At 66.6% G+C, this 55,369-nt stretch carries 53 protein-coding genes and 2 tRNA genes (2 of these 55 only partly in view); 23 read left to right on the top strand and 32 right to left on the bottom strand.

The window, feature by feature from the left end; translation table 11 throughout:
- The 6 genes from AC1MCA_RS15870 to AC1MCA_RS15845 all read right to left on the bottom strand — a co-directional run.
- A protein-coding gene (locus tag AC1MCA_RS15870) for a DHA2 family efflux MFS transporter permease subunit (RefSeq protein WP_479799054.1) crosses the window boundary here: on the bottom strand, positions 1 to 1,057 show its 5' portion. 455 nt of this gene lie to the left of the window's left edge; only the first 1,057 of its 1,512 coding nucleotides appear in the window; the start codon lies at positions 1,055 to 1,057; its stop codon lies beyond the left edge, outside the window.
- Positions 1,058 to 1,140: 83 nt separating this feature from the next.
- Entirely contained in the window at positions 1,141 to 1,566 is a 426-nt protein-coding gene (locus AC1MCA_RS15865; protein WP_479799051.1) for an ankyrin repeat domain-containing protein, read from the bottom strand.
- Entirely contained in the window at positions 1,566 to 2,648 is a 1,083-nt protein-coding gene (gene ygfZ / locus AC1MCA_RS15860; RefSeq protein WP_479799049.1) for a CAF17-like 4Fe-4S cluster assembly/insertion protein YgfZ, read from the bottom strand. Before ygfZ ends, AC1MCA_RS15865 begins: the two co-directional genes overlap by 1 nt.
- A gap of 69 nt (positions 2,649 to 2,717) precedes the next feature.
- Complete coding sequence (locus AC1MCA_RS15855) at positions 2,718 to 3,440, bottom strand: flavodoxin family protein (RefSeq protein ID WP_479799047.1); 723 nt, start codon at positions 3,438 to 3,440, stop codon at positions 2,718 to 2,720.
- A gap of 16 nt (positions 3,441 to 3,456) precedes the next feature.
- Positions 3,457 to 4,065, bottom strand: coding sequence for a nitrobindin family protein (locus AC1MCA_RS15850; protein ID WP_479799045.1), 609 nt, complete (start codon positions 4,063 to 4,065; stop codon positions 3,457 to 3,459).
- A gap of 168 nt (positions 4,066 to 4,233) precedes the next feature.
- Positions 4,234 to 4,998 (bottom strand): permease, encoded by a 765-nt coding sequence (locus AC1MCA_RS15845; RefSeq protein ID WP_479799043.1) that lies wholly within the window; start codon positions 4,996 to 4,998, stop codon positions 4,234 to 4,236.
- Positions 4,999 to 5,342: 344 nt separating this feature from the next.
- Between AC1MCA_RS15845 and AC1MCA_RS15840 the strand changes: the two genes are divergently transcribed.
- The 8 genes from AC1MCA_RS15840 to asd all read left to right on the top strand — a co-directional run bounded on the left by AC1MCA_RS15840 (position 5,343) and on the right by asd (position 13,521).
- A complete protein-coding gene (locus tag AC1MCA_RS15840; protein WP_108597271.1) occupies positions 5,343 to 6,041 on the top strand; it encodes a winged helix-turn-helix transcriptional regulator in 699 nt (232 codons plus the stop codon).
- A gap of 217 nt (positions 6,042 to 6,258) precedes the next feature.
- Positions 6,259 to 7,254, top strand: coding sequence for a mycothiol synthase (mshD, locus tag AC1MCA_RS15835; RefSeq protein ID WP_479799041.1), 996 nt, complete (start codon positions 6,259 to 6,261; stop codon positions 7,252 to 7,254).
- A gap of 149 nt (positions 7,255 to 7,403) precedes the next feature.
- The gene (locus AC1MCA_RS15830; protein ID WP_479799039.1) at positions 7,404 to 9,653 is read left to right on the top strand and encodes an RNA degradosome polyphosphate kinase; all 2,250 of its coding nucleotides are present in this window, start codon (positions 7,404 to 7,406) and stop codon (positions 9,651 to 9,653) included.
- A 10-nt stretch (positions 9,654 to 9,663) separates the two neighbouring features.
- The gene (locus tag AC1MCA_RS15825) at positions 9,664 to 10,632 is read left to right on the top strand and encodes an NUDIX hydrolase (RefSeq protein ID WP_479799037.1); all 969 of its coding nucleotides are present in this window, start codon (positions 9,664 to 9,666) and stop codon (positions 10,630 to 10,632) included.
- A gap of 42 nt (positions 10,633 to 10,674) precedes the next feature.
- Positions 10,675 to 11,478: a thymidylate synthase gene (locus tag AC1MCA_RS15820; RefSeq protein WP_108600214.1), complete on the top strand. Its 804-nt coding sequence runs from the start codon at positions 10,675 to 10,677 to the stop codon at positions 11,476 to 11,478.
- Entirely contained in the window at positions 11,475 to 12,059 is a 585-nt protein-coding gene (locus AC1MCA_RS15815; RefSeq protein ID WP_479799035.1) for a dihydrofolate reductase, read from the top strand. The genes AC1MCA_RS15820 and AC1MCA_RS15815 overlap by 4 nt, the downstream gene beginning before the upstream one ends.
- 1 nt (position 12,060) lies before the next feature.
- Positions 12,061 to 12,279, top strand: a complete 219-nt coding sequence (locus tag AC1MCA_RS15810; protein ID WP_440151119.1) for an NF038396 family protein — start codon at positions 12,061 to 12,063, stop codon at positions 12,277 to 12,279.
- A gap of 111 nt (positions 12,280 to 12,390) precedes the next feature.
- Positions 12,391 to 13,521, top strand: coding sequence for an aspartate-semialdehyde dehydrogenase (asd, locus tag AC1MCA_RS15805; protein ID WP_479799032.1), 1,131 nt, complete (start codon positions 12,391 to 12,393; stop codon positions 13,519 to 13,521).
- 107 nt (positions 13,522 to 13,628) lie between these two features.
- Here asd and AC1MCA_RS15800 read toward each other — a convergent pair whose 3' ends face one another.
- The 5 genes from AC1MCA_RS15800 to AC1MCA_RS15780 form a co-directional block, all read right to left on the bottom strand.
- The gene (locus AC1MCA_RS15800) at positions 13,629 to 14,717 is read right to left on the bottom strand and encodes a winged helix DNA-binding domain-containing protein (RefSeq protein ID WP_479799031.1); all 1,089 of its coding nucleotides are present in this window, start codon (positions 14,715 to 14,717) and stop codon (positions 13,629 to 13,631) included.
- An 86-nt stretch (positions 14,718 to 14,803) separates the two neighbouring features.
- The gene (locus AC1MCA_RS15795; RefSeq protein ID WP_479799030.1) at positions 14,804 to 15,871 is read right to left on the bottom strand and encodes a UDP-N-acetylmuramate dehydrogenase; all 1,068 of its coding nucleotides are present in this window, start codon (positions 15,869 to 15,871) and stop codon (positions 14,804 to 14,806) included.
- A gap of 9 nt (positions 15,872 to 15,880) precedes the next feature.
- A complete protein-coding gene (locus AC1MCA_RS15790) occupies positions 15,881 to 17,182 on the bottom strand; it encodes an MFS transporter (RefSeq protein ID WP_479799028.1) in 1,302 nt (433 codons plus the stop codon).
- 14 nt (positions 17,183 to 17,196) lie between these two features.
- On the bottom strand, positions 17,197 to 17,634 hold the full coding sequence (locus tag AC1MCA_RS15785; RefSeq protein ID WP_479799026.1) for a MaoC family dehydratase: 438 nt from the start codon (positions 17,632 to 17,634) through the stop codon (positions 17,197 to 17,199).
- 2 nt (positions 17,635 to 17,636) lie between these two features.
- Entirely contained in the window at positions 17,637 to 18,104 is a 468-nt protein-coding gene (locus AC1MCA_RS15780; protein WP_479799025.1) for an FAS1-like dehydratase domain-containing protein, read from the bottom strand.
- Positions 18,105 to 18,216: 112 nt separating this feature from the next.
- Here AC1MCA_RS15780 and AC1MCA_RS15775 point away from each other — a divergent pair, with 112 nt between their 5' ends.
- Both AC1MCA_RS15775 and AC1MCA_RS15770 read left to right on the top strand, forming a co-directional pair.
- Positions 18,217 to 18,597: an ArsR/SmtB family transcription factor gene (locus AC1MCA_RS15775; protein ID WP_479799023.1), complete on the top strand. Its 381-nt coding sequence runs from the start codon at positions 18,217 to 18,219 to the stop codon at positions 18,595 to 18,597.
- Positions 18,594 to 20,273: a SulP family inorganic anion transporter gene (locus AC1MCA_RS15770; RefSeq protein ID WP_479799021.1), complete on the top strand. Its 1,680-nt coding sequence runs from the start codon at positions 18,594 to 18,596 to the stop codon at positions 20,271 to 20,273. The genes AC1MCA_RS15775 and AC1MCA_RS15770 overlap by 4 nt, the downstream gene beginning before the upstream one ends.
- Here the strand turns inward: AC1MCA_RS15770 and AC1MCA_RS15765 are convergent.
- The 4 genes from AC1MCA_RS15765 to AC1MCA_RS15750 all read right to left on the bottom strand — a co-directional run bounded on the left by AC1MCA_RS15765 (position 20,263) and on the right by AC1MCA_RS15750 (position 24,370).
- Complete coding sequence (locus AC1MCA_RS15765) at positions 20,263 to 20,487, bottom strand: DUF3188 domain-containing protein (RefSeq protein WP_479799019.1); 225 nt, start codon at positions 20,485 to 20,487, stop codon at positions 20,263 to 20,265. The genes AC1MCA_RS15770 and AC1MCA_RS15765 overlap by 11 nt on opposite strands.
- Positions 20,488 to 20,639: 152 nt before the next feature.
- Positions 20,640 to 21,503, bottom strand: a complete 864-nt coding sequence (locus AC1MCA_RS15760; RefSeq protein ID WP_479799017.1) for an HpcH/HpaI aldolase/citrate lyase family protein — start codon at positions 21,501 to 21,503, stop codon at positions 20,640 to 20,642.
- A 92-nt stretch (positions 21,504 to 21,595) separates the two neighbouring features.
- Positions 21,596 to 22,564, bottom strand: a complete 969-nt coding sequence (locus AC1MCA_RS15755) for an aldo/keto reductase (RefSeq protein ID WP_479799015.1) — start codon at positions 22,562 to 22,564, stop codon at positions 21,596 to 21,598.
- An 87-nt stretch (positions 22,565 to 22,651) separates the two neighbouring features.
- Positions 22,652 to 24,370, bottom strand: a complete 1,719-nt coding sequence (locus AC1MCA_RS15750; RefSeq protein ID WP_479799013.1) for a glycoside hydrolase family 13 protein — start codon at positions 24,368 to 24,370, stop codon at positions 22,652 to 22,654.
- Between the two features lie 127 nt (positions 24,371 to 24,497).
- Between AC1MCA_RS15750 and AC1MCA_RS15745 the strand changes: the two genes are divergently transcribed.
- Entirely contained in the window at positions 24,498 to 25,664 is a 1,167-nt protein-coding gene (locus tag AC1MCA_RS15745; RefSeq protein ID WP_479799012.1) for an ROK family protein, read from the top strand.
- A gap of 12 nt (positions 25,665 to 25,676) precedes the next feature.
- Here AC1MCA_RS15745 and AC1MCA_RS15740 read toward each other — a convergent pair whose 3' ends face one another.
- From AC1MCA_RS15740 to AC1MCA_RS15710, 7 genes are all read right to left on the bottom strand, one after another.
- Positions 25,677 to 26,333, bottom strand: coding sequence for an SDR family oxidoreductase (locus AC1MCA_RS15740; RefSeq protein WP_479799010.1), 657 nt, complete (start codon positions 26,331 to 26,333; stop codon positions 25,677 to 25,679).
- Positions 26,334 to 26,397: 64 nt separating this feature from the next.
- Positions 26,398 to 26,955, bottom strand: coding sequence for a dihydrofolate reductase family protein (locus AC1MCA_RS15735; RefSeq protein ID WP_479799009.1), 558 nt, complete (start codon positions 26,953 to 26,955; stop codon positions 26,398 to 26,400).
- A gap of 111 nt (positions 26,956 to 27,066) precedes the next feature.
- Positions 27,067 to 27,140: transfer RNA gene (locus AC1MCA_RS15730), tRNA-Met, on the bottom strand.
- A gap of 61 nt (positions 27,141 to 27,201) precedes the next feature.
- Positions 27,202 to 27,273: transfer RNA gene (locus AC1MCA_RS15725), tRNA-Thr, on the bottom strand.
- Between the two features lie 119 nt (positions 27,274 to 27,392).
- On the bottom strand, positions 27,393 to 27,944 hold the full coding sequence (locus AC1MCA_RS15720) for a LysM peptidoglycan-binding domain-containing protein (RefSeq protein WP_479799007.1): 552 nt from the start codon (positions 27,942 to 27,944) through the stop codon (positions 27,393 to 27,395).
- Positions 27,945 to 28,147: 203 nt separating this feature from the next.
- Positions 28,148 to 30,421, bottom strand: a complete 2,274-nt coding sequence (locus tag AC1MCA_RS15715) for a DEAD/DEAH box helicase (protein ID WP_479799006.1) — start codon at positions 30,419 to 30,421, stop codon at positions 28,148 to 28,150.
- Between the two features lie 405 nt (positions 30,422 to 30,826).
- Positions 30,827 to 31,483, bottom strand: coding sequence for an MOSC domain-containing protein (locus tag AC1MCA_RS15710; protein WP_479799005.1), 657 nt, complete (start codon positions 31,481 to 31,483; stop codon positions 30,827 to 30,829).
- 171 nt (positions 31,484 to 31,654) lie between these two features.
- On the opposite strand from AC1MCA_RS15710, the gene AC1MCA_RS15705 reads away from it, so the two are divergent.
- From AC1MCA_RS15705 to AC1MCA_RS15690, 4 genes are read left to right on the top strand one after another with little or no spacing between them, the layout of a single operon-like run.
- Positions 31,655 to 32,239 carry a Tat pathway signal protein gene (locus tag AC1MCA_RS15705; RefSeq protein WP_479799004.1) on the top strand — a complete coding sequence of 195 codons (585 nt, stop codon included), beginning with the start codon at positions 31,655 to 31,657 and terminating at the stop codon, positions 32,237 to 32,239.
- A gap of 2 nt (positions 32,240 to 32,241) precedes the next feature.
- Entirely contained in the window at positions 32,242 to 33,453 is a 1,212-nt protein-coding gene (locus AC1MCA_RS15700) for a glutathionylspermidine synthase family protein (protein WP_108600390.1), read from the top strand.
- Entirely contained in the window at positions 33,450 to 34,964 is a 1,515-nt protein-coding gene (locus tag AC1MCA_RS15695; RefSeq protein WP_479799002.1) for an APC family permease, read from the top strand. Before AC1MCA_RS15700 ends, AC1MCA_RS15695 begins: the two co-directional genes overlap by 4 nt.
- Positions 34,965 to 34,973: 9 nt before the next feature.
- Positions 34,974 to 36,173, top strand: coding sequence for an acyl-CoA dehydrogenase family protein (locus tag AC1MCA_RS15690; RefSeq protein ID WP_479799000.1), 1,200 nt, complete (start codon positions 34,974 to 34,976; stop codon positions 36,171 to 36,173).
- Between the two features lie 22 nt (positions 36,174 to 36,195).
- Here AC1MCA_RS15690 and AC1MCA_RS15685 read toward each other — a convergent pair whose 3' ends face one another.
- Both AC1MCA_RS15685 and AC1MCA_RS15680 read right to left on the bottom strand, forming a co-directional pair.
- Entirely contained in the window at positions 36,196 to 36,969 is a 774-nt protein-coding gene (locus AC1MCA_RS15685) for an SDR family oxidoreductase (protein WP_479798998.1), read from the bottom strand.
- Positions 36,970 to 37,043: 74 nt separating this feature from the next.
- Entirely contained in the window at positions 37,044 to 37,655 is a 612-nt protein-coding gene (locus AC1MCA_RS15680) for a TetR/AcrR family transcriptional regulator (RefSeq protein ID WP_479798996.1), read from the bottom strand.
- Between the two features lie 149 nt (positions 37,656 to 37,804).
- On the opposite strand from AC1MCA_RS15680, the gene AC1MCA_RS15675 reads away from it, so the two are divergent.
- From AC1MCA_RS15675 to AC1MCA_RS15660, 4 genes are read left to right on the top strand one after another with little or no spacing between them, the layout of a single operon-like run.
- A complete protein-coding gene (locus tag AC1MCA_RS15675) occupies positions 37,805 to 39,142 on the top strand; it encodes an extracellular solute-binding protein (RefSeq protein ID WP_479798995.1) in 1,338 nt (445 codons plus the stop codon).
- Positions 39,139 to 40,134: a carbohydrate ABC transporter permease gene (locus AC1MCA_RS15670; protein WP_479798994.1), complete on the top strand. Its 996-nt coding sequence runs from the start codon at positions 39,139 to 39,141 to the stop codon at positions 40,132 to 40,134. Before AC1MCA_RS15675 ends, AC1MCA_RS15670 begins: the two co-directional genes overlap by 4 nt.
- Complete coding sequence (locus AC1MCA_RS15665; protein WP_479798992.1) at positions 40,131 to 41,048, top strand: carbohydrate ABC transporter permease; 918 nt, start codon at positions 40,131 to 40,133, stop codon at positions 41,046 to 41,048. Before AC1MCA_RS15670 ends, AC1MCA_RS15665 begins: the two co-directional genes overlap by 4 nt.
- Positions 41,048 to 44,176: a glycoside hydrolase family 2 TIM barrel-domain containing protein gene (locus tag AC1MCA_RS15660; RefSeq protein ID WP_479798990.1), complete on the top strand. Its 3,129-nt coding sequence runs from the start codon at positions 41,048 to 41,050 to the stop codon at positions 44,174 to 44,176. Before AC1MCA_RS15665 ends, AC1MCA_RS15660 begins: the two co-directional genes overlap by 1 nt.
- A gap of 85 nt (positions 44,177 to 44,261) precedes the next feature.
- Here the strand turns inward: AC1MCA_RS15660 and AC1MCA_RS15655 are convergent, their stop codons facing one another.
- The 5 genes from AC1MCA_RS15655 to AC1MCA_RS15635 are packed head-to-tail and all read right to left on the bottom strand — an operon-like array spanning position 44,262 to position 49,161.
- A complete protein-coding gene (locus AC1MCA_RS15655; protein WP_479798989.1) occupies positions 44,262 to 45,599 on the bottom strand; it encodes an MFS transporter in 1,338 nt (445 codons plus the stop codon).
- A complete protein-coding gene (locus AC1MCA_RS15650; RefSeq protein WP_479798987.1) occupies positions 45,596 to 46,105 on the bottom strand; it encodes a winged helix-turn-helix transcriptional regulator in 510 nt (169 codons plus the stop codon). The genes AC1MCA_RS15655 and AC1MCA_RS15650 overlap by 4 nt, the downstream gene beginning before the upstream one ends.
- Positions 46,106 to 46,157: 52 nt before the next feature.
- Entirely contained in the window at positions 46,158 to 47,318 is a 1,161-nt protein-coding gene (locus AC1MCA_RS15645) for a cystathionine gamma-synthase (protein WP_479798985.1), read from the bottom strand.
- 31 nt (positions 47,319 to 47,349) lie between these two features.
- Positions 47,350 to 48,735 carry a cystathionine beta-synthase gene (locus AC1MCA_RS15640; RefSeq protein WP_479798984.1) on the bottom strand — a complete coding sequence of 462 codons (1,386 nt, stop codon included), beginning with the start codon at positions 48,733 to 48,735 and terminating at the stop codon, positions 47,350 to 47,352.
- 36 nt (positions 48,736 to 48,771) lie between these two features.
- Entirely contained in the window at positions 48,772 to 49,161 is a 390-nt protein-coding gene (locus tag AC1MCA_RS15635) for a VOC family protein (RefSeq protein WP_479803423.1), read from the bottom strand.
- Between the two features lie 153 nt (positions 49,162 to 49,314).
- On the opposite strand from AC1MCA_RS15635, the gene AC1MCA_RS15630 reads away from it, so the two are divergent.
- The 3 genes from AC1MCA_RS15630 to AC1MCA_RS15620 all read left to right on the top strand — a co-directional run bounded on the left by AC1MCA_RS15630 (position 49,315) and on the right by AC1MCA_RS15620 (position 52,171).
- Positions 49,315 to 50,301: a DNA-3-methyladenine glycosylase family protein gene (locus AC1MCA_RS15630; RefSeq protein WP_479798982.1), complete on the top strand. Its 987-nt coding sequence runs from the start codon at positions 49,315 to 49,317 to the stop codon at positions 50,299 to 50,301.
- A 95-nt stretch (positions 50,302 to 50,396) separates the two neighbouring features.
- Positions 50,397 to 51,365 (top strand): ATP-binding cassette domain-containing protein, encoded by a 969-nt coding sequence (locus AC1MCA_RS15625; protein WP_108600652.1) that lies wholly within the window; start codon positions 50,397 to 50,399, stop codon positions 51,363 to 51,365.
- Complete coding sequence (locus AC1MCA_RS15620; protein ID WP_479798980.1) at positions 51,365 to 52,171, top strand: ABC transporter permease; 807 nt, start codon at positions 51,365 to 51,367, stop codon at positions 52,169 to 52,171. Before AC1MCA_RS15625 ends, AC1MCA_RS15620 begins: the two co-directional genes overlap by 1 nt.
- A 148-nt stretch (positions 52,172 to 52,319) precedes the next feature.
- Here the strand turns inward: AC1MCA_RS15620 and AC1MCA_RS15615 are convergent, their stop codons facing one another.
- From AC1MCA_RS15615 to AC1MCA_RS15605, 3 genes are read right to left on the bottom strand one after another with little or no spacing between them, the layout of a single operon-like run.
- Positions 52,320 to 53,024 (bottom strand): response regulator transcription factor, encoded by a 705-nt coding sequence (locus AC1MCA_RS15615; RefSeq protein WP_258229106.1) that lies wholly within the window; start codon positions 53,022 to 53,024, stop codon positions 52,320 to 52,322.
- On the bottom strand, positions 53,017 to 54,168 hold the full coding sequence (locus AC1MCA_RS15610) for a sensor histidine kinase (RefSeq protein WP_479798978.1): 1,152 nt from the start codon (positions 54,166 to 54,168) through the stop codon (positions 53,017 to 53,019). The genes AC1MCA_RS15615 and AC1MCA_RS15610 overlap by 8 nt, the downstream gene beginning before the upstream one ends.
- On the bottom strand, positions 54,147 to 55,028 hold the full coding sequence (locus AC1MCA_RS15605) for a hypothetical protein (RefSeq protein ID WP_479798976.1): 882 nt from the start codon (positions 55,026 to 55,028) through the stop codon (positions 54,147 to 54,149). Before AC1MCA_RS15605 ends, AC1MCA_RS15610 begins: the two co-directional genes overlap by 22 nt.
- Before the next feature lie 214 nt (positions 55,029 to 55,242).
- Between AC1MCA_RS15605 and AC1MCA_RS15600 the strand changes: the two genes are divergently transcribed.
- Positions 55,243 to 55,369: the beginning of a hypothetical protein gene (locus tag AC1MCA_RS15600; RefSeq protein WP_479798974.1), read on the top strand. It continues 341 nt past the right edge of the window; 127 of the gene's 468 nt are visible here — the first part of the coding sequence; it begins with the start codon at positions 55,243 to 55,245; its stop codon lies off the right edge, out of view.

Genomic DNA, 55,369 nt, shown 5'->3' with positions numbered 1-55,369 from the left:
GCATCAGGGCTGAGTTCCAGAACAACGCCACGGCCATCAACACCAGCCCGCCCGCGGCGATGTACTTCGGGTTCACGCGGTCTATGATCTTGCCCACCACCGGCGCAAGGCCGCCGGAGATCAGGGCCATAGGCACCATCATGAGCGCCGACTGGGTAGGGGTCATGCCGCGGACCATCTGGTAGTAGAAAATCAGCGGCAGCGCGAATGCCGTTACGGTGAACCCGACCGTGGTGATGCCAATATTCGCCAGCGAGAAGTTGCGGTCCCGGAACAGGTCCAGCGGCAGCAGCGGCTCACCCTTGTTGAAGCGCTGCCAGACGATGAACGCCGTGAGCACCACGATTCCGGCGATGATGAGGCCCCAGACACTGATGGGGCCGACGATGGTGCCCCAGTTGTAGGTTTCGCCCTCCTGGATGCCGAACACCAGCAGGAAGAGGCCGACGGCGCTGAGCAGGACGCCCGGGATATCGAATTTGTGCGGGTGGGTGCTGAGGGACGGGACGAAGCGCCAGGCGAGGATGAAGCCCACGATGCCCACCGGTACGTTGATGAAGAAGATCCATTCCCAGCCCAGGCTGTCCACCAGGACGCCGCCGAGGATGGGCCCCACCAGGGTGGCCAATCCGGCGGTGGCTCCCCAAAGACCCATGGCGGCGCCGCGGCGGTCCGGCGGGAAGATGCGGGTGATCACGGCCATGGTCTGCGGCGTCATGATGGCCGCACCAAGGCCCTGGAGGACCCTGGCGAGGATGAGGGTCCGGATATCGCCGGCGAGCCCGCACCACAGCGAGGCGAGGGTGAACACCACCAGGCCCGCGAGGTAGAGCTTCTTGGGTCCGAACCGGTCACCGAGGCGTCCGGTGATGAGGAGCGGCACGGCGTAGGCCAGAAGGTAGGCGCTGGTCACCCAGATCACCGCGTTGATGTCCGTGCCCAGGCCTTCCATGATGCTGGGGTTGGCCACCGAGACGATGGTGGTGTCGATCAGGATCATAAAGAAGCCGATGACCAGGGACCAGAGGGCAGGCCACGGCCTTGCTACGTTTTCCACGGATTTCCTTAGCGGGTTGTGGGCTGCCGGCTGTCCCGGCCAAACTGTCCGACGGCGGCGGGTCGGCCCGGACAGTGTCCGGACTATCCGAGGAGGTCGAGGATCTCGGTGCGGGCAAACATCTGGGCAGCGGCGCGGGCCGAGGGTGCGCCGGCGTCCGGGTCTGCTCCGGCGTCCAGCAGCACGCGGGCCACATCGGCGTAGCCCTTGAAGGCGGCACCGGCCAGCGGGGTCTGCCCGCGGTCGTTGGCGGTGTTGGCTTCTCCCCCGTGCTGGATCAGCAGCTGCACCGTCTCCGCATGGCCGTGGTACGCGGCCAGCATCAGCAGGGAATCGCCGGCAGCGTTGGTCATGGTGGCAGGCGCGCCGGCCTCAAGGTAGCTGCGCAGGAGGGCGGTATCGCCGTCGCGGGCGGCCTGGAAGAGCCGGTGGGCGAGTGCCACGGCCTCGTCGTCGGGAGCGTCGGGTGCGCCGGATGTGTCCGGGCCCGGCGCGGCGTTTTCTGTCATCAGTGTGTCCCCCTGAGGAATCCGGTCTGGCGTCCCACCACCTGGCCGGCGTCGGGAGCAACAATCACTTCCTGAACGGCGGTATACGGTTCCTCGCCGTCCATGACGGTCAGTATTTCATCAGGTGCCACGGACCGCTTAATGACAGCCAGGGCTACCGGGCCCATCTCATAGTGCTGGGCCACGGAGGTCACCACGCCGACCTTGCGCTCGCCAAGCATCACCGGGTTCCCCGGCATGGGCATGGTGTGCTGGGAGCCGTCCAGCTGGAGGAATACCAGGCGCCGCGGCGGGTGTCCGAGGTTGTGCACCCGGGCAATGGTTTCCTGGCCCTTGTAGCAGCCCTTGGCCAGGTGCACGGCCGTCCGCAGCAGGTCCAGTTCGTGCGGGATGGTTTTGTCGTCCGTTTCCGCGCCGAGCCGGGGCCGCCAGGCCGCGATCCGCAGCGCTTCGGCGGCCAAAGTCCCGGCGAGGGGGCGGCCGCCAACAGTTTGCTCCAGCTGGGCTGCCGGGACAAGGTATTCAAACCACGGGCGCTCCAACCCGGGGTGCCTGTCCTCCGGAACCACAGCGTAGGAGTAGCCGCCGGCGCCGACGTGCGGCCACGGGTCCTGCCAAACGGGCAATGCGGACCATTCGGGCACAGCCTTGGTGGAGCCGATGACGGCCCAGTCCGCGGAGACGTCTAAGATCTCGACGCGGAGCATGAACTTCATTTTGTTGAGCCACTCAGCCAGCGGCGCAGCTTCGGCGGCCTCGACAATCAGCCAGGTGGTCCCGCCGTCGTCGATCACCCGCGCGTCGAACTCGATGCGTCCCTGGACGCTGAGGAGCAGCAGTTCGCTGGACTCGCCGGGCTGAAGTCCGGTGACCTGTTGCGAGGACAGGGTGTTCAGCCAGGTCAGCCGGTCCGGGCCTGTTACGGTCACTACTCCACGGTGGGAAAGGTCGACGACGGCGGTGCCGGCTGCCAATGCGCGTTGCTCCCGCAGCGGCTCACCATAGTGGGAGGCGACGCCGGCGTCAGCGCCGGCTCCTTCAACGGCGCCAGGGCGCGACAGCAGAGGGCTGTGAGTAGTCATACTGGGGCCAACGTCCTTTTGTCAGTGTGTATTCCGGTGCCCGCAGAACCCCGGGAATCCCTGCTGGGTTTAGCGGTACTCCGGGTTTTCGAAATCAAAGCGTGTGCCGGCTTTCCATTCCTCGGGCAGGTTGCCGTAGGCCGGGATGCCGCCCGCGCTTTTGAGGATGCGGGCGAGATGGAGCAGGTTCCACGTCATGAAGGTGGTGTTCCGGTTGGTGAAATCGGATTCGGGGCCGCCCGATCCTTCGTCGAGGTAGCTCGGACCCGGGCCTACTGGCCCGATCCACCCGGCGTCCGCCTGTGGCGGGATGGTGAAACCGATGTGCTGGAGGCTGTAGAGGACGTTGCTGGCGCAATGCTTGATGCCGTCCTCATTGCCCGTGATGAGGCAGCCGCCCACCTTGGGGTAGAACGCCCATTGCCCTTTGCTGTTCAGCTGGCCCGAGTGGGCATAGAGCCGCTCGATGAGTTTTTTGGTCTGCGAGGAGTTGTCACCGAGCCAGATCGGCCCGGCCAGCACCACGATGTCCGCTTCCTGGACGGCGGGGTAGAGGTCCGGCCATGCGTCGGTGGCCCAGCCGTATTCGGTCATGTCCGGGTAGACACCGCTGGCGATGTCGTGGTCAACGGTGCGGATGACCTTGGTGCTGACGCCCTGCTTTTCCATCAGGAGCCTGCTGATATTGATCAGGCCGTCCGTGTTTGACGTTTCCGGGGATCTCTTCAGGGTCCCGTTGAAGAACAGCGCCTTGAGGCCGCTGTAATCCGAGGTGTTCCTGGTCTGATCCACAGTGATACTCCCTTGGTCAGGAAACCTTTTTCAGGACCGCTGATGCGTGGGCCTCCAGGCCCTTGCCCGGCTGGGCACCCGAGGCTACGTCCCAGCGCCACAGCAGGTTGCCGTCCACCAGGCCGAAGATCCGGGTAGCGGCACTGTAGTCCTTGGAGTGGCTGCCGCGCATCACCATGTCGGTGGTGAGCTGGATCTGCGGGCCTTTGATCTGGCCGTAGTACAGCTCCGAGATCCCGCCGGGGTGGGCGATGGATACGGAGATGTCGAATCCGCCGTCTTTGTTGCGGAGTTCCTCGACGTCGTCGGCACTCTTCAGCACCGGGACGATGTCGCCGGGGACAAGGCCCGGGCCGCCGTCGCCTTCCAACTGCTTGCGCTCAAGTGCCCAGAAGCCGGTCTCGACGGTGAGCGGCCGGAGCCGCATGCCGTCGTCGTCCGTCAGCCAGCTTTCGGCGCGGTACTGCAGGTACGGCAGTCCGTTGTGCGTAAAGGACACGTGCTGCATGAAGTGCTCGGAGTCCTCGTCGCCGCTGCCAAGGCGGCCGCGGCCTTCCCACTCACCAATGAGCCAGGAAAGCGGAACGAGTTCGGGGGTCAGGTCGGTTGGTATCTCAATCGGCACAGTAACTACCTCTGGAAACAGCTGGTTCCGGAAAGAATTTACTTCTGGCCTTTGAACAGGCGGTACACCACAAAGCCGGCGAACCAGGCCATGGCCAGGCTGGCGACGCCGAGCAGGACAAGGAAAAAGATTTCAAATGCAAGTACGGACATGATGCCATCCTAACGCTTAGTAAATGAGTAGTTTGTCTATGAAGTAAGCCAACGAACCCACCGCCGAGACGGGCGCAAGGCCCATACTAAGCGCCGCCAGAAGATTCAGCGGACCGCCCCGAAGTGTGACGAGCCTGCGGAAACTGACCAGCACGGCCCCCACCACCACGCCGAAGATCGCTGCAGGCAAGACCTCAATGTCAGAAAACACCAGCCCGGCGAGCGGGCCTGCGAGCCCTGCAAGGACGATGCCCAGGGGCGCGATGATGCTGTCCGGCCAGCGGATGAGACCTGCGAGGAGCGCCACCGCGGCGCTGATGGCCGCCACCAGCAGCATTTCCTTCACGCCGGTGAACCGGGCACCGGCGATCCAGCCCGAACCAAGGCAGGAGAGGAGGACTCCGGCACAACACCCCAGCGTGGATTCCAGCCGCTGCGCCTGGCCGGTGCCGCGGATCAGCTGCACCACAAAGACCGCCATCATGCCCAGGGCAATGAAGCCGGGGGTCCAGTCAAGGTAGCCGGGGGCCGGAACGAAACTGGCCGCCAGGGCAGCACCCGCGCCCGGCAGGCCGATCACGGCAGCGAGGGTCTTTTTAGCCGGAATCCGCAGGAAGTGGGGCCAACCGACCCCCACAGCCAAGGCAATGACGACGGCGACGGCGGTCAGCGCCTCACGGGAGAGGTACACGCCGGCGATGATCACCACCAGGCCCGCGATGCCGGCCAGGCCGATCACCCACGATCCCAGGCGGACCGGTGCCTGCACCCCCGCGGTCATAGGGAATCCCTCCGGCTGAGGGGCTTTGACCCTGCGCTCACTGTGTTGCCTTCCCCTGCTGGCTCTGGACCGGGCGGCTCCGCCCCGGGTGGCAGGGACTGGTGCCCCCACGGCTCAATCCTGCCTTATGTGACCCTCATATGTCGCAAAACGAATGTCTTTGAAGGCCGGATCCGTGGCTGCGGAAGTGCCGTTAGGTATACTCAGAGTTCAGCTACGCTTCCTGCTACGGTTGCCGGCCGGATAGATCCTTACCCGGTCCAGACAGCAGCAGTGAGACAGTACCGGCCGGTGAAAACCCGGTTCAGTCGCCCAAAGATGCGCGGACGCCCCATGGAGGAACAATGTCGCACATCCTGCTCTTGACGAACAGCACCGGCTCATCGGTAGACATTCTGCCTGCCCTCGAATTGCTGAACCACCGCGTGCATATCCTCGCCGCCGAGCCCACCGCCCTGCTCGAGACAGACCCCTGCGATATTGTCCTGCTGGATGCCCGCAAAGACCTGGTCGGCGCCCGCTCCCTGACGCAGCTTCTGAAAGCCACAGGCCTCAGCGCTCCCCTGGTCCTGATCCTGACCGAGGGCGGCATGGCAGCTGTTTCCTCGGCCTGGGCCGTGGATGACATCGTGCTCGATTCGGCCGGGCCTGCCGAGGTGGAGGCCCGGATCCGCCTTTCGGTAGCCCGTGCCGTCCCGGACAAGGACGAGACGCCCAGCGAAATCCGCGCGGCCGGCGTCGTCATCGACGAAGCGAGCTACACCGCCCGCGTCAACGGCGCTCCCCTGAACCTGACGTTCAAGGAATTCGAACTCCTCAAGTACCTGGCCCAGCACCCCGGCCGCGTATTCACCCGCCAGCAGCTGCTCACCGAAGTGTGGGGCTACGACTACTACGGCGGCACCCGCACCGTGGACGTCCATGTGCGGCGCCTGCGCGCAAAACTCGGCGCCGACCATGAGAACCTGATCAGCACGGTCCGCAACGTCGGCTACCGCCTGACCCTGGTCCGGCAGCAGGAAGACGAACTGACCGAGGCCTGACGCCACAGTGATTGCAGAAAGCAACAGCCCCGGACCATTGGTCCGGGGCTGTTGCTTTGATCTGTGGAGGACATACGGGTCGAACGTATCGAGGCCACCCCACTGGTGGATCCCCCTCGTTCCCGGCCGGTTCTGCCGGGTGAGATAACGACTATACGGGCGGATCCCGCCGGCCACAAAATCGGCCGCCTCCGGCCGGGGCGTATAGCCTAGCCTCATGAGTCCTGCGCATCCGGAAAAATGGCCCGTCCTCGTTGTCCACGGCGGCGTGGACGACCAACTGCTGAAGGACTGCCTGGCGCTCCTCGCGGCCGCCGAGGAATCCGACGGCAACCCCTCACTGTCCGAGCAGACAGTGATCATGCTCCGTGCCGGCGATACGGCTGGACACCCTCTCCTGACCCTTGCCCTCTACGCCCCGGACGAGGACTCGGACCCCTCCTCCGGCCAGGACCTGGCAGGGTTCGCGGTGGTGGTCGGGGAACCGGACGGCAGCGGCGTGCTGGAAATCGCCGTCCACCCCAGCTACCGGAACCAGGGTGTTGCGGACCGGCTGGTGGGCGCGCTGAAAGCCGATCGCGGCCTGGACGGGCTGAGGGCCTGGTCCCACGGCAACCACGAGGCGGCGGCGGACCTCGCCGCACGGTACGGCTTCGGGCCTGTGCGCGAACTGTGGAAGATGCGGCTGACCACCGCCACGGCGGAACTTCCCGACGCCGGCCTCCCGGACGGCGTGACCTTGCGCGCGTTCGTTCCGGGCCAGGACGAGGACAACTGGCTGGCGGCAAACCGTGCCGCGTTTGCCCACCATCCCGAGCAGGGCTCCATGACCCGGGCGGACCTGGAAGCCCGGATGGCGGAGGACTGGTTCGATCCGGCAGGTTTCCTCCTGGCTGTGGACGCCGACGGCGGGCTGCTGGGATTCCACTGGACCAAGGTGCACCCGCGCCACGGCGGTCACCCGGCCATCGGCGAGGTCTATGCGGTGGGCGTGACCCCCGCGGCGCAGGGCATGGGCCTGGGCAAGGCCCTCACGGTCGCCGGAATCAGGTACCTGCAGAACCTCGGCCTGCACGCGGTGATGCTCTACACGGACGCCGACAATGCCGCCGCCGTTTCGCTCTACCGTGGCCTGGGCTTTACGCGCTGGGACATGGACGTGATGTACGGGCCCCTGGCCGCGGTCCAGCCTGGGCTGGAGCAAGCCCCCTGAGTTAGCCCACTCGCCGGATGAACACCTTTGTATGGGCGTGAATTCAAGGCTTCATACCGGCGATTGATTGTAAGGTTGGTAGAGAACCGCGCAGGCAGCAGGCCAGCACCACGCGCCCAGGTAAAAGCGCCAGCCAACAAGGAGAGACCATGAAACCGGAACCCGCCGGAACAGTCACGTCCAAGGGCGCTTCAGTGCCAGTGCGGGCACGCTTCGGCTCATCCGAAGTCCCGGCGTCGCGCGCAACACAGGACCGGATCGACATCCCCGAGTTCGCCCCCAACCTCGTCCCCGAAGGTGACATCCGGCCTGACCGGTTCCTGGACCGGGAACTGAGCTGGCTCGCGTTCAACTCCCGGGTCCTGGAACTCGCGGAGGATCCCACACTCCACCTGCTGGAGCGCGTTGCTTTCCTCTCCATCTTTGCGTCCAACCTGGACGAGTTCTTTATGGTCCGGGTGGCAGGCCTGAAGCGCCGCATCGCCACCGGCCTGGCTGTGCCTTCCCCCGCCGGACTCAGCCCAGTGGAAGTGCTGGAAGAGATCGGCGACGAAGCCCACCGCCTCCAGCAGCGCCATGCCCAGGTCTATGCGGAGCAGATCCGCCCGGCCCTCGCCTACGAGCACATCCACCTGATGCACTGGGATGAACTGGACGACGCCGCCAAGCAGCAGCTCAGTGCCATGTTCGCCGAAAAGGTCTTCCCGATCCTGACGCCGTTGGCCGTGGACCCGGCACACCCCTTCCCCTATATCTCGGGCCTATCGCTGAACCTGGCCGTGGTGGTACGCAACCCCGTCAGCGATAAGGAGCTGTTCGCCCGCGTCAAGGTTCCGGACCAGCTGCCCCGCCTGATCTCCATCGACGGCCCCCGGGCCGGCGCCGTGGCGGGCAGGGTGGCGCGTTTCATCGCCCTTGAAGAAGTCATTGCCGTCCACCTGGACAAGCTCTTTGCCGGGATGGAGGTCCTGGAGCACCACATCTTCCGCGTCACCCGCAACGAGGACCTGGAAGTGGAAGAGGACGACGCCGAGAACCTCCTCCAGGCCCTGGAGAAGGAACTGCTGCGCCGCCGGTTCGGCCCTCCCGTCCGCCTTGAGGTAACCAACGACATCAACCCCAACATCCGGGCCCTGCTGATCCGCGAGCTCGGTGTGGAAGAGTCCGAGGTGTACTCGCTCCCGGCTCCGCTGGACCTCCGCGGGCTCTCGGTCATTGCCGGCATTGACCGGGCCGATCTGCACTATCCCAAGCACATGCCGCACACGTCCCGGTACCTCAACGAGTCCGAGACCTCCAAGGCCGCCAATGTCTTCTCGGCCATGCGCCGCCGCGACATCCTGCTGCACCACCCCTATGACTCCTTCTCCACGTCGGTGCAGGCGTTCCTGGAACAGGCCGCCGCTGACCCCAAGGTCCAGGCGATCAAGCAGACCCTGTACCGGACCTCCGGTGACTCCCCCATCGTTGACGCCCTGATCGACGCCGCCGAGGCCGGCAAGCAGGTGCTGGCGCTCGTGGAGATCAAGGCCAGGTTCGATGAGCAGGCCAACATCTCCTGGGCGCGCAAGCTCGAACAGGCCGGCGTCCATGTGGTGTACGGGATCGTGGGCCTGAAGACGCACTGCAAGCTCTCGCTCGTGGTCCGCCAGGAGGTGGACGGCCTTCGCCGCTACTGCCATATCGGTACCGGCAACTACCACCCCCGCACCGCGCGCTATTACGAGGACCTGGGCCTGCTGACGGCCAACGAGCAGGTGGGCGAGGATCTTTCCAAGCTCTTCAACCAGCTTTCCGGCTACGCGCCGAAGTCCACGTTCAAACGCCTGCTGGTGGCTCCCCGCTCTGTCCGGTCGGGGCTGATCGACCGCATCGAGACCGAGATCCGCAACGCCCGCGCCGGAGTGGCCGCAAGGGTCCAGATCAAGGTCAACTCCATGGTGGACGAGGCAATCATCGACTCCCTCTACCGCGCGTCCCAGGCCGGCGTGATGGTGGATATCATTGTCCGCGGCATCTGCTCCCTGCGTCCGGGCGTTCCGGGCCTCAGCGAGAACATCACCGTGCGTTCGGTGCTGGGCCGTTTCCTGGAGCACTCGCGGGTGTTCGCGTTCGCCAACGGCGGGGACCCGGTGGTCTACATCGGCTCGGCCGACATGATGCACCGGAACCTGGACCGCCGGGTTGAAGCCCTGGTCCAGCTGTCCAATGCCGACGACATCACCTACGTCCTTGACCTCCTGCGGCGGTACATGGATCCGGAGACGGCCAGCTGGCACCTTGACAACCAGGGCCTGTGGGCGCGCCACCACATTGCGGATGACGGCACCCCGCTGGATGACATCCAGTCCTGGCTGCTCGCATCGCGCCCCCGCCAGCGCACGCTGAGCCGGCGGTAGGGCTGCGGCGTTGGCAAGCGACACCCTGGCAGCAGACCAGACAGACCATCCCGGTGAGGCGGTCGCGGTTGTGGCCGCGGGGGCTGTGCCCTGGCGCGTCAATTCGAACGGGCTTGAGGTCCTCCTGATCCACCGGCCCCGGTACGACGACTGGTCATGGCCCAAAGGCAAGATCGACGACGGCGAGACCCTTCCTGAGTGCGCGGCGCGTGAGGTCCAGGAGGAGATCGGGTTGTCCGCTGCCCTCGGAATCCCCCTGCCGCCCATCCACTATCACGTGGCGTCCGGGCTGAAGGTAGTCCATTACTGGGCCGTCCACGCCAACGGCGCCCGGCTCCTGCCGGACGGCAAGGAAGTGGACAGCATCATGTGGTGCGCGCCGGAAAAGGCAGCCGCACTGCTGTCCAACCCGTCCGACGTCGTTCCCCTGGAGCACCTCAAGGCCGCCCATCAAAAAGGCGAACTCGAAACCTGGCCGTTTATTGTGGTGCGGCATGCGAAGGCCAAGCCGCGCTCGTCCTGGTCCAAAGCCGAGGGTGAACGCCCCTTGGCGGCCACCGGCATCAGGCAGGCGCAGGCGGTGGGCCGGCTGCTGCAGGCCTGGTGGCCGCCGCGTGTGGTCACCAGCCCCTGGCGGCGCTGTGTGTCCACGGTGGCTCCCTATTCGAGGGCATCGGGAGCGAAGGTCAAACTCGTGGATGCGCTGACCGAACACCGTCACGCCAGGACGCCCAAGAAAACGGCATCGGTGATCGCCTCCTTGCTGGAAAAGCAGCAGGCCGTCGCCGTCTGCACGCACCGGCCTGCCCTGCCCACCGTCCTCAGCCAGTTGGGCAAACACATGTCGCCGCGGCTGCGGACCCTCCTGCCCTCCTCTGACCCGTACCTGACGCCCGGAGAGATGCTGGTCTGCCATGTGGCGGTGGGCCGGAAGAACCGGATCGTGGCGGTGGAGCAGTTCAAACCGTTTGATGACTAGGGCCTTCCGAGGGTTCCGTGTCCTCGCCGGTAGACTTGAGACGTGAGCATACCGACGCCTTATGAAGACCTTCTCCGCGACGTTCTGGCCCATGGGACGCACAAATCAGACCGCACGGGCACCGGCACCACCAGCGTTTTCGGCCGTCAGATCCGCTTCGACCTGGCCACGGGCTTCCCGCTGATCACCACCAAGCGCGTGCACTTCAAGTCCGTCGCGGTGGAGCTGCTCTGGTTCCTCCGCGGCGATTCCAATGTGAAGTGGATGCAGGATCAGGGCGTCACCATCTGGAACGAATGGGCTGACGTGGACGGTGAACTCGGGCCCGTATATGGCGTCCAGTGGCGCAACTGGCCCACGCCTGACGGCGGCCACATCGACCAGATCGCCGAACTGGTGGAGAACCTGAAGTCCAACCCTGACTCCCGCCGGCATATTGTGTCCGCGTGGAACGTCTCTGAACTCCAGGACATGGCACTTCCCCCCTGCCATGCGTTCTTCCAGTTCTACGTGGCAGACGGCAAGCTCTCCTGCCAGCTGTACCAGCGCTCAGCGGACATGTTCCTCGGTGTGCCGTTCAACATCGCGTCCTATGCGCTGCTCACATGCATGATCGCGCAGCAGGTCGGCCTGGAACCGGGCGAATTCGTCTGGACCGGCGGAGATGTCCACATCTACGAAAACCACATGGACCAGGTCCTCAAGCAGCTGGACCGTGAACCGTACGACTACCCGCAGCTGAGGATCACCCGGAAGCCGGAGTCGATCTTCGACTACACCCTCGAAGACTTCGAAGTGCTGAACTACCGTCACCACCCCACGATTAAGGCTCCGATCGCCGTATGAGCACCGAGAACACCGCAGACCCCCAGGCCTTTACAGCGGAGATCGCCGCGTCAGCGACCGGCGTCGGCCTCGTGTGGGCCCAGACCTCCGGCGGCGTGATCGGCAAGGACGGCGCCATGCCGTGGAACCTGCCGGAGGACCTTGCACACTTCAGCCGGCTCACCAAGGGGCACCCCGTCATCATGGGCCGGAAGACCTGGCTGTCCTTTCCCGCCAAGTACCGGCCCCTCCCCGACCGGACCAACATCGTCATCACCCGGCAGAAAAACTGGGGTGGGACGCCTGAGGCGGAGGGCGCCGTCGTGGTCCCCTCCCTGGATGACGCGCTCCTGGAGTCCCAGTTCGTCGACGGCGGCGAGACGGTCTGGATCCTGGGCGGCGGCGAAGTCTTCCGCCAGTCCACCGATCTCGCCAACGTCGCAGTGGTGACCACCATCGACGTGGAAGCCGACGGCGACACCTACGCGCCGGAGCTCGATGAAACCTGGGAGGCGGCCTCCTCGGTACCGCCGGACGGCTGGCTGACGGCAGCCAACGGAACACGCTACAGGTTTACCAAATGGGTCAGGACGCAGGGCTGAGATGCTGAAAAAACCGGAAACACTGTTCGTCCTGGGCTACATGCTGCTGCCCCTGCTGGCGCTCCTGTCCGCGATCGTCGGACTGACCATGATCCTGGGCGGCAACAAAATCGCCGGCGCCATCGTGCTGGTGGTGGTGACGCAGGTCTTCGCCTTCGGTGCGTTCTTCGCGTTGCGCGCGCGCAAAGCTGCCGTGCTGGAGGAGTCCGACCGCAGCTGACGCCCTTTCGCGGCGGTTGCGCGTGCCGCCGTCGTACGCAGATACCCAACCCGGCCGGCGGCGTGACGTAACCGACTGCGCCCTGCCGGTTCCGAAGTCTAAACTGTACGAATGACTACAGCAGCTACCCCCTCCGTCGGCCTGGTCGGATGGCGCGGCATGGTCGGCTCCGTCCTGATGCAGCGCATGCAGGACGAGGGCGACTTCGCCAACATCAACCCGGTATTTTTCTCCACCTCCAACGCTGGGGGTGCCGCGCCGTCGTTTGCTGACGGTGCCGGCACGCTCGAGGATGCGTTCGACGTCGACACCCTGGCGAAGCTGCCGATTATTGTCACCGCCCAGGGCGGGGACTACACCAAGCGCGTCCACGCCGAGCTTCGCGGCCGCGGCTGGGACGGCCTCTGGATCGACGCCGCCTCCACGCTGCGCATGAATGACGACTCGATCATCGTGCTGGACCCGATCAACCGCGATGTCATCGACAAGGGCCTGGTCAACGGCACCAAGGACTTCATCGGCGGCAACTGCACTGTGTCCTGCATGCTGATGGGCCTGGGCGGGCTGTTCAAGAACGGCCTCGTCGAGTGGGGCACCTCCATGACCTACCAGGCGGCCTCCGGCGGCGGCGCCCGGCACATGCGCGAACTGCTCAGCCAGTTCGGCACGCTCAACGCCGAGGTCAGCTCGGAACTGGACGACCCGGCGTCGGCCATTCTCGAAATTGACCGCAAGGTCCTTGCCCACCAGCGCACCAGCATCGACGCCACCCAGTTCGGCGTGCCGCTGGCCGGCTCGCTGATCCCCTGGATCGACGCGGACCTGGGCAACGGACAGTCCAAGGAAGAGTGGAAGGCCGGGGTTGAGACCAACAAGATCCTGGGCACCTGCGACGAGAACCACGTGATCATGGACGGGCTCTGCATCCGGATCGGCGCCATGCGCTCCCACTCGCAGGCGTTGACGTTAAAGCTCCGCGAGGACCTCTCCGTGGCCGAGATCGAGAAGCTGCTCGCTGATGACAACGAGTGGGCCAAGGTCATTCCGAACACCAAGGAAGCCTCCATGGCCGGGCTGACCCCCGTAGCCGCGTCCGGCACCCTGGACATCCCCGTGGGCCGTATCCGCAAGATGGAGATGGGCCCGCAGTACATCAGCGCCTTCACCGTGGGCGACCAGCTCCTCTGGGGTGCAGCCGAGCCGCTGCGCCGCATGCTCAACATCGCCACCGGGAACCTGTAACGCCCGCCGGCAACACAGCAACGCGGGGTCACTTACCGCCCGATCCGCACCCGCGGGAGGGCATTAAGTGACCCCGCGTTGCTTTTTGTCAGGTGGTGAGGAAGGCGTCAGGAGTTGAGGAAGGCGAGGTAGCGGCGGGCGGCTTTGGTGAAGGCAGCCTGCGCGCCGGCTCCCAAGTGCCCCGCGTCGTCGAACAGTACAGGCACGACGGCGGCGCTCCGGCCGGTGCCTTCGCGGGCCCACGTGCCGATCACCTCTCCCCCCGCCACTACGGTTTTCTTGAACACTCCATTGCCGCCCGGGACGATCCTGTTGGCGTGCTCCGGCGCCAGGACGAGGCTCCGGTCCTGGTAGCCGAGCAGGAACTCGTCGAAGCCCGGGAGCAGGTGGACCGAGCGCTGGCCCGGCACGCCGTCGTCGAGCAGGGCCGCCGTCTCCGGCGACACCCAATAGCTGGAACCGCCGAACTCCAGCTCCACCAGCTGGCCCCTGACCTGTTCAAATGCTGCCCTTACTTCGGTCAACGGAAGCTGGGTCCACCAGGCGAAGTCACGCAGGGTAGCCGGGCCGTGGCTCCGGAAATAGCGCAGCACGAACTCGGCGATCGCTTCCTGCCCCTCAAGTGCGCGCGATTCCGGGATCCAGTCATCGAAGGCCACCATCAGCTGCTGGTTCCCGGATAGGGGCCCCTGGACCAGCCAGGCGTGCCGGCACAACGTTCCCAGGATATGGATCCCGCGCTGGCCGGTAGTTGGCTGGCCTGCCGCCTCAAAGACGGCGAAGAGTTCCGCCCTGCTCAAAGCGATGCCGCCCGCCAGCTGCTCCAGGGCGGCGTCACGGCACTTTTCGATGTCCGTCCACGCGATGTCCAGCTCGCGGTGCCTGCCGGCAATGCTGCGGGTGAGGCGTTCGGCGGTGAGGTCCAGCATCCACCGAAGGTCCTCGGGTGCCACCAGGTGCAGCGTCCCGCGCATTGGCCAGGACCGGACCACACTGCCGTTGTCCAGTGCTGCCCGGACATCGCCCAGACCAGATCCCGGGACCCGCAGACCCACCGCCCACAGCGCCGCCTGCAGGTCCTGCGCCTGCGAGGCCGTCATCCATCGGACAGCTTCCGGAACCGAGCCCAGCCCGGGACCAAGAAGCCCTTGGGAAGCGAGACGGAGCCGGCCCATGAGCTTCCGGTTGATGCGCATGCCGCCCACTTCCTCTTCCGCCAGAAACCTGCCCCTAAGCCTGCCGTGGCCGCCGCTCGCCGCCGTCGCCGCCGCCGCCGTCGTCGTTAGAGCGTCAGGCCGATCAGCAGCGGTTCCGGGTGCAGCTCAATGCCAAACCGTTCGACGACGCCGGCCCGCACCTCGCGTGCGATCGCCAGGATGTCCTTGGCGCTGGCTGAGCCCCGGTTGGTGATGGCCAGGGAGTGTTTGGTGGAGAGGGAAGCCCGCCCGCCGGACGCGCTGGAATCCTCCAGCCCATAGCCTTTGCCGAATCCGGCCTGATCGATGAGCCAGGCGGCGGACAGCTTGACCAGCCCGTCTTCACCGGCAGGGTACTTGGGCGCGGCCTCCGGCAGGCCTGCCGCCACGTCCGCAGGAACGATGGGGTTCGTGAAGAACGAGCCGGTGGAATACGTGTCCCGGTCCGCCGCATCCCACACCATGCCTTTGGAGGTGCGCAGCCGCAGCACTTCGCGGCGGACATCGTTGGCGTAGGCACGCTGGCCCTGTTCCACGCCCAGCGAGCGTGCCAGTTCGGCGTAGCGGATGGGGGCGCTCATCCGGCCCAGCGGCAGCTGGAACTCCACGGTGAGCACCACGTAGCGGGGTGAGCCGTTGACGGTGGTCTGCTTGAGGATGGAATCCCGGTACCCGAACTTCAGCTCCGAGTTGGTGAAGGTCTGCACGGCGTTCCGTGTCCGGTCCCACGTTCGCACGGCCGCGATGGTCTGGGAGACTTCGGAACCGTAGGCACCAACGTTCTGGACGGGCGTGGCTCCGGTCAGGCCCGGGATTCCGGCCAGCGCCTCGATGCCGGACCAGGCGTGCAGGACCGCGTGTTCCACCAGGGCGTCCCAGTTGTGACCTGCCTGCACCACCACGGCAAGGCCGCCGCAGGAGTCTTCGGCGTTGACGGTGAACCCTTCAGAGGCGATTTTGACCACGGTTCCGGGGAACCCGTCGTCGGAAATCAACAGGTTGGACCCGCCGCCGATGATCAGCACCGGCTCGGCCGCTGCATCGGCGGAACGGACGGCGTCGATGATCTCCGCCTCGGTCCGGGCCTCGATGAACGTCCCGGCAGGGCCTCCAACGGCGGACGTGGTCAGGTGGGAGAGCAGTGTTTGGGTCACCGTTCCAGCTTAACGCAGTGGCGTCGGCGGAACTTTGCGGGCCACCGGCGACAGCAGGAAACTGACCACCAGCATCACCATCACGGACAGCAGGGAGTGCAGGATGCCCACGTGTTCAGCCAGCAGGCCCAGCAGCGGCGGTCCGCACAGGAACGCCCCGTATCCGATGGTGGAGACCACGGAGACCCGGGCCGCTGCTTTGGCGGGCTCGTCAGCCGCGGCTGACATCCCCACCGGGAAACCCAGGGAGGCACCCAGTCCCCAGATGGCCAGGGCCACGTACGCGAGCCAGGGCACCGGGGCAAACACAAACAGGCCTAGCCCGAACACGGCCAGCGCCGCACACCAGCGCATCACCGGGACCCGGCCGAACCGGTCGAGCACCAGCGTCCCGGCGAACCGGCCGATGGTCATGAAGGTCACGAACAATCCATAGCCGGCGGCCCCGGCAGCGTCCGTCTGGCCATGCCCGTCGGCAAGGGCCAGCGCTACCCAATCGCCGGCAGCCCCTTCTGCGAGGGCAAGTCCCAGCACCATCACCCCGAGCAGGAGCGTGCGCCGGTCCCGCCAGGCCTCGGCGATCTTGCGTTTGTTGTCCAGCGGGACGGGCGGAACATCGGAGCCTTCCAGCGGCCGGGTGCCCGGGGTGATGATGGCGATGGGGCCCGTGGACGGGTCCTCGAAGTTGTCCGGAACGTAAGTGCGTTCGCCGGCTACCGGGGTGATGTCGGCGCGGAACCATGCTGCCGCCGTCGTCACCGAAACCGCAACCACGGCGCCCGCCGCCGTAAGGTGCCAGAACACCGGAAGCGATGCTGCCGCCGCCCACGCGCCCAGCCCTGCGCCCGCCACGGTGCCCAGGCTGAAGGCCCCGTGGAGACGCGGCATGATGTGCCGGCCCACGGCCCGTTCGACGGCCGCGCCTTCAACGTTGGACGCGGTGTTCCAGCTGGCCGTGCCGAGGCCGATGACTGCCAGGCCCGCGGCTACAGCCACGGGATTGGCCAGCACCGACGTACCGAAGCCGGTGATGGCCAGCCCGGCGCCCACCATGAGGCTGCCGGTCCGGATGGTCAGCTTGGAGCCCAGCCGCAGCACAATCAGCCCGGAGGCGGATACGGACAGGAATGAACCCAGCGTCATGCACAGCAGAAGCAGCCCGACGTTGCCGGGAGTGAGGTCCAGGCCGTCGCGGATGGCCGGCAGCCGTGACACCCAGGAGGCGAAGGCCACTCCGCTGGCGCCATAGGCCACCACGACGGCGTTGCGCCAGCGTGTGACCTCGGCAGCAGTCGCTGCCGGGGTGGTCAAGGACTCGCCGCGGTTCAGGACACCCTGACGACGGCCTGGGCCTTCATCAGCACTTTCTGGCCCGCCGAGACGACGGTGAGGTCGATGCGTGCGGTGCCGGCATCGGCGTCGAGCTTTCCAATGGCGCCGCTGACCTCGATGGTTGCCCCGGGTTCCGGGGAGCCGGTGGTGTCCGTCACCGGAACGGGCTTGGTGAAACGCGTCTGGAAATCGACGACGGCGGCGGGATCGCCTGCCCAGTCGCTCACCAGTTGCACGGCAGCACCCATGGTGAACATGCCGTGGGCGATGACGCCGGGCAGTCCGACTCCGGTGGCGAAGGCTTCGTTCCAGTGGATGGGGTTGAAGTCCCCGGAGGCACCGGCGTACTTGACCAGGTCCGTGCGGGTGACCTCGATGGTGCGGCTGCCGATGTCCTGGCCGGCCGTGAGTTCGTTGAAAGTGGGGCTCATGGTTACTGTCCCTCTCCGCGGACCAGGATGGATGAGGTGGTGGTGGTGACCGGTTCACGGCTTTCGTTGCTGCCGTCGGATACGGCGAAGATTTCGGCGCGGGTGGTGATCATGGCCCCGCCTCCCATGGCGCGGACGCCGTCAACGTGGAGTTCGGCGACGAGCCGGTCGCCGGCGATGATAGGGCGGTGGTGGATGAAGCGCTGGTCCGCGTGGACCACCCGGGAGAAGTCGATCCCGGCTTCCGGATCCTCGATCAGCTGGGCGTCGGCGCGCTGGGCAATGATGATGGCGAAGGTGGGCGGCGCAACAAGGTCCCGGTGGCCCAGGGTCTTGGCGGCCTCGACGTCGAAGTGGGCGGGGTGGGTGGCCTTGACCGCGCGGGCGAACTCGCGGATTTTTTCGCGGCCGACGTCGTACACCTCTGCGGCAGGGTAGCTGCGGCCCTGCAGATCCGGATTGATAGTCATGACTCCAAGCCTATCCTTAGGGCTGCCGCCGGGGGGCCTTGTGTCGCCCTGATATGATGGATTCATCATTCCATCAAGTGACCTTGAGAGATGCCGCAAAGGAGCGCACGCCATGTTGTCCCCCGCCCAGGCCCCGCTGTACGAGATCAAGGCCAACCTGTTCAAAGCACTGGCGCACCCGGCCCGGATCAGGATCCTGGAGCTGCTGGCTGCGGCCCCGGAGAACACAGCTCCTGTCAGCTACCTGCTCACCGAAACCGGGCTTGAGGCCTCCCACCTTTCACAGCACCTCGCCACCCTGCGCAAGCACAAAGTAGTGACGTCGGTGCGGACGGCCAACGCCGTGACCTACCGACTGGCGCACCCTGGGATTTCGAAACTGCTTTCCATCGCCCGCGCCTTCCTGCTCGACAGCCTTGCTGATTCGAACGAACAACTCAGGCTCGCGCAGGAACTGCCTGCCGGGCACCTTCCGGCGGAGTCAGCCTCGTGAGCACGGCCCTGCGGTCCGGTTCCACGGCGCTCGCCCGGTTCCTGCCCTCCCGGGCGGACTACGCCGGACTCCGGCAGTCCTGGCGGTCAGACCTGCTGGCCGGGATCACGGTGGGCATCGTGGCACTGCCGCTGGCTCTCGCATTCGGGGTCAGCTCGGGGGTGGGCGCCGAGGCCGGCCTGATCACCGCGATCGTGGCCGGGCTGGTGGCTGCGGTGATGGGCGGCTCGCATGTCCAGGTCTCGGGACCCACCGGCGCCATGGTGGTGGTGCTGGCTCCCGTGGTGGCGGTGCACGGGACGGGCAGCGTGGCCCTGGTTTCGCTGATGGCCGGGCTCATGGTCTGCGTCCTGGGCATCAGCGGGCTGGGCAAGGCGGTGGCCTTCATCCCGTGGCCGGTGGTGGAAGGCTTCACCCTCGGCATTGCCGCCATCATTTTCCTCCAGCAGGTTCCATTGGCCACCGGCACGGCCGGGACGCCCGGCCACAACACTCTGCTGGCGGCCATCGAAGCAGCGTCCCGGGCCGAGTCCCCTACCGTCATGCTGACGCTGGCACTCGTGGCGGGCGTCGCCGTCGTGATGGTGATGGTCCAGAAATTCTTCCGGGCACTGCCGGCCAGCCTGCTCGCTGTCATCCTGGCGGCTGTGGCCGCCGAACTTCTGGGGCTGGACGTTCCCCGGATCGGCGCGCTGCCGCATTCCCTGCCCTCCCCCGCGCTGCCGGTGATGGACATTGCTTCACTGGGCGCCCTGGCGATGCCCGCCGTCGCGATTGCAGCGCTCGCGGCCATCGAATCGCTGCTGTCGGCCCGCGTGGCAGGCGGCATGGCAGGCCCGGACGGAACCCCCAGCGGGGCCTACAGCCCTGACCGCGAACTCACCGGCCAGGGCCTGGCCTCGATCGCTGCCGGTTTGTTTGGCGGCATGCCGGCCACCGGAGCCATTGCCAGGACTGCCGTGAATGTGCGCTCAGGTGCCAGGACCCGCCTTTCCGCGGTGGTGCATGCGGTGGTGCTCCTGGGCATCGTCTATCTGGCCGCCGGGCTGGTAGGTCAGATTCCGCTGGCCGCCCTGGGAGGTGTGCTGATGGTGACCGCGACCCGCATGGTGTCCCGGCGGACGGTCGCGGCGATCCTGCGGTCCACGCGGCCGGATGCGGTGGTTTTCATCCTCACGGCACTCATTACGGTGGCTTTCGATCTGATCGTCGCGATCCAGATCGGGCTCGCAGCGGCCGCGCTGTTCACGCTGCGCAAGTTTGCTTCGCTGAGCAGTGTCCAGCGCGAGGACATTTCCGGGCCACGGGCCGAAGGCGATGAGCATATTGCCGTGTTCCGGCTGGACGGCGCCATGTTCTTCGGCGCCGCTGAACGCATCCTCCAGGAGATCAGCCAGGTGCGGGACATCCAGGTGGCCATTATCAGGCTCTCCCAGCTCCGGATGCTGGACGCCACCGGCGCCCATGCCCTCGTGGAGGTCATCTCCGCCCTGGAGCTGCGCGGCATCACGGTCCTCCTGAAGGGAGTCCGGCCGGATCACCTGCAGTTGGTGACCAACGTTGGCGTGATCCGCTCGCTCCGCCACCACAAGCACCTGTTCGACGATCTTCCGGCGGCCGTGGAGCATGCCCGCAGCCATGTGGGCAGGAACGCCGCCGCGGCGGCTAGCGCCTGAGGTTTTTCCGGATCGCCTGGCCGCGGACCACCATGCCCACGATGTGCAGGACCAGGCCCAACCCGATGACGGCCAGGGAGGCGACGGCCAGATCCCGGTTGTTGCTGGTGTTGCCCACAATGTTCAGGATCAGCCCGACGCCGATCAGCGCCATGGCACTGAAGACCAGGACTTTGTACGAGGTGGGCGCAGACTCCCAGAATTCTTTGAGCACCGTGACAGTCTACCGAGCGCCGCAGCTTCAGTAGACTGCGCGCCCCGCAACGGCAACGCGGGGTCACTCCACGCCCGATCCGACGGCGTTATCGGGCGTGGAGTGACCCCGCGTTGCTTGGAGGGGTGTTGCTTGGAGGGGGTTACAGGGCGTTACAGGGCGGGCTGGACTCCGAAGGCCACTGCAAGCTTCATAATCTTCTCGGCACGGCCCAGGCGCGGGAGGTCGGAGCCGTCGCGGATAACACGGCCGTTGGCCTCGAAGTCGGCCATGAAGTCGGTAGCCCAGGCGACGTCGGACGGCGTGGGGCTGATGACCTCGTTGATCACCGGGGTCTGGTCGATCGCCAGGCAAAGCTTTCCGGTCATGCCCATCATGACGGTGATGCCGGTCTGCTCGCGCAGGATGGGGTGGTTGGTGCCCACGGTGGGGCCGTCGATGGGGCCGGGCAGGTTGCCGACCCGGCTGGCGACCACGAGCTTGGCGCGCGGGTAGGCCATGGCCTCGGCGGTGGCGGCCATGCCGGTGTCGCGGCGGAAGTCACCGGAGCCGAAGGCGAGGCGGAACGCGCCCTGCGCCTTGGCGATGTTGTTGGCTTCCTCGATGCCGACGGCGGATTCCACCAGCGGGATAACAGGCGTTTTGCCGTCCATGCGGTGGAAGCTTTCGGTCACCTGGTCAGCGGACTCGGTTTTGGCGAGCATGACCCCGAGCAGGCCGGGGGTTCCACGCAGTCCGGCGAGGTCGTCGGCCCAGAACGGGCTGGTGGCATCGTTGATGCGGACCCAGGCCTTGCCGCCGCCGCTCAGCCAGTCGATGACGTGTCCGCGGGCCTGGTCCTTCTGGGACGGGTCCACTGCGTCTTCGATATCAAGGATGATCGAATCCGCGCGCGAGCTGGCGGACTGGTCGAACAGTTCTGTTTTCATTGCGTTCACCAGGAGCCATGAACGGGCGATTTCTGCTGGGATATTGCGTTCCGGCCGTACGGTCTCGGTGGCGATGGTTGACGTCATGCTTCTACCGTATCCGGCATGGCACCGCCAGCGCTAAGTGGTAGCGCCATCACATGACCAATACGAACAATACGGGCGTGCGGCGTCACGGATCAGGGGATGTTGGTCCCCCGGGCGGCGATCCACAGCCCGTACCATTCGGACCGGGTCAGGGCCGCAGCTACCCGGCCGGCATCCGCGCAGGCCCTGATCCGGGCCGGATTGACCGTCCCGATCACGGGCGCAATCTTCGCCGGGTGCTTCATCAGCCAACCCAGCAGCACCGCTTCGCCGGACGTTTCGTACTTCCCGGCCAGCTCCGCCACCAGCGTTGCCGCGGCGGTCTCGGCCGACGTCGGATCTTCCGGCGCGGCACCGGTGTAAAGTCCCCGTGCCAGCGCACCGTAGGCCTGCAGTGTGACGCCGTTCCGGGCGCAGTATTCGAGTGTTCCGTGGGGGAAACTGTAGTCCAGCGACTCTGCGTGGTTCACCAGGACCTGGCTTTCCAGCCAGGCCCGCTTGAGCAGGCTCATCTCCAGCTGGTTCGCCACGAGGGGTACCTCCAGCCGGTCCTGCAGCGCCTGGATCTGCGCCCCGGACATGTTGGACACGCCGAACGCACGTACCTTGCCCTCGGCCAGCAGCTGCCCGACGGCGTCCGCCACCTCTGCGAGGTCAGTCAGCGGATCGGGGCGGTGCAGGAGGAGCACGTCCACGAAGTCCGTCCGCAGCCTCGCCAGGCTGCCACCGACGCGCTCCAGGATGGCGTCCCGGCTCAGGTCATAGTGCCCAGGGATCCCCTTCTCGCCCAGCCGGATCCCGCACTTTGTCTGCAGCCGGATGCGCTCGCGCAGGCCCGGCGTAGCCGCCAGCACCTCCCCGAACACGGCCTCGGACTTGCCTTTGCGGTAGATGTCGGCGTGATCAAACAGTGTGATGCCCGCGTCCAGCGCGGCCTCGATGGCCGCCGCAGCCTCGTCCACATGGTCGGTGCCGTGCGGCTCGTCGGACCAGCTGCCGCCCAGGCCCATGCAGCCGTAGATGAGCTCCTGCGCGGACGATGGAGCGGTGTGTTCAGTCATTGCTTCACTCTTTCATGGGCGGCGGCAGACGGACAGGTGGCGGGACCCGGCCGGGCCCCGCCATCTGTGTTCGGAATGTCAGGGATGTCAGCGCAGCCAGGCAGTGCTGTTGGCGGCCAGCTTGCCGTCTTCCAGCGGGGCGCTGCTGACCAGTACGGTCCCTGCGGGCAGTTCGACGGCGAGGTCACCGAAGTTGGTCACTGACTGCCAGCCACCGGGACGGCCGAAATGCAGGACCTTTGAGTTGGCCGTGGGGATCCAGGTCAGTTCCTCATCGGCCTGGAGTTCCCGGCGCAGCTTCAGGGCCTTCCGGTACAGCTCCAGGGTGGATCCTTCGGTGCCGTCCTCGGCCTCGACGGCGTACTTGGCGAACCAGTCCGGCTGCGGCAGGTGGGCGCCGCCATCGCCGAAGCCGAAGGACGTGCCTTCGACGTTCCACGGCAGCGGGACGCGGCAGCCGTCCCGGCCCACCTCAACGCCCCTGTTCCGGAAGTAGGTGGGATCCTGGCGGTCGGCGTCGGCAATGTCAGCCACCTCCTGCAGGCCCAGCTCCTCGCCCTGGTAAAGGTAGGCGGAACCGGGGAGCGCGAGCATCAGCAGGCTGGCTGCGCGGGCCCGGCGCTCACCGAGCTCCACATCCAGCTCCTCCTGTGGGCCGCCGGCCAGCAGCCAGTCCTTGCCGTCCTGGCCTTTGTCATGGGCCTTGGTCTTGTCCTTGGGGAACTGCGGCAGGCCGTAGCGCGTGGCGTGCCGGACGACGTCGTGGTTGGAGAAGACCCACGTGGAGGAAGCGCCGGTGGCTGCCGCTTCGGCGAGGTTGCGGGTGATGATTTCGCGGAATTCCTCGGCGTCGAAATCGGCCTGGAGGAGGTCGAAGTTGAACGCCTGCCCCAGCCCTTCAGGGCTGGCGTAGCGGGCGCGCCGCGTGGCGTGGACCCAGGCCTCGGCCACGGCGGTGCGCGGCGGGTTGTATTCGTTGAAGACCTCGCGCCACTCGGTGTAGATCTCGTGCACCTCGTCGCGGTCCCAGAAAGGGTGCGTGCCGTCGTCGAAACCGTCCACACCGGTGTTGGCGGCGCTCAGTTCCAGCTTGGACAGCAGGGGCTCGGTGAGGTCTTTGGTGAGGGCATGGGCCACGTCCACGCGGAAGCCGTCCACGCCGCGGTCAGACCAGAAGCGCAGGGTCCTGAGGAAGTCGTCGCGGACTTCCCGGTTGGACCAGTTCAGGTCCGGCTGCTCCTTGGCGAAGATGTGCATGTACCACTGGCCCGGGGTGCCGTCAGGCTCGGTGATGCGCTCCCAGGCCGGCCCGCCAAAGACTGAATCCCAGTCCGAGGGCGGGAACTCGCCGTTGGGGCCCTTGCCGTCGCGGAAGATGTAGCGGTCGCGGGCAGCGGAGCCCTTCGGCGACGCGAGGGCCTCCTTGAACCATTCGTGCCGGTTGGAGGAGTGGTTGGGCACGATGTCGGCGATGAGCTTGATCCCGGCCTGGTGAAGGGCTGCGGCCATTTCGTCGAAGTCCGCCAGCGTGCCGAGCTTGGGGTCCACATCGCGGTAATCGTCCACATCGTAGCCGCCGTCGGCGAGGGCCGAGGGGTAGAACGGGCTCAGCCAGACGGCGTCGATCCCCAGTTCCTTCAGGTACGGGACCCTGGCCGTGATGCCCTTGATGTCACCGATGCCATCGCCGTTCGAGTCGGAGAAGCTGCGCGGATAGATCTGGTACACGGCGGCCTGGCGCCACCAGTTGGGATCGCTCATGCGGTCTGAATCGGACAGGGTTGCCAGCGTGGCGGTGTTGGGCAAGGGAATCCTTCGGAGGTCTCGGCCGTCGTTATTTGATGGTGGTTACGCTCAAGGGAAGCAATTTAGATAGAATCTAAATATACTCACCATCAATTATCGGTCCCGGGTATCGGAAGGTCAAGATCACATGAAAGCAGGCGGAGCGGCCACGCCCCAGATGATGCGCCGGGTCAATGCCCACGCTGCCTTGGCCTTCCTGCGGAGCACCGGGGTAGCCACCGGCACCGACCTGATGGCAGCCACGGGCCTGACCAGGGCCTCCGTCATTGCCGTGTGCGAAGACCTGCTGCGCCGCGGGTGGATCAGCGAGCTGGACTCCGGCCGCGAAACCGGCTCACTGAAGGGCCGGCCCGCCCGGCGCTTCGAACTGAACCCCCGGGCGGGCTTCGTTGTGGGCATCGACATCGGCGCCGCCACCACCACTGCGGTGGTGGCGGACCTTCGCGGAACCATTGTGGGCAAGGCGAGCCGCTCCTTCCGCAGCGCTGAAATTCCGGCCCGCGAGCGGATCGAGGTGGTGAACGAGGCGTGTGGCGAGGCATTGGCTGAGGCAGGGACCGGTCCGGCTGCTGTCCTGGCGGTAACAGCGGGCCTGGCAGCACCCGTGGACCGGGACGGCAACGTCCTGCTGACAAAGCAGTTCTGGCGGAAGTTCGACGTCGGGCTCCGCACGGCCCTTGCCGAGCGGCATGGCTGGCAAGTACTGCTGGAAAACGACGCCAACCTGGCCGCTTTGGGTGAACGGTGGCGGGGATCAGGCGTAGGCGTCAATGACCTGGTGGTCATCCTGGCCAGCGAGCGGATGGGCGCCGGCATTATCGAGTCGGGCCGGCTGCTGCACGGACACAGCGGGGCCGCAGGCGAGATGGGCTACCTGGACATGATCGAGGGCGTGGGCAGCGCCGATGGCATCGCCTACCTTGCCCGCGAGTGGTTTGCCCGGCCCGGGGAACCGCCCACGGTCGAAGCCCGGGAGGTGTTCGCGGCCGCGGCAGCCGGTGACCCCGCCGCCGTCGTGGTCATGGACAGGCTGGCAGAGCGCGTGGCACGGGTGATCGCCTCAGTGGCCATTATGGCCAACCCCGAGCAGGTGGTGCTCGGCGGCGCCGTAGCCCATTCAGCGGGGATGCTGCTGCCGGGCATCATGGAGCGGCTGCCCCGCTTCACCGCCACGGTCCCCCGGGTCACGGCCTCGCCGCTGGGCGATTCGATCGTGACGGTGGGGGCGGTCCGGCATGCGCTGGACTACGTGGAGGCGCATGCCCTCGACCTGGAACTTCCGGCGGGGGCGTAGGGCCGGCCGCGCTCAGGCCCGGGGCTGCAGCGCCGCAGCGATGGGCAGGGTGCCGTCGCGGAATTCGATGGTCCTACCGGCGGTCTCGGGCAGGTCAAGCACCGCCGCAGCAACACTGGCAGTATTGCTGCGGGACGTTTCCTGGCCGCCCTCCCGCAGGGGATCCACCTCGATGAGCCCGGTCCCGGGCCGGTCCGTCAGGGCGCCCGGCCCCAGGATGGTCCACGCCAGGTCCGTGCCGCGCAGGTACTCGTCCGCCGCCGCTTTGGCCTGTGCATAGGCGAAGAAGCTGTTGTCCGCCGGCACCCCATGGTCCGGACCGGCGCCCAGGTAGGAGACCATGACATAACGCCCGACGCCGGCCTCCGCCGCCGCGTCCATCGACCGGATCGCGGCGTCGCGGTCCACCGCATACGTCCTCTCCGGGTTGCCGCCGCCGGCGCCGGCGGACCAGACCACCGCGTCATGTCCGCTGAGCGCACCGGCGATTTCCGCCGTCGTCGAGTTTTCAATGTCCAGGACCGACGGCGTCGCGCCGGTTGCCGCGACGTCGCCGGCATGGTCCGGGTTGCGGATGATCGAGGTGACGCTGTGGCCTTCCCCGGTGAGCAGGGCGGACAGGTGAAGGGCCACTTTGCCGTGGCCGCCGATGATTACGATGCGGGTCATGTCCCCCATTCTGCACCTGCCGGACCCCGGAAGGCCGGACCGCGCCGCCCGGGGGACGCCGGGCTCAGGGCAGCACGCGGTAGCGGAGGTACACCGTGCCGCTGCCGAAGGTATGTTCCTGAAGGAGTTGAAGCCTGAGGTTCAGGCCATCGGGAAGGTACTTCCGGCCGCCGCCCACCACGTACGGGCAGACGAAGAGACTGCATTCGTCCACCAGCCCCGCCTGCAGGGCAGCGGAGGCCAGGATGGGACCGCCGATTCCAAGACCGCTCTCGGTTCCGGCCTTCAGCTTCCGGACTGCCTCAGGATCGAAAGTCTTCTCGATCCTGGTGCGGGCGGTGGAGGCGGCAGCAAGCGTTGTGGAGTACACCACCTTGTCTGCTCCGTGCCAGATCCGCGCAAAATCCTGCACTACAGCAGGCTCCGCCGAGGTGTCCCAGGTTTCCCAGACCGACATGACCTCGTACATGTTGCGGCCAAAAAGGTACGTGCCTACGTCTCGTTGGAGGTCGTTGACGAAGGCATGGACTTCCTCATCCGGCTGGCTGAAATCGAAATTGCCGTCCCGGTCCGCGATGTACCCGTCCAGCGAAGCGGAGAGGTGGTATGTGAGCTTGCCCATGCGCACATTCTGCCCCGGCGGGATCCGGGTTGGATAGGCGTCTGTGCGGGCCGGAAGATCCGGGGTATGCAAAAGGACCCCGGAGGCATTGGCCTTCGGGGTCCTGCTCTGTAGCGGTGGGGAGGCTCGATCTCCCGACCTCACGATTATGAGTCGTGCGCTCTAACCAACTGAGCTACACCGCCACGAATGAGAAAAACCTGCGCAAGCCGGTCAAAAACCGCCTTGACACAGGCCCTCATCCAGAGCCCCCCACCGGAATCGATCCGGTGACCTCGTTCTTACCAAGAACGCGCTCTACCACTGAGCTAGGGGGGCAACGAGTAAATACTCTACCGGAAGATTTCGCCACCAACAAATCGGCATCAGGGCCGGTCAAAGGGCGCCGAAACAGTTGCATCGGCGCCCTTTTTATGGCCTCAATCCGGGGTTGAAAACTACGGCAGGCGCAGCACCTGTCCGGGGTAAATCAGGTCCGGATTCGGGACGGTGTCCGCGTTGGCCGCGATCAGGGCGTCCAGGTCCACGCCGAACTGCACGGCGATCCCGCCCAGGGTATCCCCGGCCTCAACCACGACCTCCGAAACCGCCGCCGGGGCGGGAGCGGGCGGTGCCGCAGCTGCGGCTGCAACTGCAGCCTGCGCGTCGCCTGCCTGCTGGGCGGCTGACGCGTCAGCGGCGGCCTGGTTGGCGGCTGCAGCGTCTACGGCAGCCTGGTCAGACGCTGCCCGGTCCGCGGCGGCCTGCTTGGCGGCTGCAGCGTCCGCGGCGGCCTGATCAGCCGCTGTTTGGTCCGCTGCAGCCCGGTCCGCTGCCGCCTGGTCCTGGCTCACCTCTGGGGTGGCTGTGCCGGCAGGAGTTGCCTGGGTGGTGCCGGCTCCGGCCTCCACGCCCCCGCCTGCCTGCGGCGCATCCTTCGCCCCGTTCTTGTCCCCAAGCCCGAGGTTCTTCTTCAGATCGTCCAGGAATCCCACAGTGTTGCCTTTCATGAGGCTTTGCGACCGACAGAGCCGGGCCGCAGCCAGGTCGGGTCGATCCGCAGCTACGCGGTCGGTAGCCCCTCGATCGTATGGGTGGAAGCATCCGCTGCCAAGGACCGGACCCGCCGCGGCAGCACGCCGTCGGGCGTTAAATGCCTGTGGGCCGGCTCGAAAGCCGGCCCACAGGGGGAATTTGTCAGGCTAGCTGACGGTTACCACTTGCCCTTGCGGTTGAAACCGCCCTGGCCGCCCTCGGTGCGGGGCTTGCGTGAGCCGTCGCCGTGGCCGCCGAAGCGGGAGTCGCTGGCCTGGCCGCGGTTTGCGCCGCTGTCGGTGCCAACGGAGCGCTCTGAACGGTCGCTGTACGAGCGGCCGCCGCGGTCAGCTGAGCTGCGCTCGCCGTCGGACTTGCGGAATTCCTTCTTGAACCCGCCGTTGCCCTTGAAGTTGCCGCCGCGGTCTCCACCGGAGTAACCGCCGCGGTCGCCGCCGCCACGGTTGCCCTGGTATCCGCCACGCTCGCCGCCGCCGGAGGGCTTGCGGCCGTTGTCCAGCTCGAGGTGGATCAGTTCGCCGCCGATCCGGGTGCGGGACAGTGCGCGCAGCTGCTCGGGGCTCAGGTCCGCCGGAAGCTCCACGAGGGAGTGGTCCGAGCGGATGTCGATGCCGCCGATCTGGGCCGAGGAGATGCCGCCTTCGTTGGCAATGGCGCCAACGATGGAACCCGGCATAACGCGCTGGCGGCGTCCGACGGCGATCCGGTAGGTGGCGTTGCCCTCGGTGAGCGTGCGGGTGGGGCCGCGTGAGCCGAAGCCGTCCTTGGAGCGCTCGCGCTTCTGGAACTCGGGAGCTGCAGGCAGTTCCTTGACCAGCAGCGGCTGTCCGCCCTGTGCCATGACGGCCAGTGCAGCAGCGATCTCCGAGGCCGGCACGTTGTGCTCTTCCTCGTAGGAGGAGATGAGGTCGCGGAACGCGGCAACGTCCTCGGACTCGAGGGTCTCGGTGATGCGCTCGGCGAACTTGCCCAGGCGCAACGTGTTGACCGTCTCGGCCGTCGGCAGGTGCATCTGCTCCACCGGCTGGCGGGTTGCCTTCTCGATGGAACGCAGCAGGTACTTCTCCCGCGGGGTCATGAACAGCACAGCGTCACCACTGCGGCCTGCACGGCCGGTACGGCCGATGCGGTGCACGTAGGACTCGGTGTCGTGCGGGATGTCGTAGTTGATCACGTGGCTGATGCGCTCGACGTCAAGGCCGCGGGCCGCGACGTCGGTGGCCACGAGGATGTCGATGCGGCCTTCCTTCAGCGCCTCGACGGTCCGCTCGCGCTGCTGCTGCGGGATGTCGCCGTTGATGGCGGCAGCCTGGAAGCCCCGCGCCTTCAGCTTGTCAGCCAGGTCCTCGGTAGCCATTTTGGTGCGCACGAAGGCGATAACGCCGTCGAACTCTTCAACCTCGAGGATGCGGGTCAGCGCGTCCAGCTTGTGCGGGCCCATGACCTGCAGGTACCGCTGGCGGGTGTTGGCGCCGGTGGTGGTCTTGGACTTGACCGAGATCTCGGCCGGGTTGTTCAGGTACTGCTTGGACATCCGGCGGATCTGGCTCGGCATGGTGGCGGAGAACAGGGCAACCTGGCGGTCCGACGGAGTCTGCTGGAAGATCTGCTCCACGTCTTCGGCGAAGCCCATGCGCAGCATTTCGTCGGCCTCGTCCAGCACCAGGTACTGGAGTTCGGACAGGTCCAGGGAACCCTTGGAGATGTGGTCGATCACACGGCCGGGGGTACCCACAACAACCTGGGCACCGCGGCGCAGGCCGGCGAGCTGGGGGCCGTAAGCGGAACCGCCGTAGACGGGGAGGACCGTGAAGTCATCGATGTGCTTGGCGTAGGAGGTGAAGGCCTCGGCAACCTGGAGCGCGAGCTCGCGGGTCGGTGCCAGGACCAGGGCCTGGGTCTTGCGGGACGGGCCGTTGAGGTCGTGGAGCTCGGCCAGGCGGGACAGTGCCGGTACTGCGAATGCTGCAGTCTTACCGGTACCCGTCTGGGCGAGGCCCACGACGTCGCGGCCTTCAAGCAGCAACGGGATGGTTGCGGCCTGGATGGGGGAAGGCTTTTCGTAGCCGACATCCTGCAGTGCTGCGAGGACGCGGCCGTCAATGCCGAGATCGGCGAAGCGGATGCCGTCAGCTTCAGTGCCGGCCTCTCCGCTGGTGGGGTCAGCCTGGGGGGCTTCTTCCGTGCGTGCTTCTTCGGTGCGGGGGGCTTCAGCCTGGGGAGCTTCTTCGGCCTTGATGGCCTCGGCCTGCGGGGCTTCGTCCTGCTGGACGTCTGCCTGGGGGGCGTCTGCCTGCGGTGCTTCGTCCTGCTGGACGTCTGCCTGGGGGGCGTCTGCCTGCGGTGCTTCGATGAAGACTGCAGCGGGTGCGGTCTCGACGTCGGTCACGGTGTTTTCGGTCTCGACGGAGTCATTTTGGTTTTCGGGCATAGGGAAATTTCCTCATCCATAGGGGGCCAGGCGGCACTACCCGAGGTGAGCGGAGCCGCATTACTGTGCCGTGGGTGCCGGGCAAACATTGACCGGCCGGTCATTTAGAAGTCCGGCGCTTTCGCAATCCCGTGGCAGGACTTCACGCTGCATCTCTTGGCTGCTATCCCAGCAGTCTGTACAGCGTTTTCTTTAGCCGGCTCTCCCTATGAAAATGCCCGCATCGCAATAGCGGGCCCCAACACTTGCCAGTCCTGCCTCAAAAATTGGGCAGGAATAAGGGATTTCCGGAGTGGGGGATGTTTCAAGTGTAAGGTATGGATCCGCCTTCCAGGTAATTGAAGGCACGACGGCGGCGGTGGGCTTGCTCACACGGCTCCCCGTCCGGCCCCATCCGGGCAGCGGCTACCGGGCCAGCTGCCGCAACAGCGACTCGAACTTCTGGTTGTATTCCGGCTGCTGCAGGCGGATCTCCCCGTCGGCGTCGGCATCCCGGAGCGCTTCCATAGAGTCAGGGTCCGGATCGCTGAACCACTTGCCGATGGTAATGCCATGCGTGGGGACGTACAGCCGGTGGATATGATCGCCGGCCTGGATGGTGCCGGTCCGGGTCACCCGCAGGTAGGCTCCCACGCGTCCGGCTTCGGTAAACCGTTTGACGAACCGGGGCTCCTTGAACCGCCGCTGGAAAGTGGCGCAGGGCGTGCGCGGCGACGTGACTTCCACTTCCACGTCCAGCCCGATCTTCCAGCGCTCCCCGATCACTGCCCCGGTGGTTTCGATGCCGGAGACCCTGAGGTTTTCGCCAAAGACCCCCGGCGGAAGGTCCCGCTGAAGCTCTTCCGCCCAGTAGTCGGCGTCCTCCTGCGAGTACGCGTAGAGGGCCTGATCCAGCCCGCCATGATGGACCCTGTTCGCCTGGATATCGCCACGGAGGCCCAGCTTGTGGACCTTGACGGGGCCTTCCACCGGCCGCTTGTCGATGGCGGTAACCCCCACGCTGCTTTCGTCGGGGAGAAGCTGGTGGACGCGGCAGACGGCGAGTACTGATGCGGTTTCCATGGCTCCAGTGTAGGTTCCCCAGGGGACGTTCGGCCTGTGATGCCGGGTGGGGACTTCTCCCCCGGTTTCTGCTCGCAGCGGGCCGGGGCACCGGTTAGGCTGATTTCAGGATTTAGTTGCCTCGCGCAAGGTTGCGCCCACATTTGAGCATGGACTACCAAGGGGGAAGTCATGGACCCGGACAAGGACCAGGACAACGGTCCGGACAAGGACCAAGGTGGCCCTGATGCGGACCGCACAAAAAGCATGCCAAAACCGCCGCCATGGCAGGTGCCGAAGCCGGAACTCCGCCCTGAACTCCTGGATCAGCCCACGCCAACGGTGGACCCCTTCGCGAAGGACCGCGAGCGTGAGCTCCACGATGCGGCCGCGCGGAAGAAGCGCTCGCAGCGGCGGACTGTCGTGGTGGGCCTGGGCGTGACGGCACTCCTGGCCGGCACCATCACCGCCATCGTGGCAAGCAATGAGGACGAACCCGAGTACGCCCAGGTGTGTTTCAACGAGGAGACCGGCGAGCGCGTCGAAGACACCCAGTGCAACAGCTCCGCCGGCCGCAGCGGTGCACTGTACGCCTGGTACTTCTATTCGCGCGGCGCCAGCGTGCCGGCCGTGGGCCAGAACCGGTCCTCGTACCCGAGCTACACCAACAACATTCCCAGCGGAGCCAAAGCGTCCACGGGTTACAGCACCAAGGGCGGAACGGTCAGCCGGGGCGGCTTCGGCAGCAGCTCCAAGGGCGGAAGCACGGGGGGCTAGGCGTGAAGCGGTTGTTATCGGAGCCCAGGCCTGACTGGAAGCAGAAGATCGAAGAGCAGGGCCTGGTCTTCTCCACCACCACCATGCCCGACGGCCGGAAGATCGAGTACTGGAATGAGGCCGCGTACTACGAATTCACCATGGACGAGGTGGAAACGCTCGAGGTCACTGCCGAGGACATGCACAAGATGTGCCTGGAAGCGGCCCGCTTCCTGGCCACCGGCGCCATGGGGAACATCGGCATCGGCCCGCAGGCCCTGGAGCTGGCAGCCGAGTCGCTGCAGGCAGGTGACATGGACGTGTACGGTCGGTTCGACTTCATCTATGACGGCCAGGGGGGCCCGGCCAAGATGCTCGAGTACAACGCGGACACCCCCACCGGCCTGATCGAGGCTGCCGTGGCGCAGTGGTTCTGGCTGCAGGATGTCTTTCCTGAAAAGGACCAGTGGAACGGCATCCACGAGGCGCTGATCCGGCAGTGGAAGAAGATGCAGTACCGGACCGGGATGAGCACCCTCCACATTGCCCATTCCGAGGCCGAGGAGTCGGGCGAGGACTGGATGACCGCGGCCTACATGCGCGATGTCGCCAGCCAGGCGGGCTGGACCACCATCGGTATTAACATGTCGGACATCGGCTGGGACCCCAACCTCAACCGGTTCGTGGACCTGGACAACTTCATGATCAGCACCATGTTCAAGCTCTATCCGTGGGAGCTGATGATGAAGGAGCCATTCGGGCACCGGCTGCTGCAGCGGGCCCACAATCCGCGCTGGGTGGAGCCGGCCTGGAAGATGCTGCTCTCCAACAAGGCGTTGCTCGCCGCGCTGTGGCACCTGTACCCGGACCACCCCAACCTCCTGCCCGCCTACCTCAACGAGCCCGGCCCCCTGAAGGAATGGGTCGCCAAGCCCCTGCACGGGCGCGAAGGCGACAACATCAGGATCCACGCACCCGGCATCAGCCTCGAACAGCCGGGCGGATACGGGCGCGAAGGCTGGTGCTACCAGCAGTACCATCCGCTCCCCGACTTCGACGGCAACCATCCGGTCCTCGGCCTGTGGGTGGTGGACGGTGAGTCCGTGGGCTGCGGGATCCGGGAATCCGATGGCCCCATCACCGATTACTTCTGCCGTTTTGTGCCCAACACCATTGACGCCCCCGCTCCGCTTTCGGTGCAGGCCCACTCCAGCAAAGCAGGTATCGCACTATGAGCACAGAGACGACGACGGCGGCCGGCGGCCCCGGGGGTCCCTCCGGCGGTGCCGTTCCCGCCAAGGGCCTCCGCGCCGGAATCCTGGACCTCGGCGACTCGGTCATGCTGGGGCTCGCCTCCACCGCCCCCGTGTACTCCCTGGCAGCCACCCTGGGGCTGATTGTTGCCGTCAACGGCAACTACACCCCTCTTATCCTGATCCTGGGCTTCATCCCGGTCCTGTTCATCGCCTACGCCTTCCGTGAGCTGAACAGCGCCATGCCGGACTGCGGAACCACGTTCACCTGGTCCCGCCGCGCGTTCGGGCCGTGGGCCGGGTGGCTGGGTGGCTGGGGCGTCGCGCTGGCGGGCATCGTGGTGCTGGCCAACCTGGCGCAGGTGGCCGGGCAGTACCTGTGGCTCCTGATCGGCGACGGTTCACTGGCCGCCAACAAAGTGGTGGTCACGGCCACCGGCGTGCTGTTCATCGTCTTCATGACCCTGGTGAACTACCGCGGCATCAGACTCGGCGAGCATGTCCAGCGGGTCCTGACGTACGTGCAGTATGTCTCGCTGGGCATATTCGCCATTGCGCTGATTGTCCGGATCGCGGGCGGTGCCCCTGAGGGCCAGGCCTTCGATATCGAGTGGTTCAACCCGGCCGGCGCGTTCGCCGATCCCAGTGCCGTGGTGCACGGCGTCCTGCTGGCCCTGTTCATCTACTGGGGCTGGGACACCTGCCTGGCGGTGAACGAGGAAACCGAGAATCCGGCCAAAACGCCCGGCCGCGGCGCGGTCATTTCGGCTTTTGTGCTGGTGGCCATCTACGTTTCGGTGGCCCTGCTGGTCATGATGTACGCCACCGTGGGCACGGAGGGAATCGGACTGGGCAACGAAGCGAACCAGGATGACGTCTTCCTGGCCATGAAGGACGTGGTCCTGGGTCCGTGGGGCTGGCTGATCATCGTGGCCGTCCTCGCGTCCGTGCTGTCCTCCACGCAGACCACTATCCTTCCCACGGCGCGCGGCACACTGTCCATGGGTGTGTACGGGGCGCTGCCGCCGAAGTTTGGTGAAGTCCACCCGCGCAACCAGACCCCGGGATTCTCCACCCAGGTGATGGGCGCTGCCGCCGTGGCCTACTACGTGGCCATGAGCTTCCTCAGCGAAAACCTGCTCTCCGATTCCATCAGCGCCATCAGCCTGTTCATCGCCTTCTACTACGCACTCACCGGCTTCTCGTGCGCCTGGTATTTCCGCGGCACCCTCCGGGACTCGGCCCGCAACCTCTGGTTCCGGGGCATCCTGCCGCTGGCCGGCGCCCTGCTCCTGACGGCAGCATTCTTCATCTCGGCGGTCGAAATGTGGGACCCGGCGTACGGCGATACCCAGATCTTCGGCATCGGCGGCGCGTTTGTCAGCGGCGTGGTGTTGCTGGCCCTGGGCGTTGTGCTGGCGGTTGTCTGCCGGTTCCTGCCCTCAACCCGGGAGTACTTCACCGGAAAGCCCGGGGTCACGGCCGGCCCGTAGGATGCTCCCATGAGCTACGACGCCGCCACGCCCCTGGGTATGGATCCTTCCGATATCCTCGCCCTCGACTCCCTGCTGAGCCCGGACGAGCTCGAAGTCCGTCAGAAGATCCGCGACTTCACCGACCAGCGCATCAAACCCGGCATTGCGCGCTGGTACGACGACGCCGTCTTCCCCCTGGAGCTTGCGCCCGAACTGGGCGAACTCGGCGTCCTGGGCATGCACCTGGAGGGGTACGGCTGTCCCGGCCGCACCGCCGTCGAATACGGTCTTGCCGCCATGGAACTTGAGGCCGGCGACTCCGGGATCCGGACCTTCGTCTCGGTCCAGGGCTCGCTGGCCATGACCGCCATCCACAAGTGGGGTTCCGAGGACCAGAAGCAGGAGTGGCTCCCCCGGATGGCCGCCGGCGAGGTGATCGGGTGCTTCGCCCTGACCGAACCCACGGCCGGTTCGGATCCGTCCTCCATGACCACCGTTGCCCGCCGGGACGGTACAGGGGACGACGCCGGCTGGGTGCTGGACGGTGCCAAGCGCTGGATCGGGCTGGCGTCCGTGGCCGGGGTGATGGTGGTCTGGGCCAGGACCGACGACGGCGTCCGCGGCTTCCTGGTGCCGGCAGGAACACCCGGGGTCACGGCCACGCCCATCCCGCAGAAGCTCTCGATGCGGGCCTCCATCCAATGCGATGTGGTGTTCGACGGCGTCCGGCTGGGACCGGAGGCTATGCTCCCTGCGGCCCTTGGTTTGCGGGGCCCTTTCACGTGCCTGAACGAGGCACGCTACGGGATCGCGTGGGGAGCCATGGGCGCAGCGCGCGATTCCTACGAAACCGCCCTGAAGTACTCCCTGGACCGGCTGCAGTTCGGGAAGCCGCTGGCCGGGTACCAGCTGACCCAGGAAAAGCTGGTCAACATGCTCGTGGAAATCCAGAAAGGAACCATGCTGGCCATCCACCTGGGAAGGCTCAAGGACGCGGGCAGGCTCAAGCCGGAGCAGATCTCGCTGGCGAAGCTGAACAACGTGCGTGAGGCCATCGCCATCGCCCGGGAAGCACGTTCGATCCTGGGCGGCAACGGGATCACCCTGGATTACCCGCCGCTGCGGCACGCGGCCAACCTGGAATCGGTCCGCACCTATGAAGGCACCGACGAAGTCCATACCCTGATCCTCGGGCAGCACATCACCGGCCTCAACGCGTTCCGGTAGCGCGGGCTCCGAAGGTAAGGTCTCAGGCCGAGAAGCCGCCGTCGGCCTTGACCAGCTGGCCGGACACCCAGCGGCCTGCCGGTGACAGCAGGAACGCCACGGTGGCGCCGATGTCCGCCGGAGTTCCCAGCCGGCCACCCGGCTGCCTGGCGGTGAGCTCGTCACGGACCTCGCGGCTCATCCAGCCGGTGTCGATGGGCCCCGGGTTGAGCACGTTCGCCGAAATGCCCAGCGGCCCCAGCTCGCGCGCAGCGGCAATGACAATCCGGTCGAGGGCACCCTTTGACGCGCCGTACGGCAGGTTGAACGCCGTATGGTCACTGGTCAGCGCAACGATCGCGCCGCCGTCGGCCGGTGCCTGCCGTGTGAACGCGGCGATCAGTTGCCAGCTGGCCCGCGTGTTCACGGCGAAGTGGCGCTCAAAGGCTTCCAGCGTGGTGTCCATGATCCCGGAGTCCACGGACTCAGCGTGGCTGAGCACCAGACCCTGGAGCGGCCCGGCGAGGCCCGTCGCCTCGGCTACAAGCCGGTCCGCCGCTTCCGGGTCCTCGAGGTCTGCGGACAGGGCGTGGACCCGGGCGCCGATCGCTTCCAGTTCGGCGGTGAGGCGCACGACGTCGGCCGGTTCACTTCCCGCCGGCATCCGGGCATCGTAGTCTGGCCAGTAGGCGAGGACCAGATCCCAGCCCTCCGCCGCCAGCTGACGGGCAATTCCGGCCCCGATGCCGGCCAGCCTCCCTGCTCCGGTGATGAGTGCGGTGGGCCGGGCCATACTGTCAGGTGGAGTGGATGCCATTGAATCAGCCTAGCGGTGGCTGCCCGCGCGGCGCGGCGGGGGCTCTGCACGGGCGCCGCGCGCGGTCCCCGGCGTCATTCGGGCAGCAGCACCAGTTCCAGGTATCCGCGCAGGCACCGGGCCATGTCCACACTTTCGGGCGCGAGCAGCCACTGTGTCTGGATTCCGTCCCAGAGGGCGATCAGCGTCGCCGCGGCCGCTTCGGGCTCCACGCCGGGCCGCAGCCGCCCTTCGTCGGCCAGTTCCTTGAACCGCCGCGTGTAGCTGCGCCGGAGCCGGTCAAAACGCTCGGTGAAGTACTCCCGCCCCGGATGGCGGTCGGTGACGGACTCTGCGCACAACACGGTGTAGAGCTCAATGACGCCCGGAATTTCCTCGTTGAAGCGTGCCTGCCGGATCACGGCGTCCACGAGTTTCTCCTCCGGGTCCGGCGGGGTGGTGCCGTCTCCGGTAATGGAGTCCCGCCAGTTGAGGACGGCGAGCAGCAGGTCGCTCTTGGACGGGAAGTAATGCAGGAGGCTGGTCTGGCTCATGCCCACGCGGTCGGCGACATCCTGCAGCGAACCCCCGCGGTACCCGTGGGCAGCGAAAACGGCGTGGGCCGCGGCCAGGATGGCCTGCCGGCGCTCGGTCGACTTCGAATAGGGTCCCCGCCGGCTGGGCTGGCCCGCCGCTTTTGTGGTCATGGCAAGCAGTGTACAGGCGCTGGCGTGCCGCAGGAATTGAAACTTGAGTGAGTACTCGAATTTTGTGTTAGCGTTTCTCCTGACGATCCCTCCCGCGTGCCGAAGGTCACATTTCGGCACGCGGACCCGACACGATGAGGTGAAGGCGAATGGCCCGATTTACGCGAAGACAACTTCTGCATGCCGGCCTGGGCACGGCGGCGATGGGACTACTCGCCGGCTGCGCGACCCCCGGCATACGGTCCGTGAACGCGGCCCCGGTGATTCCACCGGCCGGCGGCGAAAAGATCACGCTGACGTACTGGTCCTGGCTCAAGGATGTCCAGAAGGTGGCGGACATCTGGAACGCCTCCCATCCGAACGTGCAGGTCGAGACGGTGTGGATTCCGGGCGGCAACTCAGGCGGCTACCAAAAGCTCTACTCGGCCCTTGCCGCCGGCGGCGGACCGGACCTCGGCCAGGTGGAGCTGCGCTCGATCCCCGAATTCATGCTGGTGAATGGGCTGGTTGACCTCGCCCGCTATGGCGCCAACGACTTTGCCCACCTGTACGACAAGACACTCTGGGGCCAGGTCAGCTTCACGGACGGCGTCTACGGAATCCCGCAGGACTCCGGGCCGATGGCAATGTTCTATCAGCCGTCCGTCCTTGACCAGGTGGGCGGCACCAACCCGGGAACCTGGGACGAATGGGCCGGCCTTGCCCGCGAACTGCGCCGGAAGGACATCTACCTGGACTGCTTCCCGCTCGGCGACGCCTCCGTTTTTACCGCATTCGCGGCGCAGGCCGGTGCCAGCTGGTTCCGCGCCGAAGAAGACGGCTGGGTCATCAACATGACCGACGAGGCCACCCTGAAAGCGGCGCGCTTCTTCGATCAGTCGATCGACGAGGACCTGGTCCAGACCGGCTTCGGCGCCTACTCACCCGGCTGGTTCGCTGCCACGGCCAGGGGAACCGTTGCCTCCGTGGTCAGCGGCAGCTGGGGCGACGCCCTCATCGAAGGCGTGAGCGGCGGCAGCGGAAAGTGGCGGGTCGCGCCCATGCCCACCTGGGGGGATACAGGCTTCGGCTCGAGCTACCTGGGCGGGTCCACGGCGGCGGTGCTGGCCAACAGCAAGCACCCCCGGGAAGCACTCGAATTCGCCGTCTGGATGACCACGTCCAAGGAAGGGATCGACGCCGAAATCAGCAACAGCGGCATCGGGTGGTCGCCGACACCGGACTTTATCGGCACGCCACGGCAGGCACCCTCCGAGTTCTTCGGCGGCCAGCGCTACCACGAGGAAATATTCGTGCCGGCGGCCCGGCAGCAGAACCAGGACTGGTCGTGGTGGCCCGTCACCCAGCAATCGTTCAACATCCTCAGCGACGGCTTCCGGAAGAAGGCGTCCGGAACCAGCCTGGTGGACTCCATCGCCACGGCAGAGCAGCAGATCATGACGGTCTTCAAGAACAAAGGCCTCAGCATCCGAAAGGAAACGGCATGACCACGACGTCACGCCCCGCCCACAGCGGGGAGCGTCCCACCGGGCAGCGTCCCGCCCGGCAGCGCCAGACCGGCCGGCGTCCCGCCGGGACCACGAAGCACGGGCGCGCCAGTGGGGCCGCAGCGCGGGCACCCTGGTTGCTCCTCGCACCGTTCCTCATTCTTTTCATCCTGACGTTCATCCTGCCGATATTCGTCGCGATCCTCTCAAGCTTCACCAAGGTCACCCGGAGCGGACTCTTTGGTGAAGCCGGGGTGAGAAGTGAGTTCGCGGGCTTCAGCAACTATGCCCAGGCCCTGGCCGACGGCAGCTTCGTCGCCTCGATCGGGCGGATGCTCCTGTTCGGCGTGGTGCAGGTGCCTGTGATGATCGCCCTCTGCACAGTGCTGGCCCTCATGCTGGAATCGGCGTCGGCCAAGTGGCCGGGCTTCTTCCGGGCCGCGTACTTCCTCCCCTACGGTGTGCCGGGCGTGATTGCCACGATCCTGTGGTCGTTCCTCTACGTTCCCGGGCTCAGCCCCCTGATCGACGTCGCCGGACTGGTGGGACTGAAACCCGATTTCCTCGGGGCAGACACCGTGTTGTGGTCCATCGCGAACATCGTCACCTGGAGTTACACGGGCTACAACATGCTCATCATCGTTGCCCAGCTGAAGGCCATCCCCGGAGAACTGTATGAAGCCGCGAAGGTCGACGGCGCCTCCACCTGGCGCGTCGCCCGCAGCATCCAGCTGCCCCTGATCCGCCCTGCCCTGGTCCTCACGACGGTCTTCTCGATCATCGGCACGCTGCAGCTTTTTTCCGAAGCCCAGGTCCTGAAAACTGTCGCTCCGGCCATCGACAGCCAGTACACGCCCAACCTCAGCGCCTACACCACGGCATTCGCCTACAACGACTACAACGTCGCGGCCGCCCAGGCAGTGCTGATAGCCCTGGCTGCGTTCACCCTGTCCTTCGCCTTCCTCAAATTCACGAACAGGAAGTCATCATGACCGCAACCGTGGCCCCGGCGCCCGCCCCGGATACCAAACCCGTCAAGTCCTCCAGCAGGCCCGGGCGTTCCACCGCCACCAGCCGTCCTTCCGTCATCATCGTCACCTCCCTGCTGGTGGTGGTTGCCCTGTACTTCCTCATCCCCGTCTATTGGGTGGTTGTTGCTGCGACGAAATCGACCGAGGACCTGTTCTCCACCCACGGGTTCTGGTTCGCGCCCACCTTCTCACTGTGGGACAACCTGGCGAAAGTGCTCAGCTACGACGGCGGCATCTTCATCCAGTGGTTCCTGAACTCGGTGCTGTACGCCGGCGTCGGCGCCCTGCTGGCCACGTACTTCGCCGCCGCGGGCGGCTATGCCCTGGCCAAGTACGAGTTCCGCGGCCGGAACCTCGTGTTCGGGACCATCCTGGGCGGGGTGCTGGTGCCAGGAACCGCGACGGCGCTGCCCCTCTTCCTGTTGTTCAGCCAACTCGGCCTCGCCAACACATATTGGAGTGTCCTCCTGCCGTCCCTGGTCTCGCCGTTCGGATTGTTCCTGTGCCGGATCTACTCCCAGGCCACCGTGGACAGCTCACTGATCGAGGCCGCCCGGCTCGACGGCGCCAGCGAACTGCGGATCTTCCACACGATCGGGCTGCGCGTCCTCACCCCGGCCCTGGTCACCGTTTTCCTGTTCCAGCTGGTAGGCATCTGGAACAACTACTTCCTGCCCCTGGTCATGCTCTCCGATGCGGAGCTGTATCCGATCACCCTCGGGCTGAACAACTGGCTGAGCCAGGTTGACCGCCTGCCCGACTTCTACGAACTGACCACCGGCGGCGTCCTGCTGTCGATCATCCCCCTCAGCATTGCCATGGTTGTCCTGCAGCGCTTCTGGCGCGGCGGGCTGACAGAAGGAGCAGTAAAGTAATGGCCGAGTTCACGGCATCCCGGCACGCCGCCGACGCTTCCTACATCACCAACACGGGTCCCGGTTCGGGACGGCGGACAGCCGCCCGGTCCTGGCTGCATACCGATGCTCCCACGCAGTCACTGAACGGCAACTGGCGTTTCCGGCTGCTGCCCGGCGCGCCCGGAACCCCCGGCGGCCGCGGTGAGCTGCCCGCCGGCGAGGCCGTGGAGGGCATCGCCGAAGAGACCCTGGACGATTCCTCGTGGGACGAGATCGCGGTCCCTGCCCACTGGGTCCTGGAAGGCGAAGGTCGCTACGGGCGGCCCATCTACACCAACGTCCAGTTCCCCTTCCCCACCGATGCCCCCCACGTCCCCGATGAGAACCCCACCGGCGACTACCGGCGCACCTTCGAACTGACCGGGTCATGGACGGAAGCCGAGCGGATCCTGCTGCGGTTCGACGGCGTCGAATCGCGTTACAAGGTATGGGTCAACGGTGTGCCCATCGGCGTGGGCACCGGAAGCCGGCTGGCCCAGGAATTCGATGTCACCGGCGCAGTGCGGCCCGGCGCGAACGTCCTGGCGGTCCGCGTGCACCAGTGGTCGGCGTCGAGCTACGTCGAAGACCAGGACCAGTGGTGGATGCCGGGCATCTTCCGCGACGTCACGCTGCAGGCCCGGCCGGCCCGGGGCATCGACGACGTCTGGCTGCGGACCTCATTCAGCGGCTCCGGTGAGTCCGGTGCCGGCACGATCGACGCTGAAATCACAGCACACGGGGATGCCTTCCCGGTGACGCTTTCGGTGCCGGAGCTGGGTGTGGACATCACATGGAACTCAGCGGCGGACGTCGCCCCGATCGGGATCGACGCGGTGGAACCGTGGTCCGCTGAACTGCCGCGGCTCTATGACGCCACGGTGGCCAGCGCCGGCGAGACCATCTCGCTGCGCCTGGGCTTCCGGACGGTGAAGATCGTCGGCGACCGGTTCCTGGTGAACGGCAGGCGTGTGGTGTTCCATGGTATGAACCGGCATGAGACCCACCCTGACCGGGGCCGCGTCTTCGACGAGGATTTTGCCCGCGCCGACCTGGCCCTCATGAAGCAGTTCAACGTCAATGCGATCCGCACCAGCCACTACCCGCCGCACCCTCGCCTGCTGGACCTCGCCGACGAAATGGGCTTCTGGGTGGTGCTCGAGTGCGACCTGGAAACGCATGGCTTCCACGCCCAGGACTGGGCCGGCAATCCCAGCGACGATCCGGCGTGGCGCGAGGCCTTCGTGGACCGTATGGAACGCACCATCGAGCGCGACAAGAACCACCCGTCCATCATCATGTGGTCCCTCGGCAATGAGGCGGGCACGGGCGCGAACCTCGCGGCGATGGCGGCGTGGGCCCATGCCCGCGACGCCGGACGCCCCGTCCACTACGAAGGCGATTACACCGGTGCCTACACCGACGTCTATTCGCGGATGTACTCCTCCGTGCCCGAAACCGAGGCGATCGGCCGGGACGGCTCCGGCTCGCTGCTCCTCGGTTGTTCCGCAGCCGAATCGGCCCGCCAGCGGACCAAGCCCTTCATCCTGTGCGAGTACGTGCATGCCATGGGCAACGGCCCGGGTGCGATCGACCAGTACGAGGACCTCGTGGACCGCTACCCCCGGCTGCACGGCGGATTCGTCTGGGAATGGCGCGACCACGGCATCCGTACCCGCGCGGCCGACGGAACCGAGTTCTTTGCCTACGGCGGCGACTTCAACGAGGTGGTCCACGACGGCAACTTCGTCATGGACGGTATGGTCCTCTCCGATTCCACGCCGAGCCCGGGACTGTTTGAATACAAGCAGATCGTGGCTCCGATCCGTTTGGGCTTCGGCACGGATTCTGCCCCGGAAACACCGCACGACGCCGGCCCGCACCGGTTCATCACGGTCGCCAACCTGCGGCACTCGGCGGATGCGTCCGACGTCGTCATCCGGTGGCGGACCGAGGTGGATGGCGTCCGGAGCGATTCGGGCGAACTGGGCGTGGCGGGAGCCGCCGGCGGGGCAGTTACCGCCGGCGAATCCGTTCGCGTGGGGCTGCCGGGGTTTGCCGCCGCCGGGCAAGGGGAACACTGGCTGACCGTCGAAGCCGTGCTGCGCAAGGACACGGACTGGGCACCGGCCGGGCACGTGATTTCGGCCGCCCAGCTGGATCTTTCGGTGCCCGTGCCACCCGTACACGCGCCGCGTCCGGTGGCCACGCCCGGCAGGACTTCCCTGCCGGCAGGCACAACGGCTCTTGGACCCGCCGCCTTCGAGGAGGGCCGCCTCGTTTCGCTTGGCGGTTTGCCTGCAGCCGGACCACGGCTTGAATTGTGGCGCGCCCCCACGGACAACGACTCCGGGGCCGGCTTCGGCAGCTACGATCTGGGCGATCCGTGGTTGAACAACGGAAAGGGCGTGCCCGCACCGGCCTCGGCCTCGGCCTGGCGGAAAGCGGGCCTGGACCGCCTGACCGCCCGCGTGGATTCCGTTTCAGCGGAGGCCGGGAGCGTCCTGGTCAGGACGCGGTATGCCGCAGCCGACACCGCGGACTCGGTGACTGTTGAGGAGCAGTGGCAGCAAGCCGACGGCGAGCTGTGGCTGCGCCTGGAGATCATTCCCAGCGCAGGGTGGGACATGGTGTTCCCGCGCATCGGCGTCCGGTTCGACTTGCCCACCTCCGTCGACGGCGCCTCCTGGTTCGGTGCCGGGCCGCGGGAATCATACCCGGACAGCATGCACGCTGCACTGGTTGGCCGGTACTCCGCGGCAATCGACGAGCTCACCGTGCCGTACGCGAAGCCCCAGGAGAGCGGGCACCGCAGTGCCCTGCGTTCACTTGAACTGAACAATGCGGGCGCCCCCTGGCTGCGGATCGACGCCTTACCGGATGCCCGCGGACGCCGGCCCGGCTTCACGCTGGCCCGTCACACGGCCCAGGAGGTCAGCTCCGCGGCCCATCCCCACGAGCTGCCGCGAAGCGGGCACAGCTACCTCTACCTCGATGCGGCCCAGCACGGCCTGGGTTCGCGGGCCTGCGGCCCGGATGTCTGGCCGGACTTCGCGCTCCGCCCGGAGGCCCGCACGCTGACGCTGCGCATCGGGACCGCCACGTAGCCCGCGGGACGGCATGTCGCGCCGGTGTTTGCACGCCGGCACTGCCGCGACATGCCGTCCCGCGGACCTGAGGACTGGCTGCGCGCTATGCGACTCCGGCCGGCACAGGCTCCTTGGCAGCCTTGTCCTTGCGGATGGTGGCGCTGATGACGGCGGCGATGGTGCACATGGCGGCGGCACCGAACCAGGCGTAGGTGTACTGGCCGGTGGCGTCGCGGATGGCGCCCGCGCCCAGGGCAGCCGCGGCGGCACCCAGCTGATGGGCGGCAAATACCCAGCCGAACACCACGCTGCCGTCTGCGCCGAACGTCTCGCGGCAGATCGCCGCGGTGGGCGGCACGGTGGCCACCCAGTCCAGGCCGTAGATCACCACAAAGACGATCATGCTGGGCTCCACCGTGGCGCTCAGCAGCAGCGGCAGGACCAGGAGGCCGATCCCCCGGAACTGGTAGTACACGGCAAGAAGGACCCGCGGGTTGTAGCGGTCGGTCAGCCAGCCGGAGGCGATGGTTCCCACGATGTCGAAGATCCCGACGACGGCGAGCAGCCCGGCTGCCGTGGTCTGGGGCATGCCGTGGTCATGGGCCGAGGGGATGAAGTGGGTGCCGATCAGCCCGTTGGTGGTGGCTCCGCAGATTGCGAAACCCGCCACCAACGCCCAGAACGTGCGCACCTTGCTGGCACGCTTGAGGACCTGCAGGGCCCGCACTGCAGCGTTGCTGCTGCGGCCGGTTTCGGGAACAGGACCCGCAGACGGAGCCGTGTCCGCGGGCAGTGAGGCCTCCAAAGGTGCCGTTTCGCCGTAAGGCAAGGCGCCGACGTCGGCCGGTGAGTTCTTGAGGAACTTCAGCACCAGCGGGACCACGGCGAGGGCGCCGGCCGCGATCAGCAGTGAGGCCTCCCGCCAGCCGGGGTCCTGGGCAAGCATGGCGATGAAGGGCAGGAACACCAGCTGGCCGGCGGCACTGCCGGCGGTCAGGATGCCGATCACCAGTCCCCGGCTCCTGGAAAACCAGGTATTGGCGATCGTGGCAGCAAAGACAAGGGCCATGGATCCCGTCCCCAGTCCGATGAGCAGACCCCAGGTCAGCAGGATCTGCCAGGACTGGTTGACCAGGACGGTGAGCGCGCTGCCCGCACCGATCAGCACCAGCGCGGTGGCGGTGACGGCACGGATACCGAAGCGTTCCATCAGGGCCGCGGCGAACGGGGCTGTGAGGCCGAACAGGACCAGGTTGATGCTGACGGCCGCGGAAAGCACCGTGGTGGACCAGCCGAATTCCTCCTGCAGGGGCACCATCAGCACACCGGGGGCAGCCCGGAATCCGGCAGCTCCAACGAGCGCCAGGAAGGCCACTGCTGCAACGATCCACGCGGGGTGGATCCTCTTCCTGGGGGCTGCCGGCTTGGTGGGAGCGCTCATGCTGCGGATCCGTTCTGTGGTGCTGCGGTGGCCACCGGAACCGGACCCGGCGTCCGGGTGAGGCTGTGCCAACTGGTGTTGGCCGCGGTGAGGCTCTGGCCGCAGCTGCTGCAGGTGTCCGCCGAGCTGGTGCGTCGGCCGCAGCCGGAGTGGATCACGAACATATGGGCGGTGTCCGAGGGCGCGGGGAGGTGCTTCTCGGACCAGATCGCGACGGCGTTCAGCACCGGGAGGGTGTCTTCACCGCTGGGGGTGAGGACGTATTCGTGGCGGGTGCGGCCGCCGTCGTCGTACGCTCTTTTACTGAGCAGCCCCGCCTCCACCAGGCCGGCGAGGCGCTTGGTGAGCACGGAGTCCGCGACGTCGAGCCGCGACTTCATGGCGTCGAAGCGGCCGTTGCCGAAAAAGACCTCGCGGAGCACCAGGACGGACCACGGGTCGCCCAGGATGTCGAGGCCGCGGGCCATGCTGCAGGCGCGCTGGGACCAGTCTGAACGAAGAGGCATACCGGAAACCCTAGCTAACTTTCTTGAAGAAAGCCAGGGTTTCGGGTGTCGCTTACTTCAGGAAAGTGAAAGCCTTCTCCAGGTCCGCGATCAGGTCCTCCACGTCCTCGATGCCGCACGAGAGCCGGAGCAGGTTCACCGGCACCGCCAGTTCCGTGCCCTTCACCGAAGCGTGGGTCATTTCCGATGGGTAGTTCATCAGCGATTCGATGCCGCCCAGCGATTCCGCCAGGGTGAACACCGAGGTGTTTTCAGCCACCGTGCGGGCCGCTGCTTCGCCGCCTTTGAACTGGACGGACACCATGCCGCCGAACTTCTTCATCTGCTTTTTGGCCAGCTCGTGGCCCGGATGGGACGGCAGGCCCGGGTACAGCACCGCCTCAACCTCGGGGCGCTGCAGCAGCCATTCGGCCACGGCCTGGCCATTCTCGCTGTGCCGGTCCATGCGCACGCCGAGGGTCTTCAGGCCGCGCGTGGTGAGGAACGCATCCATGGGTCCGGAGACCGCGCCCACGGCGAACTGGACAAAGCCGATCTTCTCAGCGAGTCCGGCGTCGTTGACCACCACGGCGCCGCCCACCACGTCGGAGTGGCCGCCGATGTACTTGGTGGTGGAGTGAACCACGACGTCGGCACCCAGGGCGAGCGGTGTCTGCAGGTAGGGCGACGCAAAGGTGTTATCCACTACCAGGAGGGCCCCGGCGTCGTGCGCGATCCCGGCGAGCGCGGCGATATCGGTGATCTTCATCAGCGGGTTGGACGGGGTTTCCACCCAGACGAACCGCGTCTTGTTCGCAGCCACGGCAGCGCGGACCACGTCGAGGTCGGCCATGTCCACGGGGGTGTTCCCGATCCCCCAGTCACCGAGTATCCGGCTGATGAGGCGGTAGGTCCCGCCGTAGGCGTCGTTGCCGAGAACAATATGGTCCCCCGGGCGGGTGAGGGCCCGGATCAGCGAGTCCTCCGCCGCGAGGCCGGAGCTGAACGAGAAGGCAGCGCTGCCGCCCTCAAGCGCCGCGAGCTGTTCCTGCAGCGCATCACGGGTGGGGTTGCCGCCGCGGCCGTACTCGTAGCCGCCGCGCAGGTTGCCGATGCCGTCCTGGGCGTAGGTGGAGCTGAAGTGCAGCGGCGGGACCACGGCCCCGGTGCGGGGCTCGAAGGCCTGGCCGGCGTGGACGGCGCGGGTGTTGAAGCCTTGGTTTTCTGCAGACATGGAGTTCCTTTGCAGTAAGTTGCTGAAGCAGTTAGTTGCTGAGGTACGCGAGGAGGTCGTGGCGGGTCAGGATCCCCACCGGCGCGCCGACGAATGTCACCATCACGGTATCCACGTCGGAGAGCAGCTCCCGGGCCGCCGAGATGGTCTCCAGCGAGCCGATGACCGGGAGTTTGGGTCCCATATGCTCGGAGATTTTATCCGTCAGCTTGGCCTCGCCACGGAAGAGCTTGGAGGTGAGGGTCCGTTCATCAACGGCGCCGAGGACCTCGCCCATCACCACGGGCGGTTCCTGCGAGAGGACCGGGATGTGGCTGACGCCGAACTCGTTCATGATGTTGATGACATCGCGGACGGATTCGTTCGGGTGGATGTGGACCAGGGCCGGCATTTCGCCGGTCTTGGACTTGATGACCTCACCGACGGACGCTTCCTCACCGCCGGACAGGAAACCGTACGAGCGCATCCACTGGTCGTTGAAGATCTTGGCGAGGTAGCCGCGGCCGGAATCCGGGAGGATGACCACCACGACGGCGCTCTCGGGCAGGTCGCGGGCCGTCCTCAGCGCAGCCACCACGGCCATGCCGGATGATCCGCCCACCAGCAGCCCTTCCTCGCGGGCCAGCCTGCGGGTCATGGCAAAGGAGTCGGCATCACTGACGGCAATGACCTGGTCCGGGACCGCTTTGTCGTAGTTGGCCGGCCACATGTCCTCGCCGACGCCTTCAACGAAGTACGGGCGCCCCGTGCCGCCGGAGTAGACCGATCCTGCGGGGTCCGCCCCGATGATCCTGACCACGCCGCCGTCGGACTCCGGACGGTCCGCAGAGACTTCCTTGAGGTACCGTCCGGTCCCGGTGATGGTGCCGCCGGTGCCGGCGCCGATCACGCAGTGCGTGATCCGGCCGTCGGTGTCCCGCCAGATTTCCGGGCCCGTGGTCTCGTAGTGGCTGCGCGGGGCGGCCGGGTTGGAGAACTGGTCAGGCTTGTAGGCGCCCGGAGTTTCCGTCACCAGGCGGTCCGAGACGCTGTAGTAGCTTTGCGGGCTGTCCGGGGCCACAGAGGTTGGCGTCACCACTACTTCGGCACCGTAGGCGGCCAGGACGGCGCGCTTGTCCTCGCCCACCTTGTCCGGGACCACGAAGATGCACTTGTAGCCCTTTTGCTGCGCCACCAGGGCCAGGCCCACTCCGGTGTTGCCGGATGTTGGCTCCACGATGGTCCCGCCGGGCAGCAGTTTGCCGTCGCGTTCGGCATCCTCGATCATCTTGATCGCGATGCGGTCTTTGATGGAACCGCCGGGGTTCAGGTACTCCAGCTTGACCAGGACGGTGGCTTTGACGCCGTCGGTCACGTGGTTGAGTTTAATGAGCGGGGTATTGCCGATGAGGTCCAGGACGGACTGGGCGTACTTCATAGGTACAAAGTTACCGTCTCCTCACCGGCGGCCGATTCAGGGCGCAGCCGGCAGGTTCTCCCACAGTCCCATGACGTTTCCCTCGGTGTCCCTGAAGTAGGCGAAGAAGCCCATGTCCGGGATGGTGTTCTTGGGCATCACCACCGAACCGCCCAGCTCTTCGACCGTCTTCAACGTTGCATCGATGTCCGGCACGTCAACGGTGATGATGGGGTTCACCAGGTCCCCCTCCCTGCCCATCAGGCCGCCGTTGATGGCTCCGGGCTCTTTTGGCAGGCTGGTTGCCTCGTCAGTGGGCGTCGTGGTGACCGCGTTGTAGTTCATTTCCGGCATGGGGTTGATCTTCCAGCCGAAGGCCTCGCTGTAGAAATTCCTTGCCCGCTCCTGATCGTCCGCGGGGATCTCAAAATGCACCACTCCACCCATTGCGCTCACCTGACAGCTAGAAGGGACGGCGCGGTGGCTGCCGCGCCACACTGGGGAGTCTAGTTCGGCACGGAACGCCCGTTAGGGTCTTTGGTCCCTCCTTCCGGCCACATTCACAGCGCCGGTGTCAGCCCCGCGTGGGATCATGGTTCAGTGACCATTGCAGAGCTCCCCGCCGGCCTGGCCGCCGCGGCGGACGCCTCCCTGCGGTGGTATCCGGACGGCCCCTACAGCCTTTCCCAGACCCTCGGGGTTCTGCTCAGGGGCACCGGCGACCCCTCGTTTTCCACCCGCCCGGACGGGTTTTGGACCGCTTTTACGACGGCGGATGGACCCGTCACGCTGCGCCTGACCTTCACGGCGGGCGGCGGCCTGCGGGAGGCCCACGTGGATGCCCAGGCCTGGGGTCCCGGGGCTGCGGCCGGCATCGCCGGCGTGCCCAGGTTGCTGGGCTCCGCGGATGACTGGTCGGCCTTTGACGAGCCGGCCTTCCACGCCACCCTGCCCCGGATGGTCCGGGAGGCCCGGCGCCGGAACCTCGCGGTCCGGCTGCCCTCCACCGGCCGGATAGTCGACTGCCTGGTGCCCACCATCCTCGAGCAGAAGGTCACCGTCATCGAAGCCCGCCGCGGCTACCGGTACCTGATGTACCGCTTCGGCTCCCCCGCTCCGGCTGCCGGAAGTGCCGCACCGGAGGGACTCCTCGTTCAGCCCACCCCCGCCCAGTGGCTCCGCATCCCCTCCTGGGAGTGGCACCAGGCCGGTGTTGGCCCGCAGCGTTCGGCGACCATCATGCGTGCGCTGCGCTCCGCCGTCGCGCTTGAACGGCTGGCGGCACTGACGTCCGCCGAGGCCGCAGCGAAGATGCAGGTCATTCCCGGCATCGGCGTGTGGACCGCCGCGGAGGTGGTGCAGCGGACTCACGGTTGCCCGGACTCCATCGCCGTGGGCGATTTCCACCTGGCCGCGTACGTGGGCGCCGCCCTGACCGGCCGGCGCACCGATGACGCCGGAATGCTTGCCCTGCTGGAACCGTGGAAGGGACACCGCCAGCGCGTGGTCCGCATGATCGGCCTGAGCGGCTTCCGCAAACCCACTTTCGGACCAAGGATCACCATCCAGGATCACCGCCGGCACTGACGGATTTTCCGTGGACTCATGCGGCCGATGGGTATAGCGTGGCGCCATGGAGCCCGGACCAGAGCCCCGGAATTCCGCAATCTCTGGAGTCAGCCATGATCCACACTGACAAACTGACCAGGACCTTCGTGGTCAAGAAGGAAACTGTCGAAGCCGTCAAGGGCGTCAACATCGACGTTGCGCCGGGCGAGCTTGTGGCCTTCCTTGGCCCGAACGGCGCAGGCAAGTCCACCACCCTCCGGATGCTGACCACGCTCCTCAAACCCACGTCCGGCACAGCCACGGTGGCGGGCGTGGATGTGTTGGCGGACCCGGCGGGCGTGCGGGCGCGCATCGGGTACATCGGCCAGGGGAACGGCGGCGGGCACAGCTTCCGGGTCATCGATGAACTGGTGATGCAGGGCCGGTTTTACGGCATGAACAGCACCGATGCCGCCGCCCGGGCCCAGGAGCTGCTGAAATCCCTGGACCTCACCGACCTCGCCAAACGCACTGTCGTCAAACTCTCCGGCGGTCAGCGGCGCCGGATGGACGTTGCCTTGGGCCTGATGCATTCCCCCGGGCTGCTGTTCCTTGATGAGCCCTCCACCGGCATGGACCCGCAGAACCGCGCCAACCTGTGGGAGCACATCATGCGGATGCGCGCCGAGCACGGCACCACCATTGTCCTGACCACGCATTACATGGACGAGGCCGATCTGATGTCCGAGCGGGTGATCGTCATCGACCACGGCGAAATCATCGCCGATGACACCGCAGCCCGGCTTAAGGCCAACCTCGCCGGCGACCTGCTGGCGGTCGAAGTGGCGGCCGAGTCCGCCGCAGATGTGCGGGGGCTGCTGGGGCGCGCCGCGGCCGGCGGTGAGATCAACGAAAACACGTACGACGGCGTGGTCCGCTTCCGTCTCCGGCTCACCGAAGGCGCCCGGCTGGCGCCGGCCCTGTTGAAGGAGATGCACGACGCCGGTGCTCCCGCCCAGTCGCTGGAGCTGAAGCCACCCACGCTGGACGACGTTTTCCTTGAACTGACCGGCCGCAACCTGCGGGAAGGAGCAGACCGCTGATGACCGTTCAACGTTTTGCAGATACCCCGCCGAAACCGGGTCTCGGCCGGGTCCTGCGGGACACGAAGTACGTGTTCTGGCGCGAGATGCTGCTGCCCCTCCGGGACCCCTTCTCACTGGTTTTCTCTCTCCTGCAGCCGCTCGTGTTCCTGGGACTCTTCGGCCCGTTGCTCGGCGCGGCCGTGGGCGCGCCGGCGTTCGGCGGCCAGTCCACGCTCCAGTGGTTCCTGCCCGGCGTGGTGGTGATGATTGCCCTGTTCGGCACGTCCATGACCGGCTCCAACCTGCAGTACGAGCTGATGACAGGCTCCTACGAGCGGATCCTGGCCACGCCGCTGTCCCGTTCGTCGCTGATGATCGGGCGGGCACTGAAGGAGTGGGCGCCCCTGGTGGTGCAGGGGCTGATCATCGCCCTGGTCTGCATCCCGTTCGGCTTCGTCTTCCATCCGCTGCATGTGCTGGCCGGCCTGGTCATCCTGGGCATCTTCGGCATTGGGCTGGGTGCGCTGTCCTACGCCCTGGCTCTCGTTTCGCAGAACAAGGAGTGGATCTTCTGGGGTGTCCAGCAGACGCTGCTTTTCCCGCTGATGATCCTCTCCGGCATTATGCTCCCCATCGAGGCGGGTCCGGACTGGATGAAGACGGCCAGCCTCTTCAACCCCCTGACCTACCTCGTCAACGCAGAGCGGGAACTGTTCGCCGGCAATGTCGGGACGGACACCCTCCTGGGCCTTCTGGCAGCAGCGGTGACTGCCGCCGTCGGCCTGGTGGTGGGCGTGCGGGCCATCAACCGCAACCTCCGCTAACCAGATCCCTCCCCACCTCCGATTAATGCAACGCGGGGTCATTTTTGACCCGATAAACCTCCGTTATCGGGTCAAAAATGACCCCGCGTTGCAGTAGGGCCGCGCGTCAGGTCCGGCGCGTCAGGTCCCGTGGTTCAGGTCCCGTGGTTCAGGTCCCGTGGTTCTGCGCCGGCGCGTCCTCGCCGTTCCTCTGCAGGAAGGCGAGCACCGCGGCGACCCTGCGGTGTACACCCGTCGCGGGGAGGTGAAGCTTGGTGAAGATCGCGTTGACGTGCTTCTCCACGGTGGAGGAGGACAGGTACAGCGACTTCTCGATGCCCGCATTCGTCTTTCCCTGGGCCATCTCCCGCAGTACGTCGAGTTCACGCGGGGACAGGTCGGCCAGGGGATTCGCCGCGGCCGCACTGCGTCGGCGGACCAGGGTATCCACGATCTGCGGGTCGATGACCGAACCGCCCTCGCGCACCTCACGAAGGGCGTGGACCAGGTCCTCGAGGTCACCGACCCGGTCCTTCAGCAGATAGCCGAGTCCCGCCGAGCCATCGGCGAAGAGCGCAAGCGCGTAACTCTGGTCCGCGTGTTGTGACAGCACCACCACACCGGTGGCCGGATGGGTGGACCGGATCACGCGGGCCGCCTCAATCCCCTCCATGTGATGGCCCGGCGGCATCCGGATATCAGTGAGCACAGCGTCCGGGGAGAACCGGCGCACAGCGTCCAGCAGTTCTGCGGCGTTGCCTGTGCAGGCGACCACATCGATTTCGCCGGAATCCTCCAGCAAACGGCGGATCCCCTCGCGGACGAGGTAGTTGTCCTCGGCGATCACCACCCGCAGCACACTTGGCTCAACCACCTCGATGCTCCTCCCGCTGGATGGGGAGCTCCACCTGCAAGGTGGTGCCGGACGGATCATGGCCCGAGATATTTACGGTGCCGCGCAGGGCTGCCACGCGGTCGCGGATGTTCGCCAGGCCTCCGGAGGTTGCCGGCGGCGGTAGGCCGATTCCGCAGCCGTCATCGGTGATCGTGATCCGCAGGTGTCCGTTCAGCCGTTCGAGGCCCACGGAGACGGCAGTCGCGTGGGCGTGCTTGGCCGTGTTGGCAAGCGCCTCCCGCACCACGTAGTACGCGGTGGTCTCCACGTCCTCCGGAAAGCGTTCAGCGCGGACACCGTCCGCGGCTTCCACGTTCAGCGGAATCGGGAACCTCGCCGCGCTGGACTCGATAGCTGCCACAAGGCCGTTATCACTGAGCACGGGCGGGTGGATGCCGTGCGCCAGCTCCCGCAGATCGGACAGGGTTTCCCGGGCCTGTTCCTGGAGTCCGGTCAGATCGCCCGGCGTGAGCTCACCCCGCTGGAGGCGGTTCCGGGCCAGGCGGAGCCCGGCGATCTGCGCCACCACGTTCTGCTGGATACCGTCGTGCAGGTCCCGCTCCAGGCGCTTTCGCTCGTCGTCCTGGGCAGCCACCAGGCGTTCCCGGGACGCCGTCAGATCGTTGAGTTGCTCGGCGAGTTGGGCGCTGAGCCGAACATTGGCAACCGACGCTGCGGCCTGGCCGGCGACCGTGCGCAGCAAGGCCCGTTCGGCGTCGCTGTAGTCCCCGCGCCTGCGTGGGCCGACCTCGATCCGGCCCAGGGTTTCATCCGCCCGCACGAGCACGCACGAATCCACGGGCTCCCCTGCCACGTCCCCGGCCGCACCCGTCGGCGACTCGGCGAATCCGCCGTCGGGCCCTGCCAGCCGGATGCGTACCCAGCCGGCATCAAGGCCGTAACGCACGGCTTCCGCCAGCCGGGTGAGCAGCTCACCGGGCTCCACGGACTGCTCCAGCTGGCGGCCTAGCCGGCTGAGCAGCGTCAGCTGGCGGTCCCTGTCGCCGAAGATGGCGCGCTGGATCCAGTTCCCCAGCCAGCTGCGCAAAGGAAGCAGGCATATGGCGAGGACCGCGGTGAGCAGGACCGCACCGATAACGGTCAGGCTGTCGGCCAGCAGCACTGCCGGCGTCGCGGCCCCGATCCCAAAAGCACGGTGATCAGGAGACCGGATGAGCGTGCGGTCAGGCGCCCGCGGTCACCCGGGGCGATGTCGAAAGCCCCGTACCGGAGGATGCCGTGGATGGCCGCGAGGGGAATGGCAATGAGCGATACGAAGACGGCCACCGCGGCCGCGTCGTTCCAGGGCGGCGGGGCGATCGTCCACGGGACGAAAGCGATGAGGGACACCGTGACCACCCAGGTCACCACGCGCATGCGTGCACGGACCTCGGCTTCGCCGAACAGTGCCCTTGAGTAGAGCACCCCGAGCCCCAGCACGACGCTCGGCCAGGGCTGATAGATGAGGTAGTGCACCGCTGGTGCGGCCCACTCCAGCCAGGACACAGCAAAGGGATTCGGAATGGCCTCCCCGGTGATGCCCGCGTAGGCCGGCAGCACCACGTGCGGGGTGGTCAGGAGGGTCAGCGGCCCGATCAGCACCGGCACCCAAAGGAACCCGACGGCGATCCGTTGCCACCGCCGCTCCGGTGTACCGGTGGGATACGTCGCGAACATGATCAGGAAGCCGGCGGTGGAGATCTCGTCGGCTGTCAGCCCGATGGTGTTGAACAGCGGAAACCACGGCTCATGAATCAGCCCGATGTTCTGCTGGATGAAGGTCTCATAGGCGGACCCGACAGCCATGGCGGTGGACGAGAGGGCTATGAAGAGGGCAGACCGGGACAGCGACACGGTGAGCAGCCAGATGCCGAAGACAAAGGTGGGGAGCACGCCAAGCAGCGGCCATGCAAGGGCGTGATCCGCGGTTGAATCAATGAAGCCGCGGACGATGACGACGTAGAGCAGCGCCGCCGCCCCCATCGGAGCAAGTGTGGCGAGCCATCCCCATCTTCGGAGCACACTCCCATGATCCGCCTCCGGTGCTGTTCCCGGGAGGGGGTGCCTCCCCACCCTCCCCCGGGGCTGGCCCCCATGCCCCCTGCGGCCACCCGCGTTCCGCCCATTTGCCCGCGCGCCTAACGTCGGATCCAGGACGGGTGCCACTGAGCGGCATCCGCACGATGAGGAGGACATCATGCGCAGGACCTACTCGATCATCGCCTGGATCGTCGCCGTCGGTGTCGCCGTCCAGGCAGCGTCGATCGCCTTCGCCCTCGGCGGTGTGGGGCGCTACATCCAGGATGGCGGCGTCATCGACAAAG

It is taken from the genome of Arthrobacter sp. BK1 (assembly GCF_056680055.1).
This window is presented reverse-complemented; position numbering and strand designations above follow the sequence as displayed.

Excerpts from the sequence above, each read along its gene's own strand:
- AC1MCA_RS15865 (WP_479799051.1), bottom strand. The coding sequence starts at position 1,566 with ATGACAGAAAACGCCGCGCCGGGCCCGGACACATCCGGCGCACCCGAC.
- ygfZ (WP_479799049.1), bottom strand. The coding sequence starts at position 2,648 with ATGACTACTCACAGCCCTCTGCTGTCGCGCCCTGGCGCCGTTGAAGGA.
- AC1MCA_RS15845 (WP_479799043.1), bottom strand. The coding sequence starts at position 4,998 with ATGACCGCGGGGGTGCAGGCACCGGTCCGCCTGGGATCGTGGGTGATC.
- AC1MCA_RS15840 (WP_108597271.1), top strand. The coding sequence starts at position 5,343 with ATGTCGCACATCCTGCTCTTGACGAACAGCACCGGCTCATCGGTAGAC.
- mshD (WP_479799041.1), top strand. The coding sequence starts at position 6,259 with ATGAGTCCTGCGCATCCGGAAAAATGGCCCGTCCTCGTTGTCCACGGC.
- AC1MCA_RS15830 (WP_479799039.1), top strand. The coding sequence starts at position 7,404 with ATGAAACCGGAACCCGCCGGAACAGTCACGTCCAAGGGCGCTTCAGTG.
- AC1MCA_RS15815 (WP_479799035.1), top strand. The coding sequence starts at position 11,475 with ATGAGCACCGAGAACACCGCAGACCCCCAGGCCTTTACAGCGGAGATC.
- AC1MCA_RS15810 (WP_440151119.1), top strand. The coding sequence starts at position 12,061 with ATGCTGAAAAAACCGGAAACACTGTTCGTCCTGGGCTACATGCTGCTG.
- asd (WP_479799032.1), top strand. The coding sequence starts at position 12,391 with ATGACTACAGCAGCTACCCCCTCCGTCGGCCTGGTCGGATGGCGCGGC.
- AC1MCA_RS15800 (WP_479799031.1), bottom strand. The coding sequence starts at position 14,717 with ATGCGCATCAACCGGAAGCTCATGGGCCGGCTCCGTCTCGCTTCCCAA.
- AC1MCA_RS15785 (WP_479799026.1), bottom strand. The coding sequence starts at position 17,634 with ATGAGCCCCACTTTCAACGAACTCACGGCCGGCCAGGACATCGGCAGC.
- AC1MCA_RS15780 (WP_479799025.1), bottom strand. The coding sequence starts at position 18,104 with ATGACTATCAATCCGGATCTGCAGGGCCGCAGCTACCCTGCCGCAGAG.
- AC1MCA_RS15775 (WP_479799023.1), top strand. The coding sequence starts at position 18,217 with ATGTTGTCCCCCGCCCAGGCCCCGCTGTACGAGATCAAGGCCAACCTG.
- AC1MCA_RS15760 (WP_479799017.1), bottom strand. The coding sequence starts at position 21,503 with ATGACGTCAACCATCGCCACCGAGACCGTACGGCCGGAACGCAATATC.
- AC1MCA_RS15755 (WP_479799015.1), bottom strand. The coding sequence starts at position 22,564 with ATGACTGAACACACCGCTCCATCGTCCGCGCAGGAGCTCATCTACGGC.
- AC1MCA_RS15745 (WP_479799012.1), top strand. The coding sequence starts at position 24,498 with ATGAAAGCAGGCGGAGCGGCCACGCCCCAGATGATGCGCCGGGTCAAT.
- AC1MCA_RS15740 (WP_479799010.1), bottom strand. The coding sequence starts at position 26,333 with ATGACCCGCATCGTAATCATCGGCGGCCACGGCAAAGTGGCCCTTCAC.
- AC1MCA_RS15735 (WP_479799009.1), bottom strand. The coding sequence starts at position 26,955 with ATGGGCAAGCTCACATACCACCTCTCCGCTTCGCTGGACGGGTACATC.
- AC1MCA_RS15720 (WP_479799007.1), bottom strand. The coding sequence starts at position 27,944 with ATGAAAGGCAACACTGTGGGATTCCTGGACGATCTGAAGAAGAACCTC.
- AC1MCA_RS15715 (WP_479799006.1), bottom strand. The coding sequence starts at position 30,421 with ATGCCCGAAAACCAAAATGACTCCGTCGAGACCGAAAACACCGTGACC.
- AC1MCA_RS15710 (WP_479799005.1), bottom strand. The coding sequence starts at position 31,483 with ATGGAAACCGCATCAGTACTCGCCGTCTGCCGCGTCCACCAGCTTCTC.
- AC1MCA_RS15705 (WP_479799004.1), top strand. The coding sequence starts at position 31,655 with ATGGACCCGGACAAGGACCAGGACAACGGTCCGGACAAGGACCAAGGT.
- AC1MCA_RS15695 (WP_479799002.1), top strand. The coding sequence starts at position 33,450 with ATGAGCACAGAGACGACGACGGCGGCCGGCGGCCCCGGGGGTCCCTCC.
- AC1MCA_RS15690 (WP_479799000.1), top strand. The coding sequence starts at position 34,974 with ATGAGCTACGACGCCGCCACGCCCCTGGGTATGGATCCTTCCGATATC.
- AC1MCA_RS15685 (WP_479798998.1), bottom strand. The coding sequence starts at position 36,969 with ATGGCATCCACTCCACCTGACAGTATGGCCCGGCCCACCGCACTCATC.
- AC1MCA_RS15680 (WP_479798996.1), bottom strand. The coding sequence starts at position 37,655 with ATGACCACAAAAGCGGCGGGCCAGCCCAGCCGGCGGGGACCCTATTCG.
- AC1MCA_RS15675 (WP_479798995.1), top strand. The coding sequence starts at position 37,805 with ATGGCCCGATTTACGCGAAGACAACTTCTGCATGCCGGCCTGGGCACG.
- AC1MCA_RS15670 (WP_479798994.1), top strand. The coding sequence starts at position 39,139 with ATGACCACGACGTCACGCCCCGCCCACAGCGGGGAGCGTCCCACCGGG.
- AC1MCA_RS15665 (WP_479798992.1), top strand. The coding sequence starts at position 40,131 with ATGACCGCAACCGTGGCCCCGGCGCCCGCCCCGGATACCAAACCCGTC.
- AC1MCA_RS15660 (WP_479798990.1), top strand. The coding sequence starts at position 41,048 with ATGGCCGAGTTCACGGCATCCCGGCACGCCGCCGACGCTTCCTACATC.
- AC1MCA_RS15655 (WP_479798989.1), bottom strand. The coding sequence starts at position 45,599 with ATGAGCGCTCCCACCAAGCCGGCAGCCCCCAGGAAGAGGATCCACCCC.
- AC1MCA_RS15650 (WP_479798987.1), bottom strand. The coding sequence starts at position 46,105 with ATGCCTCTTCGTTCAGACTGGTCCCAGCGCGCCTGCAGCATGGCCCGC.
- AC1MCA_RS15645 (WP_479798985.1), bottom strand. The coding sequence starts at position 47,318 with ATGTCTGCAGAAAACCAAGGCTTCAACACCCGCGCCGTCCACGCCGGC.
- AC1MCA_RS15640 (WP_479798984.1), bottom strand. The coding sequence starts at position 48,735 with ATGAAGTACGCCCAGTCCGTCCTGGACCTCATCGGCAATACCCCGCTC.
- AC1MCA_RS15635 (WP_479803423.1), bottom strand. The coding sequence starts at position 49,161 with ATGGGTGGAGTGGTGCATTTTGAGATCCCCGCGGACGATCAGGAGCGG.
- AC1MCA_RS15625 (WP_108600652.1), top strand. The coding sequence starts at position 50,397 with ATGATCCACACTGACAAACTGACCAGGACCTTCGTGGTCAAGAAGGAA.
- AC1MCA_RS15620 (WP_479798980.1), top strand. The coding sequence starts at position 51,365 with ATGACCGTTCAACGTTTTGCAGATACCCCGCCGAAACCGGGTCTCGGC.
- AC1MCA_RS15605 (WP_479798976.1), bottom strand. The coding sequence starts at position 55,028 with ATGGGGGCGGCGGCGCTGCTCTACGTCGTCATCGTCCGCGGCTTCATT.